This window comes from Pseudomonas sp. GW821-FHT07G10, assembly GCF_059418545.1.
In genome coordinates, this window is record NZ_JBWKQB010000015.1 from 57338 (window position 1) to 115008 (window position 57671).

At 59.2% G+C, this 57671-nt stretch carries 47 protein-coding genes, 1 tRNA gene and 4 pseudogenes (2 of these 52 running past the window's edge); 26 read left to right on the forward strand and 26 right to left on the reverse strand.

Annotated elements, in window-relative coordinates; genetic code table 11:
- The 4 genes and pseudogenes from AC07O1_RS17470 to AC07O1_RS17485 form a co-directional block, all read left to right on the forward strand.
- On the forward strand, nt 1–132 hold the end of the coding sequence (locus AC07O1_RS17470; protein ID WP_495089518.1) for a hypothetical protein. Its footprint begins 135 nt before the window's first position; the window shows 132 of its 267 coding nt (coding positions 136–267); the start codon falls outside the window, past its left edge; the stop codon is at nt 130–132.
- Nucleotides 123–899 carry a copper chaperone gene (locus AC07O1_RS17475; RefSeq protein WP_495012141.1) on the forward strand — a complete coding sequence of 259 codons (777 nt, stop codon included), beginning with the start codon at nt 123–125 and terminating at the stop codon, nt 897–899. The genes AC07O1_RS17470 and AC07O1_RS17475 overlap by 10 nt, the downstream gene beginning before the upstream one ends.
- Before the next feature lie 31 nt (nt 900–930).
- Nucleotides 931–1434: a hypothetical protein gene (locus AC07O1_RS17480; protein WP_495089519.1), complete on the forward strand. Its 504-nt coding sequence runs from the start codon at nt 931–933 to the stop codon at nt 1432–1434.
- A gap of 673 nt (nt 1435–2107) precedes the next feature.
- A pseudogene (locus tag AC07O1_RS17485) lies at nt 2108–2350 on the forward strand (OprD family outer membrane porin); the annotation flags it as partial.
- On the opposite strand, the gene AC07O1_RS17490 reads toward AC07O1_RS17485, so the two are convergent.
- From AC07O1_RS17490 to AC07O1_RS17505, 4 genes are all read right to left on the reverse strand, one after another.
- Entirely contained in the window at nt 2285–3871 is a 1587-nt protein-coding gene (locus tag AC07O1_RS17490; RefSeq protein WP_495089520.1) for an MFS transporter, read from the reverse strand. The pseudogene AC07O1_RS17485 and the gene AC07O1_RS17490 overlap by 66 nt on opposite strands.
- Nucleotides 3872–3890: 19 nt before the next feature.
- Nucleotides 3891–4319, reverse strand: a complete 429-nt coding sequence (locus AC07O1_RS17495; protein WP_495089521.1) for a DoxX family protein — start codon at nt 4317–4319, stop codon at nt 3891–3893.
- 68 nt (nt 4320–4387) lie between these two features.
- Nucleotides 4388–5041: a hydrolase gene (locus AC07O1_RS17500; RefSeq protein ID WP_495023542.1), complete on the reverse strand. Its 654-nt coding sequence runs from the start codon at nt 5039–5041 to the stop codon at nt 4388–4390.
- A gap of 132 nt (nt 5042–5173) precedes the next feature.
- The gene (locus AC07O1_RS17505) at nt 5174–6070 is read right to left on the reverse strand and encodes a LysR family transcriptional regulator (RefSeq protein WP_494993201.1); all 897 of its coding nucleotides are present in this window, start codon (nt 6068–6070) and stop codon (nt 5174–5176) included.
- 161 nt (nt 6071–6231) lie between these two features.
- On the opposite strand from AC07O1_RS17505, the gene AC07O1_RS17510 reads away from it, so the two are divergent.
- Both AC07O1_RS17510 and AC07O1_RS17515 read left to right on the forward strand, forming a co-directional pair.
- Complete coding sequence (locus AC07O1_RS17510; RefSeq protein WP_495089522.1) at nt 6232–7248, forward strand: alpha/beta hydrolase; 1017 nt, start codon at nt 6232–6234, stop codon at nt 7246–7248.
- 115 nt (nt 7249–7363) lie between these two features.
- Complete coding sequence (locus AC07O1_RS17515; protein WP_495089523.1) at nt 7364–8791, forward strand: mechanosensitive ion channel domain-containing protein; 1428 nt, start codon at nt 7364–7366, stop codon at nt 8789–8791.
- 43 nt (nt 8792–8834) lie between these two features.
- Here the strand turns inward: AC07O1_RS17515 and ycaC are convergent, their stop codons facing one another.
- The 4 genes from ycaC to AC07O1_RS17535 all read right to left on the reverse strand — a co-directional run bounded on the left by ycaC (nt 8835) and on the right by AC07O1_RS17535 (nt 13256).
- Complete coding sequence (gene ycaC, locus AC07O1_RS17520) at nt 8835–9461, reverse strand: isochorismate family cysteine hydrolase YcaC (RefSeq protein WP_495089524.1); 627 nt, start codon at nt 9459–9461, stop codon at nt 8835–8837.
- Nucleotides 9462–9530: 69 nt separating this feature from the next.
- Nucleotides 9531–11369: an amidohydrolase gene (locus AC07O1_RS17525; protein ID WP_495089525.1), complete on the reverse strand. Its 1839-nt coding sequence runs from the start codon at nt 11367–11369 to the stop codon at nt 9531–9533.
- On the reverse strand, nt 11366–12001 hold the full coding sequence (locus AC07O1_RS17530) for an antibiotic biosynthesis monooxygenase (RefSeq protein ID WP_494993205.1): 636 nt from the start codon (nt 11999–12001) through the stop codon (nt 11366–11368). Before AC07O1_RS17530 ends, AC07O1_RS17525 begins: the two co-directional genes overlap by 4 nt.
- Nucleotides 12002–12332: 331 nt before the next feature.
- Nucleotides 12333–13256, reverse strand: coding sequence for a LysR substrate-binding domain-containing protein (locus tag AC07O1_RS17535; RefSeq protein ID WP_495089526.1), 924 nt, complete (start codon nt 13254–13256; stop codon nt 12333–12335).
- 226 nt (nt 13257–13482) lie between these two features.
- Here AC07O1_RS17535 and AC07O1_RS17540 point away from each other — a divergent pair, with 226 nt between their 5' ends.
- A complete protein-coding gene (locus AC07O1_RS17540) occupies nt 13483–13938 on the forward strand; it encodes a helix-turn-helix domain-containing protein (RefSeq protein WP_495089527.1) in 456 nt (151 codons plus the stop codon).
- Nucleotides 13939–14061: 123 nt separating this feature from the next.
- Here the strand turns inward: AC07O1_RS17540 and AC07O1_RS17545 are convergent, their stop codons facing one another.
- Both AC07O1_RS17545 and AC07O1_RS17550 read right to left on the reverse strand, forming a co-directional pair.
- Nucleotides 14062–14886, reverse strand: a complete 825-nt coding sequence (locus AC07O1_RS17545) for an alpha/beta fold hydrolase (RefSeq protein WP_495089528.1) — start codon at nt 14884–14886, stop codon at nt 14062–14064.
- A 42-nt stretch (nt 14887–14928) separates the two neighbouring features.
- The gene (locus AC07O1_RS17550; protein WP_495089529.1) at nt 14929–15504 is read right to left on the reverse strand and encodes a flavodoxin family protein; all 576 of its coding nucleotides are present in this window, start codon (nt 15502–15504) and stop codon (nt 14929–14931) included.
- A 331-nt stretch (nt 15505–15835) separates the two neighbouring features.
- On the opposite strand from AC07O1_RS17550, the gene AC07O1_RS17555 reads away from it, so the two are divergent.
- Nucleotides 15836–18631, forward strand: coding sequence for an ATP-binding protein (locus AC07O1_RS17555; RefSeq protein WP_495089530.1), 2796 nt, complete (start codon nt 15836–15838; stop codon nt 18629–18631).
- On the opposite strand, the gene AC07O1_RS17560 is transcribed toward AC07O1_RS17555, so the two are convergent.
- Together AC07O1_RS17560 and AC07O1_RS17565 are read right to left on the reverse strand one after the other, a co-directional pair.
- Nucleotides 18578–20074, reverse strand: a complete 1497-nt coding sequence (locus AC07O1_RS17560) for an ATP-binding protein (protein WP_495089531.1) — start codon at nt 20072–20074, stop codon at nt 18578–18580. The two genes, AC07O1_RS17555 and AC07O1_RS17560, sit on opposite strands and share 54 nt — an antisense overlap.
- A 186-nt stretch (nt 20075–20260) precedes the next feature.
- Nucleotides 20261–21211 carry a GlxA family transcriptional regulator gene (locus AC07O1_RS17565; protein ID WP_495023553.1) on the reverse strand — a complete coding sequence of 317 codons (951 nt, stop codon included), beginning with the start codon at nt 21209–21211 and terminating at the stop codon, nt 20261–20263.
- Nucleotides 21212–21426: 215 nt separating this feature from the next.
- Between AC07O1_RS17565 and AC07O1_RS17570 the strand changes: the two genes are divergently transcribed.
- Together AC07O1_RS17570 and AC07O1_RS17575 are read left to right on the forward strand one after the other, a co-directional pair.
- Entirely contained in the window at nt 21427–22149 is a 723-nt protein-coding gene (locus AC07O1_RS17570) for a pirin family protein (protein WP_495089532.1), read from the forward strand.
- Nucleotides 22150–22466: 317 nt separating this feature from the next.
- Nucleotides 22467–22700, forward strand: a pseudogene (locus AC07O1_RS17575) (TonB-dependent receptor); the annotation flags it as partial.
- 181 nt (nt 22701–22881) lie between these two features.
- Here AC07O1_RS17575 and AC07O1_RS17580 read toward each other — a convergent pair.
- From AC07O1_RS17580 to AC07O1_RS17595, 4 genes are all read right to left on the reverse strand, one after another.
- On the reverse strand, nt 22882–24300 hold the full coding sequence (locus tag AC07O1_RS17580; protein WP_495089533.1) for an efflux transporter outer membrane subunit: 1419 nt from the start codon (nt 24298–24300) through the stop codon (nt 22882–22884).
- Nucleotides 24300–27491, reverse strand: a complete 3192-nt coding sequence (locus tag AC07O1_RS17585; protein WP_495089534.1) for an efflux RND transporter permease subunit — start codon at nt 27489–27491, stop codon at nt 24300–24302. Before AC07O1_RS17585 ends, AC07O1_RS17580 begins: the two co-directional genes overlap by 1 nt.
- Before the next feature lie 11 nt (nt 27492–27502).
- On the reverse strand, nt 27503–28747 hold the full coding sequence (gene mexE / locus AC07O1_RS17590) for a multidrug efflux RND transporter periplasmic adaptor subunit MexE (RefSeq protein WP_495089535.1): 1245 nt from the start codon (nt 28745–28747) through the stop codon (nt 27503–27505).
- Between the two features lie 142 nt (nt 28748–28889).
- Nucleotides 28890–29168 (reverse strand): LysR family transcriptional regulator, encoded by a 279-nt coding sequence (locus AC07O1_RS17595; protein WP_008075261.1) that lies wholly within the window; start codon nt 29166–29168, stop codon nt 28890–28892.
- A gap of 172 nt (nt 29169–29340) precedes the next feature.
- On the opposite strand from AC07O1_RS17595, the gene AC07O1_RS17600 reads away from it, so the two are divergent.
- The gene (locus tag AC07O1_RS17600) at nt 29341–29919 is read left to right on the forward strand and encodes a TetR/AcrR family transcriptional regulator (protein WP_008433961.1); all 579 of its coding nucleotides are present in this window, start codon (nt 29341–29343) and stop codon (nt 29917–29919) included.
- A 179-nt stretch (nt 29920–30098) separates the two neighbouring features.
- A pseudogene (locus AC07O1_RS17605) lies at nt 30099–30569 on the forward strand (zincin-like metallopeptidase domain-containing protein); the annotation flags it as partial.
- Nucleotides 30570–30720: 151 nt separating this feature from the next.
- On the opposite strand, the gene AC07O1_RS17610 reads toward AC07O1_RS17605, so the two are convergent.
- The 8 genes and pseudogenes from AC07O1_RS17610 to AC07O1_RS17645 all read right to left on the reverse strand — a co-directional run bounded on the left by AC07O1_RS17610 (nt 30721) and on the right by AC07O1_RS17645 (nt 38163).
- On the reverse strand, nt 30721–30915 hold the full coding sequence (locus AC07O1_RS17610; RefSeq protein ID WP_495089536.1) for a DUF7740 domain-containing protein: 195 nt from the start codon (nt 30913–30915) through the stop codon (nt 30721–30723).
- Nucleotides 30916–31137: 222 nt separating this feature from the next.
- Nucleotides 31138–33300, reverse strand: coding sequence for a methyl-accepting chemotaxis protein (locus tag AC07O1_RS17615; RefSeq protein WP_495089537.1), 2163 nt, complete (start codon nt 33298–33300; stop codon nt 31138–31140).
- Between the two features lie 432 nt (nt 33301–33732).
- Nucleotides 33733–34227 (reverse strand): annotated as a pseudogene (locus AC07O1_RS17620) (tyrosine-type recombinase/integrase); the annotation flags it as partial.
- Between the two features lie 222 nt (nt 34228–34449).
- A tRNA-Gly gene (locus AC07O1_RS17625) sits at nt 34450–34525 on the reverse strand.
- Between the two features lie 63 nt (nt 34526–34588).
- Nucleotides 34589–35149 carry a CDP-diacylglycerol--glycerol-3-phosphate 3-phosphatidyltransferase gene (gene pgsA, locus AC07O1_RS17630; RefSeq protein WP_495089538.1) on the reverse strand — a complete coding sequence of 187 codons (561 nt, stop codon included), beginning with the start codon at nt 35147–35149 and terminating at the stop codon, nt 34589–34591.
- A gap of 32 nt (nt 35150–35181) precedes the next feature.
- Entirely contained in the window at nt 35182–37005 is a 1824-nt protein-coding gene (gene uvrC / locus AC07O1_RS17635; protein ID WP_495089539.1) for an excinuclease ABC subunit UvrC, read from the reverse strand.
- Nucleotides 37006–37007: 2 nt separating this feature from the next.
- Entirely contained in the window at nt 37008–37649 is a 642-nt protein-coding gene (gene gacA, locus AC07O1_RS17640) for a response regulator transcription factor GacA (RefSeq protein ID WP_494993222.1), read from the reverse strand.
- 148 nt (nt 37650–37797) lie between these two features.
- Nucleotides 37798–38163, reverse strand: a complete 366-nt coding sequence (locus tag AC07O1_RS17645; protein WP_494993223.1) for a helix-turn-helix domain-containing protein — start codon at nt 38161–38163, stop codon at nt 37798–37800.
- Nucleotides 38164–38244: 81 nt separating this feature from the next.
- On the opposite strand from AC07O1_RS17645, the gene AC07O1_RS17650 reads away from it, so the two are divergent.
- Entirely contained in the window at nt 38245–38475 is a 231-nt protein-coding gene (locus AC07O1_RS17650) for a DNA-binding protein (RefSeq protein ID WP_495011440.1), read from the forward strand.
- A gap of 111 nt (nt 38476–38586) precedes the next feature.
- On the opposite strand, the gene AC07O1_RS17655 is transcribed toward AC07O1_RS17650, so the two are convergent.
- Together AC07O1_RS17655 and AC07O1_RS17660 are read right to left on the reverse strand one after the other, a co-directional pair.
- On the reverse strand, nt 38587–39027 hold the full coding sequence (locus AC07O1_RS17655) for a GNAT family N-acetyltransferase (protein ID WP_495089540.1): 441 nt from the start codon (nt 39025–39027) through the stop codon (nt 38587–38589).
- A 9-nt stretch (nt 39028–39036) separates the two neighbouring features.
- Nucleotides 39037–39795 carry a carbon-nitrogen hydrolase family protein gene (locus AC07O1_RS17660; protein ID WP_495089541.1) on the reverse strand — a complete coding sequence of 253 codons (759 nt, stop codon included), beginning with the start codon at nt 39793–39795 and terminating at the stop codon, nt 39037–39039.
- A gap of 630 nt (nt 39796–40425) precedes the next feature.
- Here AC07O1_RS17660 and AC07O1_RS17665 point away from each other — a divergent pair.
- The 13 genes from AC07O1_RS17665 to AC07O1_RS17725 all read left to right on the forward strand — a co-directional run.
- Nucleotides 40426–41517: a 3-deoxy-7-phosphoheptulonate synthase gene (locus AC07O1_RS17665; RefSeq protein ID WP_495089542.1), complete on the forward strand. Its 1092-nt coding sequence runs from the start codon at nt 40426–40428 to the stop codon at nt 41515–41517.
- 275 nt (nt 41518–41792) lie between these two features.
- Entirely contained in the window at nt 41793–42674 is an 882-nt protein-coding gene (locus tag AC07O1_RS17670; RefSeq protein WP_495089543.1) for an esterase/lipase family protein, read from the forward strand.
- A 140-nt stretch (nt 42675–42814) separates the two neighbouring features.
- Nucleotides 42815–43096: a peptidylprolyl isomerase gene (locus tag AC07O1_RS17675; RefSeq protein ID WP_494993228.1), complete on the forward strand. Its 282-nt coding sequence runs from the start codon at nt 42815–42817 to the stop codon at nt 43094–43096.
- 138 nt (nt 43097–43234) lie between these two features.
- Complete coding sequence (locus AC07O1_RS17680; RefSeq protein WP_495089544.1) at nt 43235–45103, forward strand: extracellular solute-binding protein; 1869 nt, start codon at nt 43235–43237, stop codon at nt 45101–45103.
- Complete coding sequence (locus AC07O1_RS17685; protein ID WP_494993230.1) at nt 45103–46161, forward strand: microcin C ABC transporter permease YejB; 1059 nt, start codon at nt 45103–45105, stop codon at nt 46159–46161. The genes AC07O1_RS17680 and AC07O1_RS17685 overlap by 1 nt, the downstream gene beginning before the upstream one ends.
- Complete coding sequence (locus AC07O1_RS17690) at nt 46161–47177, forward strand: ABC transporter permease (protein WP_494993231.1); 1017 nt, start codon at nt 46161–46163, stop codon at nt 47175–47177. The genes AC07O1_RS17685 and AC07O1_RS17690 overlap by 1 nt, the downstream gene beginning before the upstream one ends.
- Nucleotides 47178–47204: 27 nt before the next feature.
- Complete coding sequence (locus tag AC07O1_RS17695) at nt 47205–48794, forward strand: ABC transporter ATP-binding protein (protein ID WP_495089545.1); 1590 nt, start codon at nt 47205–47207, stop codon at nt 48792–48794.
- Between the two features lie 41 nt (nt 48795–48835).
- Nucleotides 48836–49075, forward strand: coding sequence for a hypothetical protein (locus AC07O1_RS17700; RefSeq protein ID WP_494993233.1), 240 nt, complete (start codon nt 48836–48838; stop codon nt 49073–49075).
- Nucleotides 49076–49107: 32 nt separating this feature from the next.
- Nucleotides 49108–50523, forward strand: a complete 1416-nt coding sequence (locus tag AC07O1_RS17705; protein ID WP_495089546.1) for a sigma-54 interaction domain-containing protein — start codon at nt 49108–49110, stop codon at nt 50521–50523.
- A 309-nt stretch (nt 50524–50832) separates the two neighbouring features.
- Complete coding sequence (locus AC07O1_RS17710) at nt 50833–52224, forward strand: GntP family permease (RefSeq protein WP_495089547.1); 1392 nt, start codon at nt 50833–50835, stop codon at nt 52222–52224.
- Between the two features lie 7 nt (nt 52225–52231).
- Nucleotides 52232–53005 (forward strand): 3-hydroxybutyrate dehydrogenase, encoded by a 774-nt coding sequence (gene hbdH / locus AC07O1_RS17715; RefSeq protein WP_495089548.1) that lies wholly within the window; start codon nt 52232–52234, stop codon nt 53003–53005.
- Nucleotides 53006–53170: 165 nt separating this feature from the next.
- Nucleotides 53171–55126, forward strand: coding sequence for an acetoacetate--CoA ligase (locus AC07O1_RS17720; RefSeq protein WP_495089549.1), 1956 nt, complete (start codon nt 53171–53173; stop codon nt 55124–55126).
- Nucleotides 55127–55284: 158 nt separating this feature from the next.
- Nucleotides 55285–57671, forward strand: the 5' portion of a protein-coding gene (locus AC07O1_RS17725) for a PAS domain-containing hybrid sensor histidine kinase/response regulator family protein (protein ID WP_495089550.1). It continues 151 nt past the right edge of the window; only the first 2387 of its 2538 coding nucleotides appear in the window; the start codon lies at nt 55285–55287; its stop codon lies off the right edge, out of view.

Sequence of the window (57671 nt, forward strand, 5' to 3'; positions counted from 1 at the left end):
AACCTCGCCGGCAACATCTACCAACAAGTGGCGGCGGGCAACATGCCGCTGCGACCCTGGTCCCCTGACTGGGTGGGTAAACGTTCTCACGCGAAGTGGTGTCGTGAGTTGAGAGCGACATCATGCGGCTAGGCCCAGTTCTACGCAGTTTTACTTACGACCCCTGGCCATTGCTTTTTGCCACGGCGGGACTCGGCCTGGCCCTTTGCGCTTACAACGAGGTGAACACAGAAGGTCCCGCGTTTTGCGTGGCCGCGAATGGGCTATCGATCATCACGAGTTGGCCCGCGGCGCTGCAAGCTGAGCTCGCACTCAACCCGCTCCATCGAATTCTGGCGGGTTGGGCCTTGATGCTTTTGGCCATGATGCCACCCCTTCTGGCGATGCCACTCATGCATGTCTGGCGCTCTAGCCTGCCAAGCAGGCGAATACGAGCGTCAGTCGGGTTCCTGCTCGGTTACTGTGCGCTATGGATGGCTGTTGGCCCCATTTTGACAGCCCTAGCGTTGTTGCTACAGATTGCTGTCATAAAAAACGCCCTGGCCGTGGCACTGCTGATCGCGATGCTATGGAGCGCAAGCCCGTGGCACCGTGCAGCACTCAATCGGGGCCATCTACTGCGCCGAATAGGTATGTTCGGCTGGGCTGCCGACAGGGATTGTCTGATATTCGGCATGACGCATGGCGTCTTTTGTATCGTTTCGTGCTGGGCCTGGATGTTCGTGCCGCTTGTTAGCGGGGCATGGCACATTCCGATGATGCTGTTCGCAGGCGCCACCATGCTGGCTGAACGGCTCACGCCTCCTGGGCCGCCGCGTTGGTGCTGGCACCCGTTTTTTTTACCGGTTCACCTTTACACCCTCCTCACTAAGCGCAATGCGGAGGGTCCCCATGGTTAGGCGTGCTTGTCTGGCAATCGGAGTGAGCTCGGTGACTTCTGTCCTGAACCAGGCCATGCGCTTCGCGTATCTGGACGGAGCCATTTTCGCGGCCCGTTCAATGGGTGAATGGGCGCTACGCAAGGGTTTCGGCGCCGACAACATAAGAGTCGTCGACGACGGTCCCACCGGCGGCATCGAGAATCCAGTCACACGCGAACGGGTGCAGGTGACGGTCGATGAGTTGTTTCCGGTGGGCGCCGAGGTCGTTGACCAGTTGATCCTGGCATATTGCGGTCATGGACTCACCGATACGAATATCGGCTCAATCTCATGGCTGTTCAGCGATGGACTTACCCCTACAAACTCCGTCTCGTATGGATTGAGGAGATTTGTACAGCTTTCAATGACGCAGGCACCACGAAAAAACCGATCTGCCAAGCACCGGATTGATGTACTGGAAAATGTACCCGTTGGGGCTAATGCCAGTCAGTTAAGACATTACGCGAACCGTAGCAGCTGGCGACGCCTGCGTCCGGCTGCGCAGCAGTCGTAAAACAGTCACTGCGGTATTCCAGACAAATCGTGGAAGCAGGATTTGCGACGGCTTCGGCAGCTGCTACGGGGGACAGTGCTGAACCTGAAATTCCTTAACTGACTGGCATTACCCATTGGGGCTGGATTTGAGTGTTTTCAGAGGATGTAGCGGGAAATTCAAAGAAAGACTTTTCTTTGGACGAAAAAATGGACCTCTTTTCAGAGATCCATTTTTTAATGCTTGGAGCGGGAAACGAGACTCTTATCTAGTGCCCTACCCATTGAAATCTAAAGATTATTTAACATTCCCTCAGCAGGAATAGACTCATTTTTGGACTTGTTCAGATGACCTGTCAAGAACAGGAAGAACATAATTCCAAGCCGTGCTAACAAGTGCTCTCTACAGCTAGTCGGCGTAGCAGCCATCAGACTGCCGTTATCACTCCCCCTCTTCGATGACCACATTCGGCTGACTGTCAGCACTGTCGAGACGTTGAAAGCAATCAGGCATTTTGCAAAAAATAGTTGTCGATCCGTCAACAAGGCGCAGATGAAGGCACCAAGGGACTGCTCTCAGTGCCTCGGATCGAGAACCGGCTTCGGTTCCACCTCCATGATCAGTTTCGATCAGGTAGTTAAATCCATTCGATTCCGATACTGGCAACTTCGTTCCATGGCAAGGAAAAGACGGAAAACACTGGGAGTGTGATGTTGATCTACGCTATGTCGCGCAAATCGGACCGGCCAAGGATCTTTTAGTACATCTGACCCAGCTCTCCTACCGTGGCAATGATGCTCAAGGTGGCCCCGATATTGATCGGATCTATGCGGTTATCGAGTATCTATTGCATCTGAGCGGGACTAACCCGTCAGCCTTTGAGCAGGTGCCGAATACGTACAGGCTTTCCAGCGATTTGAAAGCGCCGAGCGGCTGATTCGATTTTCAACTCTGCGCGAGTGACTCTACTGTGATGGCGTAGATGATCGAGCCAGGACTCGTCAAAAAACAGCTCTATCCACAGTTGCGGATTTTCGGTGTCCTGCATCAATTGCCAGGAAAAAGAACCATTGAGGTGGCGCATTCTGCGCACCTCTTCCATGGCCTCTTTGAAGGCATCGGCATCCGCCGTGTCAATCTCATACTCGACCGTGATCATGACTGGCCCACGCTCACCATCGACGTCGACATTAATCAACGGTTGAGGCCAATGCAGCGAAGGGGCCAGGTCATCTGCGCTCAGCGCGGGCAGTTTGACCCACCAGCCCACCGCGACTCCCACCCCCATGATTACGGCGGCAAAACTCAGCGATATCGAGATCGAAAGCCAGCTGGCGATCAGCCCCCACATCACACCGCCCATGGCCATGCTGCCAAAGAAAGTCAGAATGTAGACCGCCAACGCCCTGGCCCTTACCCACGCAGGTACCGATGTTTGCGCAGACACCTGGAGGCTGGACAATACCGCGATCCAGGCAGCACCACTGATGAGCATCACCGGGATAAGCAGATAGAAATCCCGAACCCATGCCAAAGCCAGCAAGACTGCCGCATAGATAAGGCTGGCCGATGCCACCAGCTGATTGACCGCAATATGACGACGAATTACGGGCAGAAACATTGCGCCCGCGACCGCCCCGATCCCGACGCAACCGAGCAAGATCCCGAATTGCTCAGCGCTGCCCTTCAACTCACCTCGCACAATCAGTGGAAGCAACGACATGCCGGCGCTAGCGCCCAGAAAAAAAGCCAGGGCACGCACCATGACTCGCTGTAGTTCGCGTGAACTACGGGCATAGCGCCAACCCACACGGATAGCGCCAAACAGCCGTTCTGCGGGCAATACGGACGGTTGTGGCGTACGACGCCACAAGGCGAGCACCGCGATAACGCCAAAGAAAGACAGGGCGTTGACGGCAAATGTCGCCCATGGCCCTACCAGGCTGATGATGATGCCAGCGATGGCCGGTCCGAGTGCTCGGGCAACGTTGACCCCCACGCTGCTAAGCGATATCGCGGCGGGAAGATCACTGGCTGGAACCAACTCAGGTGTCAACGCTGACCATGCTGGCATGGTCAGCGCTGTTCCAATTCCCATGGCCAGCGTAAACAGAAGTAAAAGCGTAGCGCTCATCAGGTCCGCAAAGGTGATCAATGCGAGCGCAAGCGCAATGACGGCCATCCCTGCCTGGACAGCCAACAGGTAACGTCGTTTGTCGATGATGTCGGCCAGCGCGCCAGCGGGCAGCGCTAGAAGGAACATGGGAGCGGCACCCGCTACCTGTACCAGAGACACCATAAAAGGACTGGCCGACAAGGAGGTCATCAGCCAGCCAGCACCCACTTCATGCATCCACGTCCCTATGCTGGATGCAATGCTGGCGAGCCACAGACTGCGAAACAATCCATGACGAAGCGGTTGCCAGGCCGACGTTGTCGGTGGCTGCTCATTAGTCATCGTACTCACCCTTCTCTCCCTACAGTTTGCTCAGGAGCGGCCAGCGATGCGACAGACTCGTACCCACTGCCAATCTTCCAGACCCGCCGACAAGAATCGTCGAGAAGATGATCAGCAGCAGCCAGGCGAACTGGCCCTCGGCCAGACTCCACTCGGGATGAACCCAGAGAACCGATACAACCAGCAAAAAGAGAACAGGCAGTGTCGCAAGGCGCGTCAGAAGTCCCACTGCGATGAATATCGGACAAAACACTTCCGCGAAAATTGCCAGAGACAAGGTTAACCGAGCCCCCATGCCAAACGGGTCTTCGATCAACGTCAGTTCGTGCTCAAAATTGAAAAGCTTAGGCAATCCGTGCACCAGCAACAGCATCAGTACACCGGTGATGCGTAGCCAAAACAGCGCCGCATCCGGTGCAGTCGTCGTATTCATATCAGATGTGGACATGTTCCATTGCTCCCCACCGCTCGCCTGAGTACGCCTCTTCCCCTATCAAGGAAGAGGCGCAATACAGATCAGTGACCTTCCGATGCGTTAAACATGGTTTTGGCATAAATCAAACCAAGACCATAAGCGCCGCCGTGAGCGATAGAGGTTTTCACCGTCTCGTTATAGGTGTCGCTGCGAGCCCAGTCACGTTGCAGTTCCAGGAGGTACTGGAGTGAGGTCATCGGACACGCACCGGCTTGAATCATGCGCTCGATAGCGCGCTCGTGAGCCTCATCCGAAACGTCACCGCACGCATCGCAAATGATGTAGACCTCGAAGCCTTGTTCAAGCGCCGAGATCGCAGGGCCGACAATGCAGACCGAAGTCCAGAGACCGGCAAGAACGATTCGGTCGCGACCGATCTTGTTCACAGCGACGGCTATGCGCTCGTCTTCCCAGGTATTCATGCTGGTCCGGTCAATCAGTTCCTGACCGGCGAAGACGGAGGTAATTTCTTCAAACATCGGGCCCGAAAAACTTTTTTCGGCGACGGTGGTAAGAATGGAAGGAACGCCAAACTCCTTCGCTGCCTTGGAGATCAGTGCAGCGTTATTGCGGAGTGAAACAGCGTCGATGGATTTGGTCGCAAATGACATCTGCGACTGAAAGTCGATCAGGATCAGAGCGTGGTTGCTCGGATTAATCAGACCTTTACCTGGTGCTGCTTTTGCGGTTGCCATAACACTTCTCCGGATATGTTTGAGAGGGGCTATTTTCGGCTTCGTTGGAGCAGAGCGATTGTATGGATGTGCGAATCTGGAAAAGTTTGTGCTGAGAAAATTCTTTCGCCAAGCATCTGGAGGCTGCTGTATTTACAACCCGTCCTCGGTCCGATCCAGCCGTTCACGCAAGAATTCGATCAGCGCCTGCACCGGTCGCGAGCCCTGGCGATGCTGCGGATAGACCGCCGATAACGTCAACGGCTCGGGGCGGAAGCTGTCCAGCACCGGCACCAGGCGCCCGTCCTTCAAGGCCGAACCGACAATGAAGGTCGGCAAATAAGTGATGCCCATGCCGGCGATGGCCGCGTCCTTGAGCAATTCTCCGTTGTTGACCCGCATCCTTCCGGTGACGTTCACGGTCAATGGTTTACCCTGTCCTTCGAACCGCCATTGCACCTGGCGACCGTGGCCGTAAGGCAGGCAGTCATGGCTGTGCAAGTCTTCGGGGTGAATCGGCGTACCGCGCTCGGCCAGGTAGGCCGGGCTGGCGCAGTACACCCGCTGGATGGCGGCGAGGCGTCGGGCGATCAGCGTCGAGTCTTCCAGCACGCCAATGCGCAATGCCAGGTCGTAGCCTTCACTGAGCAAATCCACCGGACGATCACTCAAGTCCACTTCCACCGTGACGTCGCGATAGCGCTGCAAAAACACCGGCAGCAGGCACCCCAAGTGCGCCACCGCGAACGACAGCGGCGCGCTCAAGCGAATGGTGCCGCGTGGCTCGGCGGTCTGCCCGGCGATGCCCTGCTCCACGTGTTCGACTTCGCTGAGCAGACGCAGGGCCGACTCGTAATAACTCTGCCCCAGGGGCGTGACATCCAGCCGCCGGGTCGAGCGGTTGAGCAGGCGCACGCCGAGGCGCTCCTCCAATTGCATCAGCCGGCGGCTGACGAACTGCTTGGACAGGCCCAACTGATCGGCCGCCGCCGTGAAGCTGCCGGAGTCCATGACCTGGCAAAAAATACGCATGTCTTCGAATGGATTCATTGTCACTCTCTGGTTGACAGTTAAACGCTTTATAGCCGCTTTTTCACTTTCAGGCACCTCATTAATCTGTGCTCACGGTGTTGCTGAGGCCTGAACCCCAGCGCCACAGCAGCCCGATCCCAAGGCATAAAAAACTCAAACGATTGAAAAAGGAATTGACCATGAGCCTCAAGAGAACCCTCACCGCTTCCCTCCTCGCCCTGTCCATCGGCAACGCTTTCGCCGCCGGCAGCCCCGGTGTCGAACACAACACCCAGGCCTTCCTCGATGCCCTCGCCGCCGGCGGTGGTAAACCGCTGGAACAACTGAGCCCGAAAGACGCCCGCGCGGTGCTGACCGGTGCCCAGGCCTCGGTGAAAGTCGATCTGTCCGGTGTTGAAGTCAGCGACAAGGCGATCAAGGTCGACGGCCAGACGATCAACCTGAAAGTGGTGCGCCCGGCCAAGGTCAAGGGTGAGTTGCCGGTGTTCATGTTCTTCCACGGCGGCGGTTGGGTGCTGGGCGACTTCCCGACCCACCAACGCTTGATTCGCGATCTGGTGGTGGGCTCCGGGGCAGTTGCCGTGTACGTCGATTACACCCCGTCGCCAGAAGCGCACTACCCGACTGCGATCAACCAGGCCTACGCCGCTACGAAATGGGTGGCCGAGCATGGCAAGGACATCGGTGTCGACGGCAAGCGTCTGGCGGTGGCCGGCAACAGCGTCGGCGGCAACATGGCGGCGGTGGTGGCGTTGATGGCCAAGGAACAGAACACCCCGGCCCTGCGCTTCCAGTTGCTGATGTGGCCGGTGACCAACGCCGGGTTCGATAACGGCTCGTACCAGCAGTTTGCCGAAGGCCACTTCCTGACCAAAGACATGATGCAGTGGTTCTGGGACAACTACACCACCAACCCGGCCGAGCGCGCGCAGATCCATGCCTCGCCATTGAATGCCAGCGCCGAACAGCTCAAGGGCCTGCCTGCCGCGCTGGTGCAGACCGCCGAATTCGACGTGCTGCGTGACGAAGGCGAAGGCTACGCCCGCCACCTCGATGCAGCCGGCGTACCGGTGACCTCGGTGCGCTACAACGGGATGATTCATGACTTTGGCCTGCTCAATCCGCTGAGTCAGATACCTGAAGTGAAGGCAGCAGTGCGACAAGCGGCGGCTGAGCTCAAGACCCATCTGAACTAAGCCAGTGCCCTTCCCCCACAGCGATGTGGGGCGAAGGGCTTTTTTGTGGGAGCGAGCAGGCTCGCTCTCACAAATCCGGTGCGAGCCACTCACTCTTTTCCGGCGGAGCTATTCCATGACTTTCATGTTTGCCCACCTGCTGTCCTGGAGCGCCCTGCTTCTGGTGCTCGACGCTCTGCTCTGGCACCTCGCCCCGTTCAAGCACCGCGCCCCGCGGGTCGGCGTGCGTCTGGCGTTGTTTCTGGCGTTCAGTGCGCTGGTCATCAACGCCGGCGTCAGCCCGTTGCAGGCGCCGTTGTTCGCCGATGATCATGTTGCGCAACTGGGCGCCACGGCGCTGGGGATTCTCTGGTGGCTGTACGCCGCGCGGGTGCTGACCGAAGTGATCGGTCTGGCCCTGATGCGCCGCATCGGTCACAGCGGTCGGTTGTTGCAGGACGTGATCGGTGCGCTGGTGTTCCTGGCCGCCATTGTCGCTGCCGCCGGGTATGTGCTGGAGCTGCCGGTCAAAGGTTTGCTCGCGACCTCCGGGGTGGTCGCCATCGTGGTCGGTCTGGCTTTGCAGAGTACGTTGAGCGACGTGTTCTCCGGCATCGTGCTCAACACCACCAAGCCCTATCAGGTGGACGATTTCGTGATGATCGATGGCGTCGAAGGCAAGGTGCTCGATATTGACTGGCGCGCCACCCATCTGCTGACCAGCGCTGGCACCCTGGCCGTGGTGCCGAACTCGGTGGCGGCCAAGGCCAAGATCGTCAACCTCAGCCGCCCGACCAACCTGCACGGCGTGTCGATCAGCATCATGGTGCCGAACCACATCCGTCCGCGCCGGGTGCTCGATGCCCTCGAGCGTACTCTGCAAGGCAGCAGCAGTCTGTTGCTCGATCCGGCGCCGAAAGCGCTGCTCAAAGAGGCCGGTGAAGAAATGTCCGAATACGTGGCCAGCGGTTTCATCGCCGAACTGGGCAAGAAAGGCGACGTGCGCAATCAACTGTTCGACCTCGCCCATCGGCACCTTGAAGCGGCGGGCATCTCGCGGCATCCGGACGGCGTGATCGAACCCTCGAGCCGCGCCCGCGCGTTGCTCGATGAAGTGAAGATTTTTCGCTCGCTTAGCCATGAGGAACGTGACCGCCTCGCTGAATCGATGGTGCCGCAGCAGTACAGCGCCGGCCAGGTGGTGCTGGATCTGGACGAAGTGCCGGACAGCCTGTTTGTGATTGCCACCGGTGTCGTCAGCGCCAGCGTGTCCGACGGCAATGGCCTGGCCGAGGCAGGCCGCATGGGGCCGAGCGAAGTCATGGGCGAACAGAGCATCCTTGCCGATACACCGTCCCAGGCGACGTTCACCGCGCTGACATCCTCCATCATCTACCGTCTCGACAAGAACCTGACCCGCCAGTGCATGGAGCAGCGCAGCGAAGTGGGCCAGGCGTTGAACAAGCTGCAGGCGGTACGGCAACAGAACAGTCGGCTGGCGTTGATGGCCAAGCCTGTGCCGGTCAGGAAAGGTGGGTTTCTGGGGTGGTTGCAAAAACGTTGAGCACAAAAATGCCCGCACATCGGCGGGCATTTTTTTCAGCGGATTACTTGGCAGTGAACTTGGTATAGCTATTGATCAGATTGCGATAGTTCGGCAGACGCTGCGACAGCAGATTCGCCAAACCTTCCATGTCATTGCGCCAGTCGACTTGCAGCTCGCAGGCCACCGCGAACCAGTTCATTAGATGCGCACCGGCGGCCGACATCCGCGCCCACGCCGCTTGTTGCACAGTGGTGTTGAAGGTGCCGGAAGCATCGGTGACCACGAACACTTCAAAACCTTCAGCAAGCGCCGACAGGGTCGGGAACGCCACGCACACGTCAGTCACTACACCGGCGATGATCAGTTGCTTGCGACCGGTGGCCTTGATGGCTTTGACGAAGTCTGCGTTGTCCCAGGCGTTGATCTGGCCAGGGCGGGCAATGAACGGCGCGTCCGGGAATTGCTCTTTGAGTTCCGGCACGATCGGGCCGTTCGGGCCGCTGTCGAAACTGGTGGTAAGGATGGTCGGCAGGTTGAAGAACTTGGCGATGTCGCCCAGCGCCAGGACGTTGTTCTTGAACTCGTTCGGGCTGAAATCCTGCACCACCGAGATCAGACCGGTTTGGTGGTCGACCAACAGCACAACGGCATCGTCTTTGTTCAGACGCGAGTAAGGAACGTTGCTCATGTGGAACTCCTCGATGGATGGTTGTTGCGGGGGAGCGCCGGTCACGAAGACCGGCGCTTTGTTTCGGAATCAGAAGGCGAAGCAGGAACAGCCGAATGCGCCCCAGAAACCGGCGAAATCGCTGACCGGCGCATTCGACTGGCGCGCCTTTTCATGGCTGTGCGTATGCACCGCGCACGGGCCGCTGCAATGGTGGACCTGAGCCTGCATCGGCGAATTCGGGCGCCAGTGGCCGGGGACTTTCATCACCGGCGACCAGTCCGGCAGTACCGGTACGCTGGCCGGCCCGAGTTTTTCGAAGTCGCCGGCGGCGTACACAACCTTGCCGCCGACCACCGTCAGTACCGACTCGATCCACTTGATCGCTTCTTCCTCGACGCTGAAGAAATCCGCGCTCAACGCTGCCAGGTCCGCCAGTTGCCCGACCTTGATCTGGCCCTTCTTGCCCTGTTCGGACGAGAACCAGGCGCTGCCGTGGGTGAACAGTTCCAGCGCAGTGGTGCGCGGCAAGCCTTCCTCGTACAACGCCAGACCACCGACGGTGCGGCCGCTGACCATCCAGTACAGCGAGGTCCACGGGTTATAGCTGGAAACCCGTGTCGCGTCGGTGCCCGCGCCGACCGGCACGCCCTCGGCGAGCATGCGTTTGATCGGCGGGGTGTGCTCGGCGGCTTTGCTGCCGTAACGCTCGACGAAGTATTCCCCCTGGAACGCCATGCGATCCTGAATCGCGATGCCGCCACCCAGCGCCTTCACCCGCTCGATGTTCTGTGGAGTGATGGTTTCAGCGTGGTCGAAGAACCACGGCAAACCGTTGAACGGAATGTCGCGATTGACCTTCTCGAACACATCGAGCATGCGGCTGATGGATTCGTTGTAAGTGGCGTGCAGGCGGAACGGCCAGCGTTGCTCGACCAAGTGGCGAACCACCGGTTCCAGTTCCTGTTCCATGGTTTGCGGCAGGTCCGGGCGCGGTTCGAGGAAGTCTTCGAAATCCGCCGCCGAGAACACCAGCATTTCCCCGGCGCCGTTGTGTCGCAGGTAATCGTCGCCCTGGTGCAGGGTGACGCTGCTGGTCCAGTTCTTGAAGTCGGTCAGCTCTTCCTTGGGCTTCTGGGTAAACAGGTTATAAGCGATGCGAATCGTCAGTTGCTGGTCCTTGGCCAACTTATCGATCACTGCGTAATCGTCCGGGTAATTCTGGAAACCACCACCCGCATCGATGGCGCTGGTCAGGCCCAGACGATTGAGTTCACGCATGAACTGACGGGTCGAGTTGACCTGATATTCCAGCGGCAACTTCGGCCCTTTGGCCAAGGTCGAGTAAAGAATCATCGCGTTCGGACGGGCCACCAACATGCCGGTCGGATCGCCGTTGGCGTCGCGCACAATCTCGCCACCCGGAGGGTTCGGCGTGTTGCGCGTGTAACCGACAACCTTGAGCGCTGCGCGGTTGAGCAAGGCGCGGTCGTACAAGTGCAAAACGAACACCGGCGTATCCGGCGCAGCCTGGTTGAGTTCTTCAATCGTCGGCATGCGCTTTTCGGCGAACTGGAATTCGTTCCAGCCACCGACCACCCGCACCCATTGCGGCGTCGGCGTGCGATCGGCCTGGTCCTTGAGCATGCGCAGGGCATCGGCCAGGGACGGCACGCCTTCCCAGCGCAGTTCGAGGTTGTAGTTCAAGCCGCCCCGAATCAGGTGCAAGTGCGAGTCGTTGAGCCCAGGGATGACGCAGCGGCCCTTGAGGTCAATGACCTGAGTGCCCGAACCGCGCAGGGCCATGGCCTCGGCATCGGTACCCACCGTGACGAAGCGGCCATTGGTGATCGCGACCGCACTGGCGAGGGGTTTTTCACGGTCAACGGTATGAAACTGGCCATTGAATAGAATCAGATCGGCGTTCATTGGTTTTCCTCAGGCAGAGTGGAATGAGGTTGTCCGGCTTTCAGCCACGGCGCGAACAGACGCGTCGCCCTGGGCATGAACAGGTACACCACCGAAACCACAATGGTCACGGTGATCAGAAAAGTGGCAACCACGTAATTGGACAGAAAGGCGTTGAGCTTGAGCAGCGGGCCCCAGATCAGCGGCACCAGCAAGGTATGCGGCAGGATCACCAGCAGCGTCACCACGGCCTGCTTCCAGCGCGGCGGTGGCGAACCGGCATCGGCCTGTGGCGCGAACCAGAATTCCTTGACCGGGTTGACCTCGGTCTGGTCCCCATCCGCCAGCATCGGCTCGGCTTCGTTGACCAGCTCCAGCCGTTGCGGCGAATCGAGCCAGCGCTGCATCGCCTCGGTAGAGCAAAAACGCAGCACGCAGGTAAACATGTCCAGGCCGGCGCTCTTGCCGCGAATCACATCCACCCCCAAATGCCCCTCGCTCTGCCCGGCAATACCGACAATCCGCCGCAGCCAGGCTTCATAGGGCACTTCAAAACCGGCCTTGACCCGGTGTTTGACGACCAGGGTCACGACTTCTTCGAAGCCGCGCACCGGGTGGGTGGTTGCAGGGTCGAATCGATTGGATTCAGGCATAACGAAAGGCTCCGGCGAAACGGAAATTGTGCGCAAGCACAAGTGAAAACCAGCGGCGTCGGTGCGCCAGGACTTGATTCGATAATGCCGGTGTGAGGGAGGGGAAAATTGAACGTATGTGCTCTCTTTGCGAGCGGACTTGAGCCCGACACTTTCCTGTGGCGAGCGGGGTTGCTCGCGCCGGCCGGTCCGCGCTCGGGCGCGGCTGTCGTAGAACCGGCTGATGTGTTCTACCTGATGAATCCCGGTGGTTGGTTTTGGGGCCGCTACGCGACCCGGCGGGAGCAAGCTCCCTCGCCACAAAAGCGGTTTCTGGCAGGAGTTTTTCCCGCTATGAAGCTGGAATATTCAGAGGCTCGGACATGAACTGAGTAATCCGCGACCGCAACCATCGCTCCGCCGGATCATTGTCGTGCACCCCGCTCCAGGCCATCGACAACTGTGCCTCATCGATGGGAAACGGCGGATCTTCGGCCCTCAAGGCACAGCCTTCGACCAGCGCGCAGGCGGCGTAGTCGGGAACGGTAGCGATCATTTCAGTCCCGGCGAGCAACGCCCGCAACCCACTGAATTGCGGCACCCCCAATACCACCCGTCGGGTGCGACCCACCTTGGCCAGATCAAGATCAATGTTGCCGCTCAAATCCCCCGAAAACGACACCATCGCATGGGGCCGCTCACAGTACTCATCCAGCGTCAGTGCTCCAGGCCGGTTGTCTGCGCGCAGCACTTTGCACGGGATATCCCGCAGTTTCTTGCGTTTGGCATTGGCCGGCAGTTCGGTGGTGTAACTGACCCCGACTGAAGTTTCCCCGGACGCCAGCAACGCCGGCATCAGCAAATAATTGGCGCGGCGCACCACCACAATGATTCCCGGCGCCTCCTCCCGCAGATGGCTCAACAGCGACGGAAACAAGCCAAACTCGGCGTCGTCCGACAGACCAATGCGAAACACATCACAACTGGTAGCCGGATCAAACTCCCTGGCCCGGCTGACCGCCCCGCAGATGGTGTCCATCGCCGGTTGCAGCTCCTTGAGAATCGCCAGCGCCCGTGCCGTCGGCTCCATGCCGCGACCGTTGCGCAGCAACAGCGGATCGTCGAACAGATCACGCAACCGCCCCAACGCGGCGCTCACGGCTGGCTGCCCCATAAAGAGTTTTTCGGCGACCCGGGTCAGATTCTTTTCGAACATCAGAGCCTCGAAAATCACCAACAGGTTCATATCGACGCGGCGCAGATCGCTACGGTTCATAGGTACGGTTCCATGGTGTTTTTCCAGCCTGGCAAAGTCTTTTGGACTTTACTCAATCATAGGTTTGCGCGCGCTGTTAACCGGAGGAATTAACAACGTTTAACTCGCAAGCCAAAGCCCTGCGACCAACAATCAAGCCTTCTACGCATACCTGTTATTCCAAAAGGGATGGTGCTGACCCACCGTGCAGTGCGCCAGCGCATTCCCACCGACCCGGACATTTGCCATGGCCCACGTTCAGCACAACGCCGCCCACGCATCAGCCACGCAAACGCGAAAATCCACCACTGGCGGCCTCAGCCCCTGGCGGGAAAGCCTGATCAAGCAGTTGATCCTCGAGCGCCTCAGCGAAACCCTGGAAGTCACCGAACTGGCCCGGGCCTGCGCGATGTCGCGCAGTCATTTCTCCCGTACCTTCAAGTGCAGCACGGGCCTGTCACCCCAGGACTGGATTCGTTGCCAGCGCATCGCCCGGGCCAAGCAACTGATCCAGAACACCGACATGACCCTGACGCAAATCAGCCTGGAATGCGGCTTCTGCGATCAGGCGCACTTCTGCCACATTTTCACCCGCAGTGAAGGCATCACGCCTTTTGCCTGGCGCTGTCAGGCGATGCGATCCGCCCCTCCCACCGCAGCAATCTCCGCCCCCTCATATACCGCTCAAATTCACCTCCCATGAAGAAGCCGAGCGGTATGACCGCTCGGCTTTCAGGGATGACGACCGAGAATCACCCCAGCAGTGGAATGCCACTCAAGCAAGGAGCGAAAACCGGCGCGGGCCGAACGCCCGCGCCGTGGCCAATCAGGCCTTGAGGAACGCCAGCAGGTCGGCGTTGAGCTGATCCTTGTGAGTATCGGTCAGCCCATGGGGCGCGCCGGGGTAGACGAGCAGTTTCGAGCCCTTGATCAATTTGGCCGAGGCGATGCCGGCGGCTTCGATTGGCACGATCTGGTCAGCGTCGCCATGTACCACCAGGGTCGGCACGTCGAACTTTTTCAGGTCTTCGGTAAAGTCGGTTTCGGAGAACGCCTTGATGCAGTCATAGGTGCTCTTGTGACCGGCGGTCATGCCCTGCATCCAGAACCAGTCGATCATCCCCTGAGAAGGCTTGACCCCAGGCTGGTTGAAGCCAAAGAACGGCCCGCTGGCGATGTCTTTGTACAACTGCGAACGGTCCGCCAGGGACGCCTGACGCATACCGTCGAACACTTCCATCGGCAGGCCGCCAGGATTGGCTTCGGTCTTGATCATCTGCGGCGGTACCGCGGAGATCAGCCCGGCCTTGGCCACGCGACCGGTGCCGTGTCGACCGATGTAACGCGCCACTTCGCCGCCGCCGGTGGAGAAACCGAACAGCACCGCATTTTGTAGATCCAGCAGCTCGATCAACTGCGCGAGGTCGTCGGCGTAGGTGTCCATTTCATTGCCAGACCAGGGCTGGCTGGAGCGGCCGTGGCCACGGCGGTCATGGGCAATGACCCGGTAGCCCTTGGACGCCAGGAAGATCATCTGTGATTCCCAGCTGTCGGCATTCAACGGCCAGCCGTGGCTGAAGACGATGGGCTGGCCGGTGCCCCAGTCCTTGTAGTAAATCTCGGTACCGTCGCGGGTGGTGAATGTACTCATGGTGATTGTTCCTTAACTAACGGGTCGGGCTGTTTGGGTGAATCAAACCGATAGATGGCCCATTCGGTCGGCCAGGCGTGCTACCCGCTCGCCCAAGTGCGCGGCGGTGCAGCGATCTTCGGGAGGTGGCGCATGGTCCGGGGATTGTTCGACATTCGACTGGGCCATGGCCCCCAGCGAACTGCCCAGGCGATTCAATTGCCCATCGAACACGCTAGCGCTGGAGCGCGCCGGCAGCAGGTCGAGACCGACCCAGATCATCGAGTGCTGAGCGGCGAACACCGCCATCTGCAGTAAGGTGTTGAGCTTGTCGCCGCACAGGCAGCCGGAGTTGGTGAACCCAGCGGCCAATTTGTCGCGCCAGGGCTGGGCCAGGTAGAACGACGCAGTAGCCTCCATGAAGCCTTTGAACGGCGCCGAGGCGCTGCCCATGTAAGTCGGGGCGCCGAAGATGATTGCGTCGGCGCGGTGCAAGCAGTCCCAGTGCTCGTCCACTTCCTCGACCGGAATCAGTCGGCAGGTACTGCCCAGGTGCCGTTCCACGCCTTGGGCCACGGCTTCGGCCATGACCCGGGTGTGCCCGTAGCCACTGTGATAGACCACCACCACGTTGCTCATTCCGGCATCCTCCAGAAGTGTTCATCCTTTTTGCTGCATGAAGCACAAAGACCGGTGCCTTCGGTTGATGGACTTGAAGTATTGGATTTTTGGGCGTAAATCGGACGCAGGACGAGTTAAACGTTGTTAATTTTCAACGGTGCACCAAAGACCCGACTCACCCCTTTGCCACCGCCGCACCCAGTAAATACGGAGCTGCGAACGGTACCGGCAACGCTGCAGCCGATGCGCACACCGGATAGTCGCTCGGCCACCGCGTTGCGCTGACGAAAAAATCTGAGGAACATGCTCGGATACCGCGTGATAGACGGATGCAAGCAGGAGTGACCCGTTGACCCTTTCCCCCGAACAGGCTGTGCATTTCGGCCCTTACCGGATCTACCCCGGACAACGTCTGGTGCTGGAGGCCGACCAGCCCCTGCGCCTGGGTCGGCGCGCCATGGACATTCTGTTGATCCTGCTGGAGCACGCCGGGGATGTGGTCAGCAAGCAGCAACTGATCGCCCGGGTCTGGCCCAAAAGCGTCGTCGAAGACATCAATTTGCGAGTGCACATCGCAGCGCTGCGCAAAGCCCTCGGCGACGGTCAAGCCGGCCAGCGCTACATCGTCACCGTGGCCCAACGTGGTTACAGCTTTGTCGCGCCATACTCGGTGGAACACTTCGACCAACGTCCCGTGAGCGGCGGGCACGAGCAGAGCGGCCATAACCTGCCCATTCGTCGGACTCGCATGATTGGCCGCCAGGCCTTGGTCGACAGTCTTGTGACGCACTTGCCACACCAACGCTTCATCACCCTCGTCGGCCCTGGCGGTATCGGCAAGACCACGGTGGCACTGCGCGTCGCCGAACAACTGATTGGTCGCTACCGGGACGGCATTCGACTGCTGGACCTGGCCCCGGTCAGCGACCCGTCGATGATCGCCCCCCACCTGGCGACGCTGCTGGACCTGTCGTTGCATGACGCGGATCCGATGACCGGTCTCGCGACCTTCCTGCGCGAGCGGCAGATGCTGCTGGTGATCGACAACTGCGAGCATCTGATCGACGCCATTGCGTTGCTCAGCGAAAGCATCCTGCGTGGCGCGCCCGACGTGAACATTCTGGCCACCAGTCGCGAGAGCCTGAGGGCCGAAGGCGAATTCGTTCAGCGCCTGGAGTCTCTGGACTGCCCACCGCCCATCTCCGCACTGGACCGCATCCAGGCCTTGAGCTTTTCGGCTGTGCAATTGTTCGTCGAACGGGCGATGGCCAGTCATGACAGTTTCGAACTGACCGATAACGAGCTGCCTCTGGCGATCGAGATATGCCGCCGCCTGGACGGCATTCCTTTAGCGATCGAACTGGCCGCAGCGCAAGTGGGCAACCTTGGCCTGAGTGGATTGCTGACGCAACTGCAAGGCAGTTTTCGTCTGCTCACACAGGGCTGTCAGACGACGCTGGGACGGCATCAGACTTTGCGCGCAACACTCGACTGGAGTTTCGAGCTGCTGAGTGCCTGCGAACAGACCTGCCTGCGCCGACTGGGTGTGTTCCGGGGCGGTTTCACGCTGGAATCGGCGGCCGCGGTGATTGTCGGCGAACACATCGAGCCCAGCGAGGTGTTTGGCTCGATCACGCAACTGGTGGCCAAGTCACTGTTGAACGTGGAGGTCGGCGACGAGCAGGTGTTCTACCGCCTGCTCGATACCACCCGCAGCTATGCCCTGGAAAAACTCGACCAGGCAGCTGATCTGCCAGATACCCGGGAACGCCACGCCGAACGCTGCCTGGCATTGATGCATCAGGCCCAGAACGACTGGGAGCACATCCAGACCGGTGTGTGGATCGAGCGTTACGCCCGCAGTCTGGAAGACATTCGCTCGGCCCTCGACTGGGGCCTGAACGCTCAAGGGCCGCAGGCACTGGCGATCCGACTGGCTGCGGCTTCGACGCCACTCTGGCAGGAACTGTCGCTGCTCAAGGAACACGGCGTGTACGTGCGCAAGGCCCTGGCGCTGCTCGAATTGACGCCCGAGCCCTGCCCTCGTCTGAAAATGGCCCTCAAGCTCGCCCTCGGCAGCTCCTGCTACCACACCCAAGGCGGCACCGCCGAAACCGTCGAAGCCTTTGTGAGCGCCAGAACCCTGGCCGAACACTGCAACGACGTGGCCGGTCAGCTCAGAGCCGTGTCCGGGCACATGGCGGTCAACCTCAGTTGCGGCAACTACCAGACGGCCCTGGAACAGAGCCTGCAATTCGATCGGCTGGGTTTGCAAGGCAACGCCGCTGTGTCCCTGAGTACACACCGTTTGCAGGTGCTGGCCCTGCACTTTGCCGGGGATCAGCAACAGGCACGGGAGAGTGCTGAACAGGTCATTCAGCGCATGGCCCAGAGCGGACACCTCAATCGCTTCACCCACGGCTTTGGCGTCCAGTACGACCAGAGCGTCGCCGCCCTGACTATTCTCGCGCGGATCCTCTGGTTGCAGGGCCTTCCCGAAAAGGCCTGGCGCACTGCCCGTCAGGCGTTGGACATTGCGATCGAAATCGACCATGGCACGTCCATTTGCTACACACTGGCACTGTCCGGCTGCCTGATCGCCCACTACAACGGCGACACTCAAACTGCCCGTGAACTCTTGCGCCTGCTGCTCGAGCAAACACAAAAACATTCGGTGCCACTGTTCTACAACTGGGCCCGGCACTATGCGCAGGTGATCGATGGCGATAACGCACATTCGAACCCGCAACCCGGCGCCGGGCTGATCAAGGAAATCATGGTCACCCTGGATAGCGGTTTCGTCGATGACGCATTGCTGGCACGGGCCAAAAACGGCGCTGCGGGCTGGAGCACGGCAGAAATCCTTCGGGCCAGAGCGAATGCTCTGCTTGCAGAGAACAGCCAGAGTGCAGCCGAGACCGTGCTGCTCAATGCGCTGGGAGTGGCAAAAGCCCAGGGGGCTCTGGCGTGGGAACTGCGCACTGCCACATCACTGGCCGAGCTTTGGCAGCATCAAGGCCGCCTCCAACAAGCCCACGACCTGCTGGCGCCGATCTACAACCGCTTCACCGAAGGCTTTGCCACACCAGACCTAAGCAAAGTCCGCCGTTTGCTCGACGAGTTGCAACGACACCGGCCGTCCTGACCCCCAGCGTGCCTGGCTGTTGTAGCGGGCATAACGCATTTCAAACACTCGCAGCAGTCCGCTCAGTTCAAGTTTTTCCAGTGCGTAAGTACGGGTGGTGTTGAGAAACCGGTAACGTGTCATGCCATTGCTGCGTTCAACCGACAACAGTGATTTCAGCACCAGCCGCTCCATCACCTCCACCAGACTGGTGGACCGCAGCACTGCACAACTGATGACACCGATGGCTGCGTCCAAAGTAAAAGCTGTTTTGAACACCGCCAGCCCCTGCAGCACGGTCTGTTCCAGCGGACTCAGCCGCTGATAGCTCCAGTCCAGCGCGGCCTTGAGCGTCTGATGCCGTGGCACGGCAGTGCGCCGGCCTTGGGTCAGCAGTTGAAAACAGTTGTCCAGTTGTGCTCGCAGCCCAACCAGTGCCAGCGCATCGATCTGCGCCGCTGCCAGTTCGATGGCCAGGGGCAGACCGTCGAGGCGCCGACAGATTTCCCGCACAGCCTTGAGGTCCTGTTCACGCAGAGCAAACCCTTGTTGGCGGGCACGGGCACGGCTGACAAACAGCTGCACCGCTGAATAGCTCATGACCTCACTGACACTCTGCAGCGCTGACATCGGCGGCACCGCCAGGGCTGGCAAACGCTGGACCGTTTCTCCCGCCACCTGCAGCGGTTCGCGGCTGGTGGCCAGGATCGATAACCGTGGTGCCGAAACCAATAGGCCCTCCACCAGCGAACGGCAACGTTCGAGCAGGTGCTCGCAATTGTCGAGCACCAGCAATGCATGCCGTTGCGCCAGGGCATCCACGCCAACATCCAGTTCCAGGGTCTGGCTCAGATAATCGACGAGTTGCACGGGGTCATCGATTGCCGCCAGATCAACGATCCAGACGCCATCGCGATAGTGCTGCAACAGCAGTTCGGCCACGCGCAAGGCCACCGTGGTCTTGCCGATGCCGGCCGGGCCGACCAGGGTGATGAAACGGCGAGCCGGCAACTGCCGGACCAGACTGCCAACGATCGAATCTCGGCCGGTCACTGGCGTGATCCGTGTCGGCAGGTTGTGCCGGGGCTGCTGAACGGTCTCGATCGAAACCTGGATCCCGTCCGACTCGCGCTGCACTGGGGCGATGAAGCTATAACCGCGCTGGGGAATATTAACGATGTAGCACCGCCCGTTCTGGCCGTCACCGAGGGCCCGACGCAGGGCAGCGATGTGCACGCGCAGGTTGATCTCCTCGACCACCGAAGTCGGCCAGACGTGGGCAATCAGTTCTTCCTTGCTGAGCACGTTACCCGCGCGCTCGACCAGTACCTGGAGGATATCCAGTGCCCGCCCCCCCACGCGCAGAGGCCGATCACCTTCCAGGACCAACCGCTGACTCGGGTGGAACGTGTAGGGGCCGAACCGCAGTACCGTATCGCTGTTTAAATCTCTGAGGCTGTTCATACATGTTCACGTGCTCAAAACCTGACCCGACTCAAGGCACGGAATCATCCGTTGCACATGTTCGCCCAGGCTCCCGCACCTCCGCTGCCAAGAGTTCACGAGTATCTTGGCAGGCATGAGTGACGGTACAACGGCGATGGAGGGAGCGTCACGGCCATTGCAGTGCGCAGGACGGACAAGAACGCTTTAACTGAACTGTTCGCGGTACTGGGCGGGGGTCAAACCCAGTTTTTCACTGAACAGAAAACGCATGTGCCGCACGCTGCCGAAGCCGCTCTTGTAGGCGACGGTCTTGAGCGGCAGGTCACTGGTTTCCAGCAGGTTCCTGGCGCAGTCGATACGCGCGCTTTGCAGAAACTCCATGGGCGTAATGTTCACTTCCCGGGCAAACACCCGAGCGAAATGCCGCGCACTCATGTTCACCAGGCTGGCCATGCGTTCGACGCTGAAAGCTTCATCAAGGTGTTCGAGCACATGGTTCTGCACCCGGGTCACCGGCGTTTCCTGGGGTGCCACCGCAGCCATCAACGGGCTGAACTGCGCCTGTCCGCCCTGGCGTTTCATCACCACCAGCAGCACCTTGGCCACGTCCTGGGCGATTTTCTTGCCGTGATCCTGAGCGACCACCGCCAGTGCCAGGTCGATACCGGCGGTGACCCCGCCAGAGCTGATCAGGTTGCGATCCTCGACGTAAATCTGATCGGTCTTCACCGTCGCCTTGGGGAAGGCTCGAATCAACCGCTCCGTGTAATGCCAGTGAGTCGTCACCCGATAACCGTCCAGCAAACCGGCATGCCCCAATATGAACGCCCCCGTGCAGATCGAGCCATAACCGGCCGACCGACTGACGGCGCCCCGTAGCCAGTCGAGCAACGGTGGATGTTTTTCGTTGTAGGCCCCCGGACCGCCCGGCACCAGCAGCAAGTCATAGCTGTCGCAGGCCTGGTCTATATGCACATCGGCCTGAACGCTGACGCCGTTGGATGCGCGCAACGCGCCATGCTCGGTGCCGATCGTCGACAGCTGATAACGGTCGCCCGGCTCCAGATAACGGTTGGCGATAGAAAACACCTCCATGGGCCCGGCCATATCAAGCAGGAGAAAGTCTGGAAACAGCACCATTGCCACGGTTTTCATGGGTTGGAAATCACTGATATCAAAGAAATAGGAAACGTAGCGTCAGCACTGAACATTATGGCCATTTGTAACAATAAGAATACATGAACCCGCTCACATAACTGTCAACCTGATCGAGACAGTATTTCAATTTCCATCTACTTATTGCACCAGCAGGTAAACATTAACCTTCTCCTCACTCGGACGAACTCTCGTCCCAAACAGGAGATTTCATCATGCTGACCCTTCGCAAAGCCTCTGATCGCGGCGCGGCCAATCACGGTTGGTTGAAGTCGTTCCATACCTTTTCCTTTGCCAACTACCGCAACCCGCGGGAGCAGGGTTTTTCCGACCTGTTGGTGATCAACGATGACCGCGTGGCAGCCGGTAAAGGCTTTGGCCAACACCCGCACCGGGACATGGAGATTTTCTCTTATGTGCTCGAAGGTGCCCTGGAACACAAGGACACTTTAGGCACAGGTTCGGTGATCCGCCCCGGCGACGTGCAATTGATGAGTGCCGGCAGCGGCGTGGCGCATAGTGAGTACAATCACTCGGCGACCCGACCGGTGCACTTCCTGCAAATCTGGATCGTACCGGACGTCAGCGGCGCCAAACCGCGTTATCAGCAAGAGCACTTCAGCACGCAGAAAAAACGCGGTCGCCTGCAACTGATCATCTCCCCCGATGGGGCCAACGGTTCGCTGCGGGTGCGTCAGGACGCCCGGGTCTATGCCGGTCTGATCGACGGCAAGGAAAGCGCCAGCCTCACGCTCGCCGCCAATCGCTACGCCTATGTGCATGTGGCCCGGGGCAAGGTCGAACTCAATGGCTTGCAGTTGCAGGCAGGTGACGGTGTGCGGATTCGGGAGGAACAGGCGCTGACCTTGAGCAACGGCGTGGATGCCGAAGTGCTGGTGTTCGATCTGCGTCCTCAAGAGCTGCCGGAAATGCCATGACCGTAACTTGCCTGGGGGGCGCTGTGCCCCCCGGGCTTCACTCATTGGAATGTGAAAACACTTCGACAGGGACAGCCAAAGAAAGACTTTTCTTTGGACGAAAAAAAATGGACCTCTTTTCAGAGATCCATTTCTTAATGCTTGGAGCGGGAAACGAGACTCACATCTCGCGTCCGACGAATATCGGCCACCGCAGGCAACTCTTCGGGCTGGTAGACCATGAGCAGATACTCTCCAGCCCTCTCCCGCTCGGGATCGATGGCTGCTCGGATACAACCCACATAAGGAAGTTTCAGCCTTCCTCGTTCAAACCAACCTACATCGCCATAACCGACACACGCGCAGACGGCTACCAAGACTACACGACCAGCGAGAGCCAGGGCGTCATCGCCAACTTCGGTTATCGCCTCAACCTAACCTGGAAACGCGTTTCTACCTACGCTTCCGCCAGACTGACAATGATCTCGCCGGGGGGTGACCAAACGCTGCTCGAGCACGACCCACACGCAGCCAACCCCACTTACGTGGCACGGAATGAGAGCCGTGAGAAACAGATACGACACCGATCCTTACGCCCTGTTCGGCGCGACCCTGCGCTACAACGCACACAAGCGCGACTGGCAGACCGGGCTACGACAACAAAGGCCAGGACGCGGTTCGGTAAACGCAGGGGGACGGCCTGGCGATGGATGGGGTATCGTGGAGTCTGCGCTGCGGCCTGCTGGCGATCGGTCAATTGATCCCCCCTACCTTGCCAGCACTGCTGTCCCAGCCACCTCCCAAGGCTTTATAGATCGCGACGATTCCACGGTACTGATCTGTTTCACCCAAGGCCTGGGCATCTTCGGCGTTGAGCCGCTCGCGCTGCGCATCCAGCAACACCAGATAATCCACGGTCCCTTCCTTGTACTGGATGGCCGCGAGGTCAGCGGCGGCGCGGCTCGACTCACTTTGCCTGATCAACGACAACAACCGTTGTTGGCGTTTGCCATAGTCGCTGAAGGCGTTTTCAGACTCTTCAAGCGCCAGCAGCACTTGCTGCTCATAGGTGGCCAGGGCGCCTTCGGCATTGGCGTCGGCACCACGGATGCGCGCCCGCACGCTGCCCAGGTCAAATGCCGCCCAGGTAATGCTCGGACCCAAGCTCCAGGCCCGGGCGGCGCTGGAGCCAATCTGTGAACCACGGCCGGCGGTGAAGCCGAGGAAGCCGCTCAGGCTCACCCGCGGGAACAAGTCGGCAGTGGCCACGCCGATTTCAGCCGTGGCGGACGCCAGCCTGCGCTCGGCCGCGAGCACATCGGGGCGCCGGCGCAGCAGTTCGGCGGGATCACCGATCGGCAGCGCTTTGGCAATGGCCGGCAACTTGGTGGGACTCAACGACACGCTCAAGGTCTTCGGGCGCTCTCCCAACAGCGTGGCGATGCGGTTTTTCTGCCGCACCTGCTCCGCTTGCAGTTGCGGCACCGTAGCCTCGACCGCCGCCAGACGCGCATCGGCACGCACCACATCGAGTTCATTGCCCACACCGGCGTCCCGCAGGCTGACCGTCACGGCACGGGAATCCTGCTGGTTCTTCAGGTTGGCCAGGGCGATTTTTTCCCGCAGTTGCGAGCCCCGTAGTTGGCCATAAGCGTCCACCAGTTCGGCAATCATGGTCACGCGCAGCTGATACAAGTCCGCTGCGGCGGCGTCTTCCTGGGCATCGCTGGATTCCAGTTGACGCTGGATCCGGCCAAACAGGTCGACTTCCCAGACCATGTCCAGGCCCAGGTCGTAGCGTTCCTGATTGACTCGACTCTCGGTCTGGCCGGGCACTTGTCCCCGCCCCTGTTGGCTGCTGACGCGGCTGGTGACCACCGGCAAATTATCATTGCTGACATCATCACGAATCGCCCGGGCCGCTTTCCAGCGGGCAAACGCGACGCGCAGATCGCGGTTGCCTTCCAGGGACTTGCTCACCAACTGGTTGAGCGTGGGGTCATCGAACTGCTGCCACCAGACCGTTTCGAACCGCGATTGATCGTAGTGCCCGCCCTGGATCGACACGACAGTGGCCGGCGCGGTGTCAGGGGTTTTGTAGTCGGGGCCCACCGTGCAAGCAGCCAGTGCGACGACCAGAAGGCTGGGTAAAAAAAGCTTCAAGGTGTTCATTAATGTGCCTCCGGATTCACTGCGTTTGCCTGGTGAGCCTTGGTAACTTTTCGCGCGTTTTTGCGCTCGATGGCGCGACGAATCAGCACGAAGAACACTGGCGTCAGCAGCAACCCGAAGAAGGTCACGCCGAGCATCCCGGAGAACACCGCCACACCCATCGCCCGGCGCATTTCCGAACCGGCACCTGTAGAGGTCACCAGCGGAATCACCCCCATGATGAAGGCGAAGGACGTCATCAGGATCGGCCGCAGCCGCATGCGGCAGGCGTCCAGCACTGCATCCAGCGGGGACATGCCCTGTTCCTGTTTGTCCTTGGCGAATTCGACGATCAGGATCGCGTTCTTGCACGCTAGGCCGACCAGTACGATCAGGCCGATCTGGGTGAAGATGTTGTTATCGCCCTTGGAAATGATCACCCCGGCAATCGCCGACAGCAGGGTCATTGGCACAATCAGGATCACCGCCAATGGCAAGCTCCAGCTTTCATACAACGCGGCCAGGACCAGGAACGCCAACAGCACGCAGAGCGGGAACACCAGCAACGCGGTGTTGCCGGACAGGATCTGCTGGTAGGTCAGGTCAGTCCATTCGTAGGTCATGCCGTTGGGCAGCTCTTCTTTGAGCAGCTTTTCAATCGCCGCCTGGGCCTGGCCGGAGCTGTAGCCCGGCGCGGCGCCGCCGTTGATTTCCGCGGTGATGAAGCCGTTGTAGTGCATGACTCGATCAGGCCCCGACGTCGGGCTGACCTTGACGAACGTGGCCAGCGGGATCATTTCGCCTTTGTTGTTACGCACTTTCAACTGACCGATCTGCTCCGGTTCCTGGCGGAACTGCTGTTCGGCCTGCACGTTGACCTGATAGGTCCGCCCGAAACGGTTGAAGTCGTTGGCATACAGTGAGCCCAGGTACACCTGTAATGTGTCGAAGATGTCGTTGATGGCCACGCCATGGATCTTGGCTTTTTCCCGATCAATCGCAGCGTCGACCTGCGGCACGTTGACGGTGTAGCTGGTGAACAAATTGGCCAGCTCCGGAACACTGCGGCTCTTGCCGATGATGTTCATGGTCTCTTTGTACAGCTCTTCGTAACCCAGGTTGCCCCGGTCTTCGATCTGCAAGCGGAAACCGCCGATGGTGCCCAGGCCTTGGACAGGTGGCGGCGGGAACACCGCGATGTAGGCGTCCTGGATGCCACCGAACTTGGCGTTCAGCGACGCGGAAATCGCCCTGGCTGACAGACTCGGATCCTTGCGTTCATCGAACGGCCGCAAGCCAATGAAGGCGATGCCGGCATTCGGGCTGTTGGTGAAACCATTAATCGACAGGCCTGGAAAGGCCACGGCGCTGTCGAAGCCCGGCTCGTTCATGGCGATGGTGCTCATGCGCCGGATCACCGACTCGGTGCGATCAAGGCTGGCCGCATCCGGCAGTTGCGCAAAGGTCACAAGGTACTTCTTGTCCTGGGTCGGTACGAAACCGGTTGGCGTGGTGCTGAACCCCATGTAGGTCATCGCGATCAGGCCGGCATAGACCAGCAACGCCACGCTGCTGCCCCGAATGATCTTGGCCACGGCAATCACATAACCATGGCTGGCCTTATCGAAGAAGCGGTTGAAGGGTTTGAACAGCCAGCCACCGAGCAGGCGATCCAGCACTTTGGAGAAGCGGTCCTTCGGCGCGCCGTGGGCCTTGAGCAACACTGCGGCCAACGCCGGCGACAAGGTCAGGGAATTGAACGCCGAAATCACGGTAGAGATAGCGATCGTCAACGCAAACTGCTTGTAGAACTGCCCGGTCAAGCCCGAGATAAAGGCAGCGGGTACGAACACCGCACACAGCACCAGCGCCGTAGCGATGATCGGACCGGTCACCTCGCCCATGGCTTTTTTGGTCGCCTCGACCGGTTCCAGCCCCGACTCGATGTTCCGTTCGACGTTCTCCACCACCACGATCGCATCGTCGACCACGATCCCGATCGCCAGGACCAGGCCGAACAGCGACAGCGCATTTAATGAGAAGCCGAAAAGATGCATCACGGCAAACGTACCGATCAGCGACACCGGCACCGCGACCAGCGGAATGATCGAGGCGCGCCAGGTTTGCAGGAACAGGATGACCACCAGCACAACAAGGATCAGTGCTTCGAACAGCGTGTGAACCACCGCCTCGATCGAACTGCGCACGAAGATCGTCGGGTCATAGACGATCTCGTAGTCCATGCCTTCCGGGAAGCTCTTCTTCAGCTCCGCCATCTTCGCCCGCACCTGGTTGGAGATGTCGATCGCATTCGAGCCCGGACGCTGGAAGATCGGCATCGCCACCGCTTCCTCGTTGTTGAGCAAGGCACGCAAGGCGTACTGGTTGGAACCCAGCTCGACCCGGGCGATGTCTTTCAGGCGAGTGATCTCGCCGTCCGGACCGCTGCGGATAATGACGTTCTCGAACTCTTCTTCGCTGACCAACCGCCCTTGGGAGTTGATCGACATCTGAAAGCTCGTGGCATTCGGCGCAGGCGGCGAACCCAGTTGCCCGGCAGCGACCTGGCGGTTCTGCTCGCGCACCGCGTTGACCACATCGGTTGCGGTCAGATTGCGTGAAGCGGTCTTGTTCGGATCGAGCCAGATACGCAACGAGTAATCACCGATACCGAACATCTTCACATCGCCGATACCGTCCAGGCGCGACAGCTCATCCTTGACGTTGAGGATCGCGTAGTTCGACAGGTAGAGCATGTCGTAACGCTTGTCCGGCGACACCAGATGCACCAGCAAGGTCAGCTCGGGAGAGGCCTTGTCGACGGTGATGCCGATACGCGTCACTTCCTCGGGCAGCTTGGGTTCAGTGCGAGTCACACGGTTCTGCACCTGGACCTGGGCGTTGTCCAGATCAGTGCCCAGGGCGAACGTCACGGTGAGGGTGAGCCGGCCATCCGCCGTGGATTGTGAGGACATGTACAACATGTTCTCGACGCCGGTGATCGCCTGCTCCAGTGGCGCCGCTACAGTTTCTCCGATAACTTTCGGGTTGGCGCCGGGGTAGTTGGCGTGAACCACCACGGTCGGTGGCACCACTTCCGGGTATTCGCTGATCGGCAACTGGAACAGCGAGATCGCGCCGGCAATCAGGATCAGCAGCGACAGCACCGCCGCGAAGATCGGTCGCGTGATAAAGAACTGAGAAAACTTCATGTCGGTGCTCCTTATCCGCGAGGTGCGGCGGCTGATTCCGCTTTCACCAGGGCCGGTGCCTGGGCGGAAACCGGCTGGTTGGAAGCTTCAATCGCCTGACGCTGGCGAGCCAGTGTGGCGACTGTTTCCGGGCTGGCCATCGGGGCATCCTGCGGATCGATCACCGCGCCGGGCCGCACACGCTGCAAGCCGTTGATGACGATGCGATCCTCTTTTTGCAGACCACTGCGCACGATGCGCAAGCCTTCAAGTTTCGGTCCCAGATCGACGCTGCGATAAACGGCCTTGTTGTCCTGATCGACCACCAGCACGAATTTTTTGCCCAGGTCCGTGCCCACCGCTTCGTCTTTGATCAGCAGGCCGGGATAGGCGGCGCTGCCCACCAGTTTCAAGCGCGCATACAGACCGGGGGTGTACTGGCCGTCAGCGTTATCGAACACCGCGCGACCGCGAATGGTGCCGGTTTTCGGGTTGACCTGGTTGTCGACAAAGTTCATCTGCCCGAGGTGACTGTTGCCCTCCTCGTTCGACAGGCCCATGTACACCGGCGTGGCTTGACCGCGCTGCCCCTGGCGGGAAAGCAGGCTGTATTTGAGGAACATGCGTTCGTCCGCGTCGAAGTAGGCGTAGACCTTGTCGGTGGAGACCACGCTGGTCAGCGGTGTGGTGTCGGCGGTCACGATGTTGCCGGCGGTGATTTCCGCCCGGCTGACCCGACCGCTGATCGGCGCTGTGACGCGGGTGAAACTGAGGTTCAAGCGCGCCAGGTCCAACTGCGCCTGGATGGCATCAACCCCGGCCCGGGCTTCCTGGGCGGTGGTGGTACGGGTGTCGGCCAGCTCGGCAGAGATCGCGTTGCTGCTCAACAAGCGCTGGCCGCGCTGCGCTTCGTTGCTGGTGCGGACCAGGGTGGCGCGTGCCTGTTGCAGTTGCGCCTCGATGCGATGCACTTCGTGTTCGAACGGCCGTGGATCAATCTGGAACAGCAAATCGCCCTTCTTCACCAGCGCGCCGTCAGTAAAGGCTACGCGATCAATCTGCCCGGTTACCCGTGGACGAACCTCGACGGTTTCCGGTGCTTCCAGGCGAGCGGTGACTTCGTCCCATTCGGTGATGGGCTGCTCTAGCACCTTGGCCACAGTAACGTGCGGCGCACCCGGCGCCTGAGCGGCAGAGGGTGCGCGTTCACACGCGGCGAGCGCCAGCAGCGCCAACGCAGCAAGGGGATAACGCAAAGGTTTAAGTGACTGTTCCATGGGTAGTGTCCGCCAGACGGTTTGGGAGTTTCCGGATTCTCGGCGTCGCGCGAGGTCGCGACGAATTGAACGGAGTGAAGTTGGCCATCACCAATAATGATGACCATCATGTTTAAGGGCAAAAAAAAGGGATCGATCCCGCTTAAACCTTGGTATTGGTGAGCACGGTACAAACGGAATCCAGCGCCGGCCCCAACGCCTGCGCAGCATTCAACGCTCGCTCAGTGGGCACCATCCGGCGACCGATGCGCTCGAACAAAGGGTCGTTGAACAGCTTGCGCAAACGCACCAGCGCCGCGCTGACCGCAGGCTGGCCCAGGGATAATTGCTTGGCGGCGCGGGTGAGATTGCGTTCCTGGATGAGCGCCTCGAACACCACCAACAGGTTCAGATCGATACTGCGCAGATCATTACGATTCATGAGTCCGGTCCACGTAGAGATTTTCAACTTGAGCCACAGGCTCGGGATCCGCCAGACTTGCGTCGATTCGGGCAAAGCCATTGCAGCGACCTTATATGACGATCATAATAAATACCAGCCTCTCAGCGAAGCTTTTCCCAAGTACAACCGACTGGGCTACAGGAGCAGTCTCATGAAAGTCACAAAAGACCAGGCCGCCGCGAACAAAGAGGCGATCCTCACGGCTGCGTCCCGGCTGTATCGAGAAAAGGGCATCGATGGCATCGGCATTGGTGAACTGTCGCGCTCGGTGGGCCTGACCCATGGCGGCTTTTACGGACAGTTCCCCGGCGGCAAGGAACAACTGGCCTCAGAGGCCGTCAGCCGGACGTTCGAGTCCAATATCCAGGACTGGCAAAACGCCAAATCCATTCCCGAACTGATCAAGGGTTACTTGACGCAAGCGCATCTTGATAACTGGACCGAGGGCTGCCCTATCCCCGCGCTGGGCGCCGACGTGGCCCGCACGGGTGGGACCGTCAGTGTTTCCTTCACCAAAGGCGTCGAACGTTTGATCGAAACGTTGATGGCGTTGGTCGATGGGGAAAGCCATGACGAGAAGTATCTGGAATCGCTGCGCATCCTGTCATCGATCGCAGGGGCTATGCTGATTGCCAGGGCGTTGAACAAGCCTGAGTTATCCGAGCAGTTTCTGCAGTCGGTGATCAGTGCTTGGCCTACTGCTCCCGCACCAAAAGAGCGGGCTGCATAGCGCCATTCAAATTTTTCATATGGGGACAAGCTAAAACCATCCTCAGCCCTGATCGAAGATTCTCGCGAAACACCTCTGAAACGTGGACGTCTGATCGACTAGCGGCAGATCAAGTTAGATGGCTCGGCAACTACTTGGGTGAGCTGGATTGCAGTATCACCTGCTGGACTGCACTGCCGAAAAATCTGCTGTTAAGTACTGGCGCAAACATCGTTCATCGATCTGCCGACGAAGCCTTTTACCACCCGATCAGGGATCTCATCCAACTGCCGACAAAAGCGCAATTTCACGACGAAGGTGGGTACTACGCCACCGCACTGCACGAGCTGACACACTGGACCGGGCATCACTCTCGGTTGCAGCGCGAAGGCGTGACGTCGTCCTATCCATTCGGCTCGCCAGGCTACGCGTTTGAGGAGTTGATCGCCGAAATGGGCGCTGCGTTTTTATGTGCCTACACCGGTATACAGGGAGAGCTGCGGCACGAGGGCTATATCGACTCTTGGCTCAGCCTGCTGAAGGCAGACAAGCGCGTGATCTTTCGGGCCAGTGGCCAAGCTCGAGCCGCATCGGAGTATCTGCTCAGTCTGGAGCAACAACTGAACCCAGTGGTCTTGGATGACTCGCTATGCAGGAACGACGGAGCTTAATCGTTAGTATGCTGAAACTCACCCCAGCAATCGCTTCACAGGGCGCAACGCGAGTTGGGCCCTTTTTTTCTGCTCCCCGAAAACAGAAGGTCTCACTTCGCAGGCCCCTGACTCCATTTACATGAGATGGTCAAACGCCTACGGAGAGCTGTCATGTATCCAGGTTCTGCGCCAGAAAATCCACCAGCTCGAGAGGGCTTCGGCTCTCGATCACCTTGTAGATCAGATCGCGCTTACTGCGCGGCAACTTCTTGACCACGCTCTTCGCCGAGGCCCTGACGGCTTCGTCTGTCCCATGGATACGTGCCGCAAGCAGCAGCACGAGCTTGGCGTCAGTGAGGGTCATGATAGGACTCACGAAAATTTGCACCGCAGTGTACCGAGTTCTCCTTACCCAACACTAACTAGATCATCGATGTACTCGCCGCATAGCCAGAGAGTGAGCAATATTTCAGTCTTTTAATAGTTGGATCCCTCACCAAAAGACATGATCCAGCGCATCGATGGCGGCCTGGATCAACCCCATACTCTTCACCGATCTGCGTACTTTGAAGTACGCGGCAAAGCCTCAAGCAGCACTTTGCCGGGAGTTGTTGCTCACCTCGAACAGCCCCACCAGTTTTTGCAACTTGTTGGCGTCGAGCCTTACCGTTTCCGCACTGGTCTGCAGCACGATCACCGTCTGGCGCATCTCTGCGGACGACTGGTCGACCTGCTTGATCGTTTTGCCATAGTCGAGGCTGCGTTCATTGAGTTGCTGGATGATGCTGAACATGCTTTCCACTGCCTGATGCAGTTGCACATTTTCCGAGGATGCCTCTTCGGCCAGGCGCAGGCTGTTGTCAACATCCTTGACTCCGCTTTCCATAAAACCCACGGCTTTTTGCGTTTCGTTTTGCAGGCCTTCGACCATCTGCCGGATGTCGTCGGCGGCGCGGGATGTGCGCGCGGCCAAGGTTCGGACTTCATCGGCTACCACCGCAAAACCACGACCATGTTCGCCGGCGCGGGCGGCCTCAATGGCGGCGTTCAGCGCCAGCAGGTTGGTCTGATTGGTGATGTCGCTGATCAGGCCGGTGATATTACCGATTTGTGCCATCCGGCTGTCAAGTAACTGCACGCTCGAAGAAGACCGCTCCACGACATCGCGAATTGACTGAGTCCCCACCTGTACCGCGAGAAATTGCTCGCGGGCTCGGCTGACCACTTCGTCCATCGCTTGCTTCATTTGTTCGGCACTGGCCGAGGCTTGTTGGATCTCGCCCAGTTGCTCTTCGACAATGATCATCATGCGATGCACCGCATCCGCGACTTCGCCGGAGGTGAGGCTGGCTTCCTGGCTGCGACCGAGCATCAGCTGATTGGTCTTGCCGACGCTATGGCTGGCCTTGACCACCTGCCCGACGACTGCATCCAGATGGTCGATAAAACTGTTGATCCAACGGCCCATATCTCCGGTCTCGTCGTTGGCCATACGCGTGGTGTCGAGGCGCTGACGCAGATTGCCCTCGCCTTCAGCGATGGTCCTGATCACACCGGTCATTTCGTTTAGACGCGCAGCCAACCGCTTCGGGCCAAAAGTGCTGAACAGGGCCGCAGCCGTCAGCATGCTCAAAGTCTCGCAAGCATCGATCAGGCTCTGCTCCAGACCACTGTAGTGCTGGACCAGGAAATTGCAGGCGAACAGGCCAACCATTGTTGCCAGGTAAGGTTTCATCAACCCATAACTCAGCGAGCGCCGTCGATAGACTTCCTCCAGATCGGCTTCGCACATCATCCCCCAGCGGTCAGGTGAACCCGGCAGTTGGAAAGTAACGCCCTTGCCGACTACCGGAATGTGCCGGTAGTCCGAGTAACCTGGGTAGGTGACGAACAGATTGGAACCGCTGCGAATGGTTTCTCGCACACCGGGGTGCAACTGCTGGGTCGCCGGATCGGTGAAGCGCAGTTCCAGTTCGGTGTGGCGCTGTATCTGTACGGTCTTCCAGGGGGTGCGTACGCCACTTTTGAGGTTCTCGCCGCGGGTGAACGTACCGTCCTCAAAGCGTGAACGTGACAGGGCAATACCCGGCTGAATCGTTGAATCGAAACGCGACTGGACCATGAACAGATAGTTATCTCCCGACTCGGCAAAAATATGCCCGGCCTCACGCTGGATCAAGTCGCCCAGGACATCGTTCGGTACACGGCCGCAGAGGCAGCCAAGGACTTTGCCATCAGCCTTCAGGGGCTGGTAGAACATCAGCGTGACCTCGTCGTGAAAGCGCGAGGATGAAGGGCCGATCTGCAAGGTCAGAGGGTCACTGTAGGGGCCGTGGAGAAACGGTGCTTTCAAACCTTCGGCCAGTGCTTTGGGGTTGCAGGGGCTGCTTTTGCCATGGCCACTCCAGGTCGAGGCGATGACTGCGCCACCTGTATCGACGACAAAGAGTTCGGAAAAGTCCTCGGCCTGGCCGAGCTTGTCCAGCAGCGGATGATTGTCGAGATGGGAGAAGTCGCGGCTAAGGGTCACGGCCAGTTCGGCCAAGTGTTCCCACTGCTCCCGAGTCCAGTTGTGCAGCAATTTGACTCGGGTTTCGGCAATAGCCTCGAATGTCTGCTCAATCACCGGGTAGGCAGACCGATTGAGTCGGCAGGACCAGTTCATTGCCAGTTTTCCGGTCTTGCCAAACCAGGGTAACCAGTGCTTTTCGGCGGAGGATAACTGCATAGAATTGCTTGATAGCGACATTCACTTCCCCAAGTACGACATAGAGTGCCGAATTTGCAGGCAATTACCACGCCAATTCGAAAGCTTGCTATTCATCGCCGATGCTTAAGAACTTAGACTCAGAGTTGGATTACGCAGGAATCTCCCAAGCTGAAGGTTGTAGGCGCTAATTCGCAGCACAGAGCGGTAGAAGGTAATTTGCGAGCGTTCCGAGCGGAATATTTGTGTTTCAAATAAGTGCACGATGCGATACGTGCTCACAAACAGGGCTGCATACGGCTACCCAATTCCGCTGATAGTGAGGTTCGAGCATTGCTACCAACCCCGATTAGATCATTAATTTGACCGCCCCCCCTGGGAACCGGCATCACCTCGCCGATTACTTTTAGACGGCGATCTGACGCTGGATCATAGCGCCCTGATGATCAACGAGATCATGGCACAGCACCTATCAGTTAACGCCTTGCGCTGTTCGATCCTGCTCAGTAAATCCAGTAGATCGTGACGATTGATATCGTAGATGGACCGCCCGCCAAGCGATGGCAGGATGTCTTTATTGAAGATTCTCAAGATTTGCGAGAGCGTGCTCCGGCGGCCTTCCTTCAGGCTCAACCTGCGAAACTCGACCCACTGATTGAACACCACTTCGAAGGTATGCTCTGCCGCGCTATGAACAGCATGGCGCTGCTGTTTACGGTGCTCATAGGGATTGATGCCTTGAGCAACCAAGGCACGCGCCTCATCACGACGGATACGCGCTTCCTTGAGGCTGATTTGCGGGTAACTACCCAGGGACATGCGCTTCTGCTTGCCCGTCCAGTAGTAACGGAAAAGCCAGATTTTTCCGCCGTTGGCCGTCACATTGAGCGTGAGGCCATCACTGTCACCGAGCGTGTAGTCATTGCCCGTGATTCGGGCGTGCCGAACAGCCATTTCTGAAAGTGCCATAGCGAGCTCCTGAACAGAGTCAGGGCTAGATGCTCATCTCGCTACGCAAACTGCTCCAGCAACAAACCGATTCAGTACGCGTCAGAATCCTGGACTTAATCCTGGACTTAAACGCACCGGATAGTGCTGGATTTCAGTGGTTCCCGCCGGAACGAAAAAAGGACCCGAAGGTCCTGATTTCAATCACTTACAGAATTCAGTGGAACTCTGCAGCGCAATATTTGGAGCGGGAAACGAGACTCGAACTCGCGACCCCGACCTTGGCAAGGTCGTGCTCTACCAACTGAGCTATTCCCGCGTCTTGGTGTGGCGCATTCTATACGATCCAGATGCCCCGTCAACCCCTTGATTCAAAAAAGTTTTATTTCTTTTCCGAAGTGGTCTTGAGGTGCGGCCAGGCGGCGCGCAAGTATTGCAGCATGGACCACAATGTCAGTCCCGCAGCAATCAGCAGCAGCGCATAGCCCACCAGGACCCAGAAGCTGAAATCCGAGGGGTTGGCCAGCAAGATAACCAGCGCCAGCATCTGCGCGGCGGTTTTCCATTTGCCCATGCTCGATACGGCAACATGCGCGCGAGCCCCGATTTCCGCCATCCACTCTCGCAAGGCAGAGACTACGATTTCACGACCGATGATCACCGCTGCCGGTAACGTGAGCCACAAGTTGGCATGTTCTTGCACCAGCAGCACCAAAGCCACTGCCACCATCAGTTTGTCAGCCACCGGATCGAGAAATGCCCCGAACGGCGTGCTTTGCTCCAGACGACGAGCCAGATACCCATCCAGCCAGTCCGTTGCCGCGGCGAACGCGAAGACTGAACTGGCCGCCATGTAGCTCCACTGGTAAGGCAAATAAAACAGCAAAATGAAAATCGGAATGAGCAGGACGCGTAAGACGGTGATCAGATTAGGGATATTCATCGGCACAACTGGCTACGAGGTGAGTTGGCATTCTACTCGCTGTGCAGGTTTGCATAAATCAACTCAGCGAGCTTTTTACTGATCCCCGGTGCTTTGGCGATCTCTTCGATGCTTGCACGAGACAGCTCCTGCAATCCACCAAAATGTTTCAGAAGCTCGCGCCGACGTTTCGGCCCAACGCCTGCGACCCCCTCAAGCGTTGACGTACGACGGGTTTTGCCCCGCCGCGCGCGGTGCCCGGTAATAGCAAAACGGTGAGCCTCATCACGTATCTGCTGAATCAAATGCAGTGCTGGAGAGTCGCCACGCAAGGTGAACTCATGAGCGGCGTCATTGAGGTAAAGCGTTTCGAAACCGGCCTTGCGCGTCGCCCCTTTGGCGACACCCAGCAAAATCAGATCAGGCACGGCCAGCTCATTGAGTACGTCTCGAGCCATGGACAACTGGCCTTTACCGCCGTCCACCAGAAGAATATCCGGCAGCTTGCCCTCGCCGTCCTTTAGCTTGCTGAAACGCCGAGTCAGCGCCTGATGCATCGCCGCGTAGTCGTCACCCGGCGTCACGCCTTCGATGTTGTAGCGACGATAGTCGGATTTGAGCGGGCCTTCAGGGCCAAAGACTACGCAGGAGGCCACCGTAGCCTCACCACTGGAGTGACTGATGTCATAGCACTCCAGACGCTGCGGTGGCTCGTCCAGACTCAGTACTTCAGCCAGCGCCTCGAACCGCGCAGCGACATGTTGGCGGTTGGCCAAACGGGCGCTCAATGCCTGTTCGGCGTTTGTCACGGCCAGTTGCTGCCAGCGTGCCCGCGTACCACGAACCCGATGACTGATGGTCAGCTCGCGACCGCGCAGCTCTTCGATGGCCGCAATCAAGGCCGGGAAGTCTTCATGGACGACGTTGACAATCAACTCGCTCGGCAAGTCCCGTTCAGGGCTGCTGATGTAGTACTGGCCGAGGAAAGCGGCCATGACCTCGGACACCTCCTCTTCAATACCGACTTGCGGAAAGAAGTTCTTGCTGCCGAGTACCCGCCCGCCACGCACGCTGATCAGGTGAACGCACGCGCCTCCCGGATTGACGAACGCGGCGACCACGTCCACATCACCGGTCCCACCTTCCATGCTCTGCTGATCCTGGACCCGTCGCAGCAGGGAAATCTGGTCACGCAGTTCAGCGGCGCGCTCAAAGTCGAGCGTGTTCGCCGCCGCCTCCATACCGCCAGACAATTCGTCAGTCAGGGCATTGCTGCGGCCTTCGAGGAACATGACCGAATGGCGTACGTCTTCGGCATAAACCTCAGGTTCGACCAGACCGACACACGGCGCCTTGCACCGCTTGATCTGGTATTGCAGGCACGGTCGTGTACGGTTTTTGTAAAAACTGTCTTCACACTGACGAACCAGAAACGCTTTCTGCAGCAGGCTCAGGCTCTCACGGATAGCGCCTGCGCTCGGGTACGGGCCGAAGTATTTGCCTTTCTGCTTTTTGGCACCACGATGGATGCTCAAACGCGGGAAATCACCATCCGAAAGAAAAACGTATGGATAGGACTTATCGTCTCGCAACAGAATGTTGTAGGGCGGCCGCCACTCTTTGATCAGCGTCTGTTCAAGCAGCAGCGCTTCGGTTTCATTAGAGGTGATCGTTGTTTCGATCTGAGCGATGCGCCCTACCAGAGCGGCAGTTTTAGGTGCCAGGCCGGTCTTGCGAAAATAACTCGCCAGGCGTTTTTTCAGGTTTTTGGCTTTACCGACATAGAGCAGGCGCGCATCGCTGTCGAACATGCGATACACACCGGGGTGCCCACTACAGGTAGATAGAAAGGCACTTGGATCAAACAGGTCTGTCATTGTCAGAGGCTGGCATCAACCATGCCGTGGCGGACCGCCAACAGCGTCAATTCGACATCGCTGCTGATCGAGAGCTTCTCGAAAATGCGGTAACGGTAGGTATTCACGGTTTTCGGAGACAGGCACAACTTGTCGGAAATGATCTGAACTTTCTGACAGCCAACGATCATTAACGCGATCTGGATTTCCCGCTCTGAAAGTGCATCGAACGGTGTATCACTGGTTGGCTGGAAAGACTTGATCGCCAGTTGCTGCGCAATTTGCGGACTGATGTAGCGTTGCCCGGCGAACACCTGGCGAATCGCCTGAACCATTTCCGCCAGGGCAGCCCCCTTGGTCAGATAACCTGCAGCCCCCGCCTGCAACAGTCGTGTGGGGAACGGATCCTCTTCACACACCGTGACGGCGACGACTTTGATATCCGGATGACTGCGCAGCATCTTGCGCGTGGCTTCAAGACCACCGATCCCGGGCATCTTGACATCCATCAGTACCACATCAGGCTTCAACTCCCGCGCCTTGAGCAGGGATTCCTCCCCTGACTCGGCCTGGCCGACTACTTGCAGCCCGTCGATGTCAGCCAGCATCCGTGTAATGCCTGTACGAACGAGATCATGGTCATCGACCACTAGCACCCTAATCAAGCAGACACCTCGCGATATGGTCTTATTGGTTGCCGGACACCTTAGCAAAAAACCGGCGGACAGACCTAGCTGCAAGCGTCATATAAAGAGTATCAATACGCTATGAGCGCCTGCCGAGCGACAGGCGCATACAACTTACCTTGGTTGATCAGGACTCATATGACCCTGGTTTACTTTTCGCACTGCTGGCAACGGAATACTCTGCCAACGTCGTCGTCAATCTGCGAATCGCGTCCTGATCTTCCTTGAAGAGCACCCGATAGCTACCCAGTACCTTCTCTTCCATCATGCTGAGATTCTCGATCAGCGTCGGGGTCGGATTTCCCGTCAACACGTACAGGATATCCACACCCTTCTCGGCCACTCGAGACAAATAATCTGCCTTGGGCGCGCGTCCGCCATTTTCGTATTTGCCTTGCGCGTTAGCTTCAACGCCTCCGATTTCGCCAAAAACTTTCTGCGACAACCCAAGCCGTTCTCTTTCCTGTCTCAACCGCGAACCGATTCCACTCATTTGGATGTATGATCCCATTTTGTACACCCCTAGGGGTGCCACACTCATTGCTTATTGAACACATTTGAACGGTTTTGAACTATGCCCGGTATCCGCACCGCCGCACAAGCCAAGGCTTGGCTGGAACATCAAGGTAAATCCGTTCAACAATTTGCTCGCGAGCATGGAGTTGATCCGGCCACCACTTATCAAGTGCTCGCCGGGCGCAAGAAAGGACGGCGTGGAGAGGCCCACAAGGTGGCGGTACTGCTGGGCATGAAAGACGGTGTCATCCTGACGGACACCGGGCAGCAGAGTCAGGAGCAGACCTGAAAGATCAGTATGCACTTAATTGACGACGGCATTCGATTTACTCAATGATGCCGTCTAGAGCGTTACAACAGCTCATCCCACACAAACTGGATACCCCACGACATCAAGCTGCTATGGCGCGGCGGAGCACATTCGCTCCATCCGTAGAAAGCAATCGTCCTCACCCACAACAACCAGCCCTATCCGCTGATAAAGCGCCTGCGCAGGATTCTCCTTGAAGACCGTAAGGCGCAGCGAAGACCGCCGCTCTTCGCGCGCCATCGAGAACACCCGCTCGAGCGCCCAGCTTCCAGCACCCTTGCAGCGCTCGGCCTCGATCACATGCAACTCACGAATGTACAACGCCTTCGCGTCGCGACTCAGGCTGAGAAAACCCAGCACCGATTCGCCTCGGCAAATCAGCCAGTTCTCTCTCCCGGCCCATGCCACATCAAACGCTTCGTCCTGCCACCGTAGATCGTGCCGAATGTAATAGCGAAGCATCGTTTCGCAGGTCAGTTTCCGAGCAAAACGCAGGTCTGCTGATGACGCAGGACGTAATTCAAAGTCCACATTTACCCCTTAGACATCCGATACAGCCACAACCTGACCCATCCATCCATTGGCGTCTCGGCGAGCAACCACCAGCACATCGCCGGTACCTGATGCTGCGACAATCAGTTCGCCGTTCGGCGCCCAGATGGCGCTACGCCCCGCCGAACCCCAGCCGCCAGTCGCACCGCCGTGGTTGGCCATCAACACGGTCATCGAGTGCCTGGCAGCGTAGCCTTGCAACAGGGCTGTATCAGGGGCATAACCGTTTTCCGTGATCAATACGCTGGCTGCGTAGAGGTCTGCATCTGAATCCGCAGCCTGCTGCGCATGACTGGCGTGGGAAAAGTCTGCGCAGACCGCCAGAGAGACCTTATCGTTACCGACCGTCAACATCGAGCCGCCCGAACCCGGGGCAAACGCCACCTCCTCCCCCGGGTGCAGATGCTGTTTGCTGTAAACCCCAAGTGAGCCATCGGCGGCCAGGACCAAGGCGCCGATCAACACTTCAGCACCGGCTGACAACCGAATCGGCATGCCAACGACCGTGGTCACGCCAAGCTCCCGGGCAAAATCGCGCAGCGGTTGCAGAACGGCGTCGTCCGGCAGCACCGCCAGTTCAGCGGCCAGGCCGCGCTCGTAGCCGGTCAGCGACAACTCGGGAAACACCAACAGCTGCACGCCGTGTTCGGCTGCGATTTCGATGAAGCGCATATGGCGGGCGATGTTGGCTTGAAGATCACCGGCAATGGAGATCGATTGGGCGGCGGCGATGGTCAATGTCGTCATGTTCCGTCCTTGCTGACAGTTTTTTGGAAAGAACAATGAGTGTGTCACAAAGCATCACGCCACTTAAGCCATAGAAACCACCCCACTCCCCTAATAGAATTTTCTGATTGAACCCCTGCACCCGCCTCTAGTAAGCTCGGTGCATTCATCGGAGACACATCATGTTGCATACCCTCTCACAGCTTCGTCATACCGCCAGCGCCCTGCGCTCGGTTGCGGCTGCCCGGGTGAGCAACGGCTGTGCACCGGTCAGCTTTTATTTTGGGTATTGGTTTAGCCACTGGCGCGCCTGATACCCACACGGCGCCCACTACTACGGGTCGCCACTTGAGAGTTCTCAACCCCCGGTCGGCTTCCCGACCGGGGGTTTTGTTTTTTCAGGCCCCACACATTTTTAGCGTCACCAAAAACGCATAGAGGAATCACGACATGAACTACGCCACCTATTACCGCTACGACACCTTCACCGCCTGGCGATTTACCAGCCTCCGCTCGGGACAGCCTGCCGCCTCCGATCGGTCCACCACAGGTGGCAAGCACACACACGTAGCCAATCCGGCCAATTGTCGAACACCCCAATAGGGCCGAGCGTGCGGGAACGAACCCGCCGCCAGCCCAGGAAGCCCGAATATGAACTCGTCCGTCTCTGCTGTGCCGCTGTCCACCTTGACCTCTGCCAATGAAGCGCTGACTCTGCGCCTGCCCAATTCATTGGAGCTCAAGCATCAATTGCCGCTCAACACGCCCCTGATCCAGCAAGTCGCCAATCATCGTCAAGCGGTACGCGCGATCCTCAACGGTGAAGACTCCCGTCTGTTGGTCATCGTCGGCCCCTGCTCTATCCATGACCCGCAGTCGGCACTCGAATACGCCAGCAATCTCGCCAGCCTGGCTGCCGACGTCAGCGATGAAATGCTGCTGGTGATGCGCGCCTATGTCGAAAAACCCCGCACCACGGTCGGCTGGAAAGGCCTGGCCTACGACCCACACCTGGATGGCAGCGATGACATGGCAGGCGGCCTGAGCTTGTCTCGCGAGTTGATGCGCGAAATGCTGCGCCTGGGATTGCCGATCGCGACCGAATTGCTGCAGCCGATGGCCGCTGGCTACTTCGATGACCTGCTGAGTTGGGTCGCCATCGGTGCGCGCACCACCGAGTCGCAGATCCACCGGGAAATGGCCAGTGGCCTGAGCATGCCGGTCGGTTTCAAGAACGGTACCGATGGAGGCGTCGCCATCGCCTGCGATGCCATGCGTTCGGCGGCTCATCCCCATCGTCACTTTGGTGTCGACAGTCAGGGGCACCCGGCGATCATTCAGACACCGGGAAACCCGGACACTCACCTGGTGCTGCGCGGCGGCCATCGCGGACCGAACTACGATCGTCAGAGCATCAGCCATGTGCACGCAGATCTGAAAAAACTGGCCATCCCGACGCGGATCATGGTCGATTGCAGCCACGCCAACAGCGGTAAAGACCCCTTGCGTCAGCCGGCGGTTTTCGCTGATGTGCTTGAGCAACGCTTGCAAGGTGACCATTCCCTGATCGGCATGATGCTTGAAAGCCACCTGTTCGAAGGCTGCCAGCCATTGAGCCAGTCTTTGCGTTATGGGGTTTCAGTGACCGACGGTTGCCTTGGCTGGGATGCAACGGAGCAACTGTTACGCCAGGCAGCCCGGCGGTTGCGCTCATCCGAAAGGACCCGCCAAGCGAGCATTTGAAACAAAGACCGCTGCTGTCTGTTACGACCCAGGCCCGGGGCCTGAAATCCCATCAGACCCCGTCGCTCTTCGCCTTGCCCGATGCTCCTCGATCATGAGCGCTGCCTACCAACGAAGCGTAAATGTCGGATCCTGACGTCCGAATCACCCCCACAACTTTTACTCTATGATCTTCAGCGCTCAACGGACATGCCCTACACATTCGGTCCAGCCGCCTGCACTAGAGTGAGGAGACAAATCAGTCACACCTCACTCATTGAAGATAAGGAATCAACATGCAACGGAATGCGACGACTCAATACCCAATCCTCCTGGTCCACGGACTTTTCGGCTTTGAGAGCATTGCCAACATCGACATTTTTCATGGCATCAAGCAAGCCCTGAGACACGCCGGAGCCCGGGTATTTATCCCCTATCTGTCCGCCGCCCATAGCAACGAGCTTCGCGGCGAACAACTACTGGCGCAGATCGATCGGGTGCTGGCTGGAACAGGCGCCGCCAAAGTCAATCTTATCGGTCATAGCCAGGGCGCGTTGGCCGCCCGTTATGCCGCCGCGATACAGCCGAAAAAGGTGGCGTCGGTCACCTCCGTCAGCGGGCCGAATCATGGTTCCGAAATCGCCGATTACCTGCGCAAGGCATTGATCCCTGATCGTTTGCCGGAGCATGTGGCGGGCGCGGTGACCCACCTTTTGGCCGAGTTTTTGTCACTGCTCGGCGGCAACCCACCGCTTGCGCAAAACGCTGTGGCAGCGCTCAATGCACTGACCACCGAGAGCGTCGGCGCGTTCAACGACAAGTACCCGCAAGGCCTGCCCAACACCTGGGGCGGCACAGGCAAGGAACTGGTCAATGGTGTGCGCTATTTCTCCTGGAGCGGCATCCTCAAAGGCAGCCCGATCGACGAAGGGCCCAACTTGCTCGATCCGCTGCACAGCATATGCCGGGCTTTTTCCGGGTACTTCACCACTGAGGCTGAGGAAAACGACGGTCTGGTCGGCCGCTACAGCTCGCACCTGGGCACGGTAATCCGCTCCGATTACCCACTGGACCATATGGACACCATCCATCAGACGGCCGGTCTGGTGCGCAAAGGTGTCGATCCGGTTGACCTCTATGTCGAACACGCCGAACGCCTGAGAAACCTTGGCTTATAATGCCCTGATGCGCACGTCCAGCCGCCTGGCTCAGAGATGGCGCACTGACAGCACGTCCGGTCACCGAACTTTGGCGAGAAATAGCCCGCGGAATCCGGTAGGCTCAGCACTTTATTGCAAGTTGAATGGAGTATTTCCCCATGGCCAAAGCCACTGCCCGCCACATCCTGGTTGCCACCGAAGCCAAGTGCAACGAACTGAAAGCTCAAATCGAAGGCGGCGCTGACTTCGCTGAAATCGCCAAAGCCAACTCCACCTGCCCGTCCAGCCGTGATGGCGGCAACCTGGGTTCCTTCGGTCCAGGCCAGATGGTCAAGGAATTCGACACCGTGGTCTTCAGCGCACCGGTCAACACTGTGCAAGGCCCGGTGAAAACCCAGTTCGGTTTTCACCTGCTGGAAGTGACCAGCCGTCAGGACTGATCAATCCGCGATTTTGTTTAAACAACGGCCCGCCTTTTGGTGGGCCGTTGCGTTTGAGTTACGTGATTGTGGTTGGCGAGCGATACGCCGGTAGCGTACAAATTGTACTCATCGTTCACCCGGCGCTTAAGGCTGACAATGCGACTGTTTTTCCCCTCATTGATGTTCACCGCGCTGGCCCTGCTGCTGGGCGCCACGGCTGCGAATGCCGCACCGCAACATGCGTTGACGGTCTATGGCGAGCCAGCCAGATACCCCGCCGGCTTCAGTCACTTTGCCTATGCCAACCCACAAGCCCCCAAGGGCGGCAGCATGCGCCGCTCGGCGATCGAGATCGGCCGCTTCGATCATGTGTTGCCCTATATCGACAAGGGTATCGGCGTGTCGCAACTCGATGGTTTGATCTACTCGCCGCTGGCCCAGCGCTCGCTGGACGAGCCCTACACGGTGTACGGTCTGGTAGCGCAAAAGATGGAACGGGCCGACGACGGTTTGTCGCTGCGCTTTTATCTGAACCCCAAAGCCCGCTTCGCCGACGGCACACCGATTACCGCCGACGATGTGCGCTACACCTACGACTTGCTGATGACCCAGGGCAGCCTGCGCTATCGCACCCAGTTCGCCGACGTCAAAGGCGTCGAAGTGGAGTCACCACGCACGGTCCGTTTCGACTTCAAAAGCAATGAGAACCACACCCTGCCCCTGGACGTGGCGACCTTGCCGGTGCTTCCCGAGCACTGGTGGAAGACGCGCGACTTCGCCAATGGTGGTGGTTATGAGGCACCGTTGGGCAGCGGCCCGTATCGCGTCAGCAAGATCGATTCCGGGCGCAGCATCACCTTTGCCCGCAACGCCGACTGGTGGGGTAAAGACTTACCCGTCAGCTGCGGACTCTACAACTTCGATCGTTTCAGCATCGAGTACTTCGGCGACACCGATGTCGCTCGCCAGGTACTGCGTGGCGGCGCTTACGATTACAACCGAGAGTTCTCTGCCACCGCGTTCTCCATCGGTTACGACAGCCCTGCCCTGAGCGACGGGCGCCTGCAAAAAGCACATCTGGCCAAAGACGCACCACAATCGGCCCAAGGCTTTGTGTTCAACCTGCAAAACCCGATTTTCCAGGACCGCCGGGTGCGGCAGGCGCTGGCCATGCTTTGGGACTTCGAGTGGAGCAATCGGCAACTGATGCGCGATCTTTATGTCCGCCAGCAGAGCTTCTTTTCCAACACCACACTGGCTGCTCGAGCACTGCCCGATGCCGGCGAACTGGCGATTCTCGAACCGCTGCGCGGGCAGATTCCCGATGAGGTTTTCACCCAGGTATTCGAAGCGCCGAAGACCGACGGTAGCGGCGTGATCCGCGATAAACAACTGCAGGCTCTGGCTTTGCTCGAGCAGGCTGGCTGGAAGCCGGACGGCGACCAACTGGTCAATGCTGCGGGGGAACCTCTGAGCTTCACCTTCCTTAACGGCCAGGGCGGCTTCGAGCGTCTGCTGTTGCCCTATAAGCGCACCCTGGCGCAAATCGGCATCACCATGGACATTCGGCGCATCGACTCCTCGCAATACGTCAACCGCTTGATGGCCCGCGACTACGACATGATCGTCACCGGCTATCCGGTCACCACCTCGCCGGGCATGGAACTGTATAACTACTTCGGCTCGGCCTCGGCCAATGACGCCGGCTCCAATAACTACATGGTCCTGAAGGATCCGGCGGTCGACACGCTGATTACCGGACTGGTCAAAGCCACTACTCAGCCAGAGATGCTGCGTTATGCCCATGCACTGGACCGCGTCCTGCAGTGGAACTACTACTGGATTCCCAACTACTACCCACCGGGCTCCGCCACCGTGTGGTGGAACCGCTTCGGCATTCCGGCCGTGCAAGCCAGCAATGACGAAGCCATCGAGAGCTGGTGGGAGATGAGTCCTGTACCGCTGACCAACGAGCAGATGGCCGCCGAGCGCATCAGCCGTGGCAAACCCGGAGGACCGCATTGATGCTTGCTTACGTACTGCGGCGCCTGCTGCTGGTCATCCCGACCCTGGTGATGATTCTGCTGGTCAACTTCGTCATCGTCCAGGCGGCGCCCGGCGGCCCGGTGGAACAGGCCATCGCCAAACTGCAAGGCATCGGCGGCGGTGGCATCGGTGCGTCCAGCGATACTACAGCCCGCGGCTCGCGAGCCAGTCGCGGCCTCGACCCGCAGCTGATCAAGGACATCGAAAAGCAGTACGGCTTCGACAAACCGGCACCGGAACGCCTGTGGCTGATGCTCAAGAGCTATGCCCGGCTGGACTTCGGCAAGAGCTTCTTTCGCGGCTCCACGGTCACCGACCTGATTCTGGACAAGATGCCGGTGACCATTTCCCTCGGGCTCTGGGCGACGCTTATCACCTATCTGGTGTCGATCCCGCTGGGGATTCGCAAAGCGGTCCATCACGGCAGCCACTTCGATATCTGGAGCAGCACCGCGATCATTCTCGGCTATGCCATGCCGGCGTTTCTGTTCGCGATGTTTCTGATCGTAGTGTTCGCCGGCGGCACCTCGTTGAACTGGTTCCCCGTGCGCGGCCTGGTTTCGGAGAACTTTGAACAGCTATCGACCATCGGCAAAATCGCTGACTACTTCTGGCACCTGGTGCTGCCCGTCACGGCTCTGGTGATCGGCGGCTTCGCCACGCTGACCATCCTCACCAAAAACTCGTTCCTCAATGAAATCACCCGTCAGTACGTGGTCACCGCCCGCGCCAAAGGGCTGAGCGAACGCCGGGTGCTCTACGGCCATGTGTTTCGCAATGCGATGCTGCTGGTGGTCTCGGGGATTCCTCAGGCGTTCATCAGTGTGTTTTTCGCCGGTTCCTTGTTGATCGAAGTGATCTTCTCCCTCGACGGCCTTGGCCGGATGAGTTACGAAGCAGCCGTCTCGCGGGATTATCCGGTGGTGTTCGGCTCGCTTTTCATCTTCACCCTGTTCGGCCTGCTGATAAAACTCGTCGGTGACCTCTGTTACACCCTGGTGGACCCGCGTATCGACTTTGCCGCGAGGAATGCCTGATGATCTCGCCATTGAGCCGTCGACGCTTCGAACGTTTCAAGAAAAACCGCCGTGGCTGGTGGTCGCTGTGGCTGTTTATCGGCCTGTTCATTCTGACCCTGGGCGGTGAACTGATCGCCAATGACAAACCGCTGATGCTCAGTTACCAGGGCTCGCTGTATTTCCCGGTATTCAAGCGCTACACCGAGCAGGAGTTTGGTGGTCAGCTGCCGTTCCAGGCCGATTACCGCAGCGATTACGTGCAACAACTGATTCGCAAGGATGGCGGCTGGCTGCTGTTCCCGCCGATCCCGTTCAGTGACGACACGCCCAACTACGACCTCAACCAGCCAGCTCCCAGCCCGCCGACGAAAGTGAACTGGCTCGGTACCGATGATCAGGCCCGCGATGTGTTGGCCCGGGTGATTTTTGGTGCTCGGGTGTCGATTCTGTTTGCGTTGGCGCTGACCTTTATCAGCGCACTGATCGGCATCGCCGCCGGCGCCTTGCAGGGCTACTACGGTGGCTGGGTCGACCTGATCGGTCAGCGACTGCTGGAAGTCTGGTCGGGGCTGCCGGTACTGTATTTGCTGATCATCCTGTCGGGCTTTGTCGAGCCGAATTTCTGGTGGTTGCTGGGGATCATGGCGCTGTTTTCCTGGTTGGCGCTGGTAGACGTGGTGCGTGCCGAGTTCCTTCGCGGGCGTAACCTGGAGTACGTCAAAGCCGCCCGCGCGCTCGGGTTGAGCGACCGCAAGGTCATCGTGCGGCATATCCTGCCCAACGCCATGAACGCCACGTTGAGCTACTTGCCATTCATCCTCACCGGGGCGATTTCCACCCTCACCGCACTGGACTTCCTGGGCTTCGGCATGCCTGCCGGCAGCGCCTCCCTGGGCGAACTGATCGGTCAGGGCAAACAAAACCTGCAAGCACCGTGGCTCGGCCTGACGGCGTTTTTCACCTTGGCCCTGATACTTTCTTTACTGGTGTTTATCGGCGAAGCGCTGCGTGATGCCTTTGATCCTCGATCTTGATCCGCGATAATGAAACGGACCGTTGATATGAATGACAACCTGATCGAAATCCGCGACCTCAGCGTGGCCTTCAGCGGCCAGACCGTGGTGCGCGATCTGTGCCTGGATATCCGCCCCGGAGAATGCCTGGCGCTGGTGGGTGAATCAGGCTCAGGCAAATCGGTGACCGCTCACTCGATCCTGCAACTGCTGCCCGAAAGCGACGCGCAAACATCGGGCAGCATTCGCTATCGCGGCCAGGAACTGCTGGGTGCAGATTCCAGCACACTGCGACAGCTTCGCGGCAATCGCATTGCGATGATTTTTCAAGAGCCGATGACCTCCCTCAACCCGCTGCACAGCATCGAAAAGCAGATCGGCGAAACCCTGCTGGTGCACAAAGGCCTGGGTGGCAACGCCGCACAACGACGCATCATCGAATTGCTGGAACTGGTGGGCATTCACAACCCCCTGGAGCGGCTCAAGGCCTACCCGCATCAGCTATCCGGCGGCCAGCGGCAGCGGGTGATGATCGCCATGGCCCTGGCCTGCGAACCGGAACTGCTGATCGCCGATGAACCGACCACCGCGCTGGATGTGACGGTGCAGCGCAAAATACTGCTGCTGCTCAAATCCCTGCAAAAACGTCTCGGCATGTCATTGCTGTTGATCAGCCACGACCTCAATCTGGTGCGCAGCATTGCTCAACGGGTCTGCGTGATGCGCGCTGGAGAAATCGTCGAACAGGCGGACTCCGAGACGCTGTTCACCCAGCCCAAACACCCCTATAGCTGCCTCTTGCTCAATGCCGAGCCGGAAGGCGAAGCCCTGCCTCGGGACGAGCGTGAAGCAGTGTTGCAGGTCGATGATCTCAGCGTGGTATTCCCGTTGGGCGGCGGGCTGTTTCAGCGCAAGACCTGGCTGCGCGCGGTCGATGGCATCAGCCTTAGCCTGCAGCGCGGCAAGACCCTGGGCATCGTCGGTGAGTCCGGCTCCGGCAAGTCCACACTCGGCCAGGCGATCCTCAGGCTGCTCGACTCCAAAGGCAGCATCCGCTTTCAGGGACAAGCGCTCGATGGCCTGACACAAAAACAACTGCGGCCCTGGCGCAAACAGATGCAAGTGGTGTTTCAGGATCCGTTCGGCAGCCTCAGCCCACGGATGTCAGTGGCCCAGATCATCAGCGAAGGTCTGGAAGTTCACAGCCAGTCGACCCCGGCCGAATGCGAAGCCCAGGTCATTCGGGTGCTCGAAGAAGTCGGCCTCGATCCGCAAAGCCGCCATCGCTACCCCCACGAGTTTTCCGGTGGCCAGCGCCAACGCATCGCCATCGCCCGTGCACTGGTGCTCAAGCCGGCATTGATTCTGCTGGACGAACCGACCTCGGCGCTGGACCGCACGGTGCAGAAACAAGTGGTCGCCCTGCTCCGTCAGCTTCAGGAAAAACACGGTCTGACCTACCTGTTCATCAGCCACGACCTGGCGGTGATACGCGCTCTGGCCCACGACATGATCGTGATCAAGGACGGCAAAGTGGTGGAACGCGGTGCCAGTCATGACGTATTCGATGCGCCGCAGCATCCCTATACCAAAGAACTCCTGGCCGCCGCGCTCCCGCATCTGCCGCCGACCCTGTAACCTTGAGCGCATCGCAGCCTAATTTCTTATCTGGACGTCCCATGACCCCTAACGCAGAGTTCTATAACCCCTCCACCGACTATGCCGACAAGCTGATCACGCGCATCGGGCAAACACCCAGCTGGATCGCAAAACGCATCGGCGTCACCGACAAGCGCATTCGCTACATCCTTGATGGTTCGCGAACCGTCAAAGGCGAAACCAGCCCGATCCATATGACCTATACCGAGCAGTTCGCCCTCGAATGTCTTGCGGCCGAGGCCAGTGCCAAAAAGAAATAGCGTTTAAGCGCTGACTTCCATTGAGACCGCCCATGAACGACACCGACAGCCTCAAGGATTACCAGCGCGTTCGCCTGTTGGCGATCCGCTCGTTGTTCGAGATCATCGAACAGTCCAGCGAAGGCACGGTGATCGTTGACCGCGATGCCAACATCGTCTGGATGAACGAACGCTACGCCCGACGTTTTGGCCTTGAGTCCGCCGAGGTGGCCATCGGCAGGCCCTGCGAAAGCGTAATCCCCGGCAGCCTGTTGCGCGAAGTGGTGCGCACTGGCCGGCCGATCCTGCTGGACATGCAAGACACGCCAAAAGAACCGCTGGTGGTGATGCGCCTGCCCATCCATGACGATGCCGGCACCGTCATCGGCGCCATCGGTTTTGCCTTGTTCGATGAACTGCGCAGCCTGTCGCCAATGCTCAAACGCTACATGAGCATGCAGCAGGAGCTGGCCTCGACCCGTTCGCTGCTGCGGGCGCGGCAGTCCAAATACAACTTTGCGCACTTTATCGGCACCAGCGCCGCCAGCCTGGAAGTCAAACGTCGCGCCCGGCGCAGTGCAAGCGCCGATTCGCCGGTGTTGCTTCTGGGTGAAACCGGAACCGGCAAGGAGCTGCTGGCCCAGGCCATTCACGGCGCGTCCCCGCGGGCGCACAAAGCCTTTGTCAGCATCAACAGCGCAGCGATCCCGGAAGCGCTGCTGGAAGCCGAGTTTTTCGGCACTGCACCCGGCGCCTTCACCGGCGCGGATCGCAAGGGGCGCACCGGCAAATTGCAGATCGCCCAGGGCGGCACCTTGTTTCTCGACGAGATCGGCGACATGCCGCTGCCGCTGCAAAGCAAGTTACTGCGGGTGTTGCAGGAAAAAGAGTTCGAACCGGTTGGGTCCAACGAAATGATCCAGAGCGATGTGCGGGTGATTGCCGCGACCTCGACCGACCTTCAGGCCGCGATCAAACGCGGCGAGTTTCGCGCCGATTTGTATTACCGCCTCAACGTCTTGCCGATTCAGGTACCGCCGTTGCGTGAACGGCTCGACGATTTGCCAGCGCTGAGCGAAGCGATCCTGGAAGAACTGCGCAGCCAGCATGAGCTCGACAGTGAAGCCTTGGCGCTGCTCGGCCAGCATGCCTGGCCGGGCAATATCCGCGAATTGCGCAATGTACTGGAACACGCGGCGTTGCTCAGCGATGACCTGATGCTCAATGCGGCGGATATCCGGGCGGCGATCGGCACCTTCAGTCCAGTGGAGCGTGTTGCTTCTCTTGCGCTGGAACCCGTCACCCATGAGACCTTCAGCGCGGCGCGGGAGCGGTTTGACCGGCAGTTGATTGAAACCACCCTCGCGCAATGCGCTGGGAAAGTGATTGAAGCAGCAGCGCGCCTGGGGCTGGGGCGCTCTACGCTGTACAAGAAGATGGTGGCGTTGGGAATTGCCGAGTCTCAATAGAGAGACCTTATTCTCAATTAAGAGAACAACCCGATCGTTCCCACGCTCTGCGTGGGAATGCATCAGGTGACGCTCTGCGTCACGCTTCGAATTGGCTCGGGACGCAGAGCGTCCGGGGCTGCATTCCCACGCAGAGCGTGGGAACGATCGGGTTATTCGTCTCCAATTAGAGATACCTACTCCTCTTCCTAGAAAACCACGGGTAAAAAAACCAATTATTTCAATCAGTTAGATCGATGGCACGAAACTGGCTATACCTACAGCCACAAAAGCTTCGCCCTACAAAAATAACAATCCAGGAGACACACCATGAGTGTGATCATTGCCTTGGCAGCCCTCGCGTTGCTAATGCTCGCGGCGTACCGTGGCTACAGCGTTATCCTCTTTGCTCCAATTGCCGCCCTCGGCGCGGTGCTCCTGACTGATCCTTCCGCCGTCGCCCCCGCGTTTACCGGGGTGTTCATGGAGAAAATGGTCGGTTTCATCAAACTGTATTTCCCGGTGTTCCTGCTCGGCGCGGTGTTCGGCAAGCTGATCGAGCTGTCGGGTTTCTCGCGATCAATCGTCGCCGCCGCCATTCGCCTGCTCGGTACTCGTCAGGCGATGCTGGTCATTGTGCTGGTCTGCGCCCTGCTGACCTACGGCGGCGTGTCGCTGTTCGTGGTGGTGTTCGCGGTCTATCCGTTTGCCGCCGAGATGTTCCGACAGAGCAATATCCCGAAACGGCTGATCCCGGCGACCATCGCCCTCGGCGCGTTTTCTTTCACCATGGATGCCCTGCCCGGCACCCCGCAAATCCAGAACATCATCCCCAGCACCTTCTTCAACACCACCGCCTGGGCCGCCCCCTGGCTCGGCGTGATCGGAGCGATCTTCGTCTTCTGCGCCGGCATGCTGTTTCTGCAACGCCAGCGCAACAAGGCCCAACACACTGGCGAAGGCTACGGCACAGAGCTGCTCAATGAGCCGCAAACCGCTGAAGACCTCAAGCTGCCCAACCCATGGATCGCCCTCTCGCCGCTGTTGCTGGTGGGCCTGATGAACCTGCTGTTCACTCGCTGGATTCCGCTGTGGTATGGCAAGACCCACAGCCTCAGCCTGCCGGGCATGGCCGCACCGGTACAAACCGACATCGCCAAGCTCACGGCGATCTGGGCAGTCCAGGCCGCACTGCTGGTGGGCATCATCATGGTGCTGATCTTCGGCTTCCAGGCGATCCGCGGAAAACTCGCCGAAGGCAGCCGAAGTGCAGTCAGCGGCGCGCTGCTGGCCGCGATGAATACCGCATCGGAATACGGCTTCGGTGCCGTGATCGCCTCGCTGCCAGGCTTCCTGGTGCTGGCGGACTGGCTCAAGAGCATTCCCAATCCGCTGGTCAACGAAGCCATCACGGTCACACTGCTGGCGGGCATCACCGGCTCGGCATCGGGCGGTATGAGCATTGCCCTGGCGGCGATGTCCGAGAGTTTCATCAGCGCCGCCCATGCGGCCAATATTCCGCTGGAAGTTCTGCACCGGGTCGCGGCCATGGCCAGCGGCGGAATGGACACCCTGCCGCACAACGGCGCGGTGATTACTTTGCTGGCGGTCACCGGACTGACCCACCGTGAGGCCTATAAAGATATTTTCTGCATTACGATTATCAAGACCCTGGCAGTTTTCATGGTAATCGGAACCTTCTACGCCACTGGCATTGTGTGAGGCATCTATGACGAATCTTACGGGCAAGACCGCGCTAGTCACCGGTTCCACCAGCGGCATTGGCTTAGGGCTGGCCCTGAGCCTGGCCAAGGCCGGCGCCAACCTGATCCTCAACGGCTTCGGCGATGCCAGTGCGGTGATTGCCGAGGTCAGGCAGTTCGGGGGCAAGGTCGGCCATCATCCGGCCGACGTTAGCGACCCGGCACAGATCGCCGAGATGATCGCCTATGCCGAGCGAGAATTCGGCGGCGTCGACATCCTGGTGAACAACGCCGGCATCCAGCATGTGGCCGCTGTAGAGGACTTCCCGGTGGAACGCTGGGACTCGATCATCGCCATCAACCTTTCATCCGTATTCCACAGCACCCGCCTGAGCCTGCCGGGTATGCGCGCCAAAGGCTGGGGGCGGATCGTCAATATCGCCTCGGTGCACGGCCAGGTTGGCTCGGTGGGCAAGGCCGCTTATGTCGCCGCCAAGCACGGGGTGATCGGTCTGACCAAGGTGGTCGGCCTGGAAACCGCCACCAGCAACGTTACCTGCAACGCCATTTGCCCGGGCTGGGTGCTGACCCCGCTGGTGCAGAAGCAGATCGATGATCGCGCAGCCAGAGGCGTCGATCCGCAGCAGGCGCAACATGATCTGCTGGCCGAGAAGCAGCCGTCACTGGAGTTCGTCACGCCACCGCAGTTGGGTGAGCTGGTGCTATTTTTATGCAGTGAAGCCGGCAGTCAGGTGCGTGGCGCAGCGTGGAATGTCGATGGTGGGTGGTTGGCGCAGTAAGACCTTAATCTGATTCAACTATATGATCGTTCCCACGCGCAGCAAAGGAATGCCTCATTGGACGCTCTGCGTCCGCTCTTGTGACGCAGAGCGTCACGGGCTGCATTCCCACGCGGAGCGTGGGAACGATCTGTTAGGCACATTCTAAAAAACAAGAGGCGATCTATGTCCGAAATCTTGTGGCAACCCAGCGCCGAGCGAATCAGCAAGACCCGGATGGAGACCTTTCGGCGCTTCATCAATCACCGACACGATCTTGAAATCGCCGACTACCCGGCCTTGCACCAATGGAGCATCGATCGGCGCGAAGACTTCTGGCAGGCCATCGTCGATTTCTTCGACATCGAATTTCACGCAGCGCCTACCGCAGTGCTGGTCGAAGGCCCACAGATGCCCAGCGCCCATTGGTTCCCCGGCGCCACGCTGAACTTCGCCGAGCATCTGCTGCGTCGCCGTGACAAGTACCCGGCGGTGATCGCCATCCGCGAGAACGGTCAGCGCGAACAACTCACCCACGCCGACCTGGCCAGCCATGTCGCCGGTCTGCAAAAGAGCCTGCAAGCGGCCGGCGTCGGCCTTGGCGACCGGGTTGCCGCCTGCATGCCCAACACCTGGCAAACCCTGGTCGGCATGCTCGCCACCACCAGCCTGGGGGCGATCTGGTCCTGCTCTTCGCCGGACTTCGGCACCCAGGGAGTGATCGATCGCTTTGGTCAGATCGAACCCAAGGTGCTGATCACCTGCGCCGGCTATCGCTATGCGGGCAAAGAGATCGACCAGACGGCGAAGGTCAACGAGATTCTCGAACGCCTGCCGTCGCTGCAGCAATTGATCATCGTGCCTTACGCGCGAGGTCAGGCGCGCGTCGAGGACTTCCGGACCACGGCCAATGTGGCGATCTGGAGTGACTTCTATCAGGCGGGCGGCGAGCCCGAATTCGTTGCCGTACCCTTTGAACATCCGCTGTACATCCTCTACTCCAGCGGCACCACCGGTGTACCGAAATGCATCATCCACAGCACCGGCGGCGTACTGCTGCAACACGTCAAGGAGCACGGGCTGCACGTTGACCTGGGTCACGACGACAGGCTGTTCTACTACACCACCTGCGGCTGGATGATGTGGAACTGGCTGGTCTCGGCACTGGCCGTTGGCGCCAGCGTGGTGCTGTACGACGGCTCACCGTTTCATCCGGGACCGGAACATTTGATCGACCTGATCGACAGCGAACAGATCAGCGTATTCGGCACCAGCCCCAAGTACCTTGCGGCCCTGGAAAGCGCCGGCGTTCAACCGCGTCGCAGCCACGATCTGAGCAGTCTCAAAAGCCTGCTGTCCACCGGCTCGCCGCTGTCACCGCACAGTTACGACTATGTCTACCGCGAGATCAAAAGCGAACTGTGTCTGTCGTCGATGTCTGGCGGCACCGATATCGTTTCGTGTTTTGTGGCCGGCAATCCGCTGCAACCGGTACGCCGTGGAGAGATGCAGGGCAAGAGCCTGGGCATGGCCATCGAAGTATGGAACGACGCCGGCCAGCCGATTGTCGGAGAGAAAGGTGAACTGGTCTGTACCCGCCACTTCCCGGCCATGCCGATCGGCTTTTGGAACGACCCGCAGCAGGAAAAGCTGCGCGCCTCGTATTTCAGCCAGTTCCCGGGAGTGTGGGCGCAGGGCGACTATGCCGAACAGTTGCCCCACGGTAGTGTAATGATCCATGGCCGTTCCGACGCGGTGCTCAACCCCGGCGGCGTGCGCATCGGCACCGCGGAAATCTACCGGCAAGTGGAGAAGATCGAGCAGGTCGTGGAAAGCGTCGCCATTGGCCAGAGCTGGCAGGACGATGTGCGAGTGGTGCTGTTTGTACGACTGCGTGAAGGCGTTGAACTCAATGAAGCGCTTGAGCAAGCCATTCGCGAGGTCATCCGCGCCAACACCACGCCGCGGCACGTGCCGGCGAAAATCCTCGCCGTCACCGATATTCCGCGCACCATCAGCGGCAAGATTGTTGAACTGGCAGTGAAGAATGTGGTGCACGGGTTGGCGGTGAAAAACACCGATGCTCTGGCCAATCCAGAGGCATTGGAGCAGTTTCGGGATCGGGTGGAGTTGAAGGTGTAGAATCCGGGCTTCCCGTCGCCTGAAAAATGGCTTTCGCGGGCTTGCCCGCGAAATATCCGATTGAATAGAAGTCACCCATTAATGCGACTTTTTGAGGCATTAAACGTCTATTGCGTGGAAGCAGCAAAAAGATCAGGCCCCCATTCAGGACCCCTCAGATGAATGAATCGTCCACCGACAGTGAAGCTCAGGCACTGATTGCGCGGCTGGACTGGGCGCACAGCCCCCTGGGCTTTCCCTCCAACTGGCCGCAAAGCCTGCGCACGGCCGTGGATATCGTGATTCATTCGCCCATGCCAATGTTGCTGCTGTGGGGGCCGCAGCTCACGCAAATCTACAACGACGGCTTCGCCCTATTGGCCGGCCACAAGCATCCGCAGGCTTTCGGACAGCCGACGCACTTGATATGGCCGGAACTCGAAGACTTCACAGCCCCCATTTACCACGCCGTCCTGCAAGGCCAGGTGCGAACCTACAGCGAACAGCGCTTTAACCTGCAACACCTTGGTCGCAAGTCCGAGCTCTGGCTCGACCTGACCTACAGCCCGATCCGCGACGAACAGGGACTGGTCGCCGGGATTCTGGTCACCGCCATCCAGACCAATGAACGTCGCCGGGTCGCGCTGGAACTGAAAATGCGCTCCGAAGCCAGCATCAAGGCCCAGCACGAGTCCGAAGAGCGACTGCAGCTGGCACTGGCTGCCGCGGGTGCCGTGGGCACTTGGGACTGGAATATCCGTGAAGACCGCTTCATTGCCGACGCCCACTTTGCCCAGTTACACAGCGTCAATCCGGTGCTGGCCGATCAACTGCCCATTAGCGAATACCTGGCCGGTGTGCACCCGGAAGATCGCGCCATGCTCGCCCGCAGCATCAAACATTGCATCACCCACGGTACCGAATATTCCGAGGAATACCGCCTGCTGCAACCCGACGGCCAGCTGCGCTGGGTGTTTGCCCGGGGACGCTGCTACAAGGATCACCATGGCCGGCCGACCCGCTTCCTCGGTGCCGCGCTGGACCTGACGGATCGCAAACAGATCGAGCAAGCGCTACGCCAAAGCCAGACCGAGCTGCAATTGATCATCAACGCCATGCCGGTGCTGATCGGCTATGTCGATCGCGAAGAGCGCTTTCGGCTGAACAACGCCGCGTACCTGGACTGGTACGGCATGACCCCACAAGAGCTGTATGGCAAAACCATTCGCGAAGTGATCGGCGACGAGCTCTACGCCGACCGCGCCGAGCAGATCGCTGCGGCCCTGGCCGGTAAACCTTGCAGCTTCGAGGCCGAGTCCTTTCACCGTGACGGTCGCCCGCGCCATGCGTTGATGAAGTATCTGCCACGCTACGCTGCCGACGGCGCGATCAATGGCTTCTACATTTTTGTGATCGATGAAACCGAGCGCAAACGGACCGAAGCAGCCCTGCGTAACCTCAACGAAACACTGGAGGAACGTGTCGCCGCCCGGACCCGGGAACTGGCCGAAACCAACCAGCGACTGCAAAACGAAATGATCGAACGCGAGCGCGCCGAAGACGCGTTGCGTCATGCGCAGAAAATGGAAGCCGTCGGCCAGCTCACCGGCGGCATTGCCCATGACTTCAACAATATGCTCACCGGGATCATCAGCAGCCTTGATCTGATGCAGCGCTATATCGCTGATGGGCGCAGCGCCGAGATTGGCCGTTTCACCGACGCCGCCGTGTCCTCCGCCAACCGCGCCGCGGCCCTGACCCATCGGCTGCTGGCGTTCTCCCGACGGCAATCGCTGGACCGCAAACCCATCGACCCCAATCAGTTGGTGCACTCGCTGGAAGACCTGCTCAGCCGGACCAAAGGCGATCACATCGAACTCAAGCTACAGATGGCGGCCGAAGTCTGGCCGGTCAGCACCGACGTCAGCCAACTGGAAAATGCCCTGCTCAACCTGGTGATCAACGCCCGCGATGCCATGCCCAATGGCGGCGAACTGCTGATCGAAACCTCCAACAGCTACCTGGACGGGACTGACATCAGCACCCTGGAACCGGTCAAGGCCGGCGACTACGTGATGATTGGCGTCAGCGACAACGGCAGCGGCATGAGCCCTTCAGTGCTGGCCAAAGCGTTCGAGCCGTTTTTCACCACCAAACCCATCGGTCAGGGCACCGGCCTGGGCCTGTCGATGATCTATGGTTTTGCCCAGCAATCCGGTGGCCATGTCAGCCTTACCAGCCTCCCGGGCCAAGGCACCAGCGTGCGCCTGTATCTGCCCCGGCTTTACCTTGCGCCAGTGGAGCAGATCCAGGCAATCGCCCCCCAGGAAACGCCACCAGCCATTGCTGGTGAAACAGTGGTATTGGTGGAGGACGACCCGGCGGTGCGTATGTTGGTACTCAATGTGCTCGATGAACTGGGGTATAGCACCCATGAAGCTCAAGACGCCAAAGCTGCACTGCCGCTGCTGGAGTCCGACCTGCGGGTCGATCTGCTGGTGACCGACGTCGGCCTGCCGGGCATGAATGGCCGACAACTGGCAGAAATCGCCCGCCAGCATCGACC

What these genes read in the sequence shown, in the direction of transcription:
- AC07O1_RS17545 (WP_495089528.1), bottom strand. Translation starts at nt 14,886, where the DNA reads ATGAGTACATTCACCACCCGCGACGGTACCGAGATTTACTACAAGGAC.
- AC07O1_RS17600 (WP_008433961.1), top strand. Translation starts at nt 29,341, where the DNA reads ATGAAAGTCACAAAAGACCAGGCCGCCGCGAACAAAGAGGCGATCCTC.
- AC07O1_RS17475 (WP_495012141.1), top strand. Translation starts at nt 123, where the DNA reads ATGCGGCTAGGCCCAGTTCTACGCAGTTTTACTTACGACCCCTGGCCA.
- uvrC (WP_495089539.1), bottom strand. Translation starts at nt 37,005, where the DNA reads ATGACAGACCTGTTTGATCCAAGTGCCTTTCTATCTACCTGTAGTGGG.
- mexE (WP_495089535.1), bottom strand. Translation starts at nt 28,747, where the DNA reads ATGGAACAGTCACTTAAACCTTTGCGTTATCCCCTTGCTGCGTTGGCG.
- AC07O1_RS17700 (WP_494993233.1), top strand. Translation starts at nt 48,836, where the DNA reads ATGACCCCTAACGCAGAGTTCTATAACCCCTCCACCGACTATGCCGAC.
- AC07O1_RS17705 (WP_495089546.1), top strand. Translation starts at nt 49,108, where the DNA reads ATGAACGACACCGACAGCCTCAAGGATTACCAGCGCGTTCGCCTGTTG.
- AC07O1_RS17530 (WP_494993205.1), bottom strand. Translation starts at nt 12,001, where the DNA reads ATGCCTGAATCCAATCGATTCGACCCTGCAACCACCCACCCGGTGCGC.
- ycaC (WP_495089524.1), bottom strand. Translation starts at nt 9,461, where the DNA reads ATGAGCAACGTTCCTTACTCGCGTCTGAACAAAGACGATGCCGTTGTG.
- AC07O1_RS17685 (WP_494993230.1), top strand. Translation starts at nt 45,103, where the DNA reads ATGCTTGCTTACGTACTGCGGCGCCTGCTGCTGGTCATCCCGACCCTG.
- AC07O1_RS17650 (WP_495011440.1), top strand. Translation starts at nt 38,245, where the DNA reads ATGCCCGGTATCCGCACCGCCGCACAAGCCAAGGCTTGGCTGGAACAT.
- AC07O1_RS17660 (WP_495089541.1), bottom strand. Translation starts at nt 39,795, where the DNA reads ATGACGACATTGACCATCGCCGCCGCCCAATCGATCTCCATTGCCGGT.
- AC07O1_RS17540 (WP_495089527.1), top strand. Translation starts at nt 13,483, where the DNA reads ATGGCCCACGTTCAGCACAACGCCGCCCACGCATCAGCCACGCAAACG.
- AC07O1_RS17695 (WP_495089545.1), top strand. Translation starts at nt 47,205, where the DNA reads ATGAATGACAACCTGATCGAAATCCGCGACCTCAGCGTGGCCTTCAGC.
- AC07O1_RS17720 (WP_495089549.1), top strand. Translation starts at nt 53,171, where the DNA reads ATGTCCGAAATCTTGTGGCAACCCAGCGCCGAGCGAATCAGCAAGACC.
- AC07O1_RS17675 (WP_494993228.1), top strand. Translation starts at nt 42,815, where the DNA reads ATGGCCAAAGCCACTGCCCGCCACATCCTGGTTGCCACCGAAGCCAAG.
- pgsA (WP_495089538.1), bottom strand. Translation starts at nt 35,149, where the DNA reads ATGAATATCCCTAATCTGATCACCGTCTTACGCGTCCTGCTCATTCCG.
- AC07O1_RS17615 (WP_495089537.1), bottom strand. Translation starts at nt 33,300, where the DNA reads ATGTCGCTATCAAGCAATTCTATGCAGTTATCCTCCGCCGAAAAGCAC.
- AC07O1_RS17505 (WP_494993201.1), bottom strand. Translation starts at nt 6,070, where the DNA reads ATGAATCCATTCGAAGACATGCGTATTTTTTGCCAGGTCATGGACTCC.
- AC07O1_RS17525 (WP_495089525.1), bottom strand. Translation starts at nt 11,369, where the DNA reads ATGAACGCCGATCTGATTCTATTCAATGGCCAGTTTCATACCGTTGAC.
- AC07O1_RS17670 (WP_495089543.1), top strand. Translation starts at nt 41,793, where the DNA reads ATGCAACGGAATGCGACGACTCAATACCCAATCCTCCTGGTCCACGGA.
- AC07O1_RS17535 (WP_495089526.1), bottom strand. Translation starts at nt 13,256, where the DNA reads ATGAACCGTAGCGATCTGCGCCGCGTCGATATGAACCTGTTGGTGATT.
- AC07O1_RS17580 (WP_495089533.1), bottom strand. Translation starts at nt 24,300, where the DNA reads ATGAACACCTTGAAGCTTTTTTTACCCAGCCTTCTGGTCGTCGCACTG.
- AC07O1_RS17490 (WP_495089520.1), bottom strand. Translation starts at nt 3,871, where the DNA reads ATGACTAATGAGCAGCCACCGACAACGTCGGCCTGGCAACCGCTTCGT.
- AC07O1_RS17500 (WP_495023542.1), bottom strand. Translation starts at nt 5,041, where the DNA reads ATGGCAACCGCAAAAGCAGCACCAGGTAAAGGTCTGATTAATCCGAGC.
- AC07O1_RS17665 (WP_495089542.1), top strand. Translation starts at nt 40,426, where the DNA reads ATGAACTCGTCCGTCTCTGCTGTGCCGCTGTCCACCTTGACCTCTGCC.
- AC07O1_RS17645 (WP_494993223.1), bottom strand. Translation starts at nt 38,163, where the DNA reads ATGAGTGGAATCGGTTCGCGGTTGAGACAGGAAAGAGAACGGCTTGGG.
- AC07O1_RS17690 (WP_494993231.1), top strand. Translation starts at nt 46,161, where the DNA reads ATGATCTCGCCATTGAGCCGTCGACGCTTCGAACGTTTCAAGAAAAAC.
- AC07O1_RS17585 (WP_495089534.1), bottom strand. Translation starts at nt 27,491, where the DNA reads ATGAAGTTTTCTCAGTTCTTTATCACGCGACCGATCTTCGCGGCGGTG.
- AC07O1_RS17550 (WP_495089529.1), bottom strand. Translation starts at nt 15,504, where the DNA reads ATGAGCAACGTGGTGGTGGTCTATCACAGTGGCTACGGGCACACCCGG.
- AC07O1_RS17510 (WP_495089522.1), top strand. Translation starts at nt 6,232, where the DNA reads ATGAGCCTCAAGAGAACCCTCACCGCTTCCCTCCTCGCCCTGTCCATC.
- hbdH (WP_495089548.1), top strand. Translation starts at nt 52,232, where the DNA reads ATGACGAATCTTACGGGCAAGACCGCGCTAGTCACCGGTTCCACCAGC.
- AC07O1_RS17515 (WP_495089523.1), top strand. Translation starts at nt 7,364, where the DNA reads ATGACTTTCATGTTTGCCCACCTGCTGTCCTGGAGCGCCCTGCTTCTG.
- AC07O1_RS17710 (WP_495089547.1), top strand. Translation starts at nt 50,833, where the DNA reads ATGAGTGTGATCATTGCCTTGGCAGCCCTCGCGTTGCTAATGCTCGCG.
- AC07O1_RS17560 (WP_495089531.1), bottom strand. Translation starts at nt 20,074, where the DNA reads ATGAACAGCCTCAGAGATTTAAACAGCGATACGGTACTGCGGTTCGGC.
- AC07O1_RS17495 (WP_495089521.1), bottom strand. Translation starts at nt 4,319, where the DNA reads ATGTCCACATCTGATATGAATACGACGACTGCACCGGATGCGGCGCTG.
- AC07O1_RS17610 (WP_495089536.1), bottom strand. Translation starts at nt 30,915, where the DNA reads ATGACCCTCACTGACGCCAAGCTCGTGCTGCTGCTTGCGGCACGTATC.
- AC07O1_RS17570 (WP_495089532.1), top strand. Translation starts at nt 21,427, where the DNA reads ATGCTGACCCTTCGCAAAGCCTCTGATCGCGGCGCGGCCAATCACGGT.
- AC07O1_RS17595 (WP_008075261.1), bottom strand. Translation starts at nt 29,168, where the DNA reads ATGAATCGTAATGATCTGCGCAGTATCGATCTGAACCTGTTGGTGGTG.
- AC07O1_RS17565 (WP_495023553.1), bottom strand. Translation starts at nt 21,211, where the DNA reads ATGAAAACCGTGGCAATGGTGCTGTTTCCAGACTTTCTCCTGCTTGAT.
- AC07O1_RS17680 (WP_495089544.1), top strand. Translation starts at nt 43,235, where the DNA reads ATGCGACTGTTTTTCCCCTCATTGATGTTCACCGCGCTGGCCCTGCTG.